The sequence below is a fragment of the Janthinobacterium sp. CG3 genome (assembly GCF_000344615.1).
Classification (GTDB): Bacteria; Pseudomonadota; Gammaproteobacteria; order Burkholderiales; family Burkholderiaceae_D; genus Janthinobacterium.
In genome coordinates this window covers 3,809,767-3,866,167 of the sequence record NZ_KB467824.1, presented here as the reverse complement: position 1 = coordinate 3,866,167, position 56,401 = coordinate 3,809,767, and the positions used below count along the sequence as shown (strand labels likewise).

The 56,401-nt window shown below is 65.9% G+C and carries 47 protein-coding genes, 4 tRNA genes, 1 rRNA gene, 3 pseudogenes and 1 other annotated feature (1 of these 56 cut by a window edge); of the genes and pseudogenes, 27 read left to right on the top strand and 28 right to left on the bottom strand.

Going from position 1 to position 56,401, the window contains the following annotated elements:
* On the top strand, positions 1–1,103 hold the final stretch of the coding sequence (locus tag JANGC3_RS29525) for a DEAD/DEAH box helicase (protein ID WP_085945325.1). The gene continues 1,162 nt to the left of window position 1, outside the view; the window shows 1,103 of its 2,265 coding nt (coding positions 1,163–2,265); its start codon lies beyond the left edge, outside the window; the stop codon is at positions 1,101–1,103.
* 223 nt (positions 1,104–1,326) lie between these two features.
* On the opposite strand, the gene JANGC3_RS0117070 is transcribed toward JANGC3_RS29525, so the two are convergent.
* Positions 1,327–1,704, bottom strand: coding sequence for a nucleotide pyrophosphohydrolase (locus JANGC3_RS0117070; RefSeq protein WP_017877705.1), 378 nt, complete (start codon positions 1,702–1,704; stop codon positions 1,327–1,329).
* A 322-nt stretch (positions 1,705–2,026) separates the two neighbouring features.
* Between JANGC3_RS0117070 and JANGC3_RS34140 the strand changes: the two genes are divergently transcribed.
* The 3 genes and pseudogenes from JANGC3_RS34140 to carB all read left to right on the top strand — a co-directional run.
* Complete coding sequence (locus tag JANGC3_RS34140) at positions 2,027–3,703, top strand: methyl-accepting chemotaxis protein (RefSeq protein ID WP_017877704.1); 1,677 nt, start codon at positions 2,027–2,029, stop codon at positions 3,701–3,703.
* 130 nt (positions 3,704–3,833) lie between these two features.
* Positions 3,834–4,994, top strand: a complete 1,161-nt coding sequence (carA, locus tag JANGC3_RS0117060) for a glutamine-hydrolyzing carbamoyl-phosphate synthase small subunit (protein ID WP_017877703.1) — start codon at positions 3,834–3,836, stop codon at positions 4,992–4,994.
* Positions 4,987–8,190 (top strand): annotated as a pseudogene (carB, locus tag JANGC3_RS0117055) (carbamoyl-phosphate synthase large subunit); the annotation flags it as partial. The gene carA and the pseudogene carB, both read left to right, overlap by 8 nt.
* 805 nt (positions 8,191–8,995) lie before the next feature.
* On the opposite strand, the gene JANGC3_RS0117050 reads toward carB, so the two are convergent.
* Positions 8,996–10,462 (bottom strand): cytochrome P450, encoded by a 1,467-nt coding sequence (locus tag JANGC3_RS0117050; RefSeq protein WP_017877701.1) that lies wholly within the window; start codon positions 10,460–10,462, stop codon positions 8,996–8,998.
* Positions 10,463–10,579: 117 nt separating this feature from the next.
* Between JANGC3_RS0117050 and JANGC3_RS29520 the strand changes: the two genes are divergently transcribed.
* Positions 10,580–11,065: a helix-turn-helix domain-containing protein gene (locus tag JANGC3_RS29520; RefSeq protein WP_232429724.1), complete on the top strand. Its 486-nt coding sequence runs from the start codon at positions 10,580–10,582 to the stop codon at positions 11,063–11,065.
* Positions 11,066–11,072: 7 nt separating this feature from the next.
* Here JANGC3_RS29520 and ilvB read toward each other — a convergent pair whose 3' ends face one another.
* Positions 11,073–12,863 carry a biosynthetic-type acetolactate synthase large subunit gene (ilvB, locus tag JANGC3_RS0117040; protein ID WP_157406695.1) on the bottom strand — a complete coding sequence of 597 codons (1,791 nt, stop codon included), beginning with the start codon at positions 12,861–12,863 and terminating at the stop codon, positions 11,073–11,075.
* A gap of 99 nt (positions 12,864–12,962) precedes the next feature.
* Here ilvB and JANGC3_RS0117035 point away from each other — a divergent pair, with 99 nt between their 5' ends.
* On the top strand, positions 12,963–13,424 hold the full coding sequence (locus tag JANGC3_RS0117035) for an Lrp/AsnC family transcriptional regulator (protein ID WP_017877698.1): 462 nt from the start codon (positions 12,963–12,965) through the stop codon (positions 13,422–13,424).
* 80 nt (positions 13,425–13,504) lie between these two features.
* Positions 13,505–16,822, top strand: coding sequence for a DEAD/DEAH box helicase (locus JANGC3_RS0117030; RefSeq protein ID WP_051068391.1), 3,318 nt, complete (start codon positions 13,505–13,507; stop codon positions 16,820–16,822).
* Positions 16,823–16,849: 27 nt separating this feature from the next.
* On the opposite strand, the gene JANGC3_RS29515 is transcribed toward JANGC3_RS0117030, so the two are convergent.
* Entirely contained in the window at positions 16,850–18,862 is a 2,013-nt protein-coding gene (locus JANGC3_RS29515) for an EAL domain-containing protein (protein ID WP_081611891.1), read from the bottom strand.
* A 163-nt stretch (positions 18,863–19,025) separates the two neighbouring features.
* Here JANGC3_RS29515 and JANGC3_RS0117020 point away from each other — a divergent pair, with 163 nt between their 5' ends.
* Genes JANGC3_RS0117020 through JANGC3_RS0117010 form a run of 3 tightly spaced genes read left to right on the top strand, consistent with a single transcriptional unit; the run spans position 19,026 to position 21,076 of the window.
* Positions 19,026–19,643, top strand: a complete 618-nt coding sequence (locus JANGC3_RS0117020; protein ID WP_017877695.1) for an AIM24 family protein — start codon at positions 19,026–19,028, stop codon at positions 19,641–19,643.
* A gap of 50 nt (positions 19,644–19,693) precedes the next feature.
* Positions 19,694–20,335, top strand: coding sequence for an AIM24 family protein (locus JANGC3_RS0117015; RefSeq protein WP_017877694.1), 642 nt, complete (start codon positions 19,694–19,696; stop codon positions 20,333–20,335).
* 3 nt (positions 20,336–20,338) lie between these two features.
* The gene (locus JANGC3_RS0117010; RefSeq protein WP_017877693.1) at positions 20,339–21,076 is read left to right on the top strand and encodes an AIM24 family protein; all 738 of its coding nucleotides are present in this window, start codon (positions 20,339–20,341) and stop codon (positions 21,074–21,076) included.
* Here the strand turns inward: JANGC3_RS0117010 and JANGC3_RS0117005 are convergent.
* Both JANGC3_RS0117005 and JANGC3_RS0117000 read right to left on the bottom strand, forming a co-directional pair.
* Entirely contained in the window at positions 21,073–22,230 is a 1,158-nt protein-coding gene (locus JANGC3_RS0117005) for a TIGR04552 family protein (protein ID WP_026133104.1), read from the bottom strand. The two genes, JANGC3_RS0117010 and JANGC3_RS0117005, sit on opposite strands and share 4 nt — an antisense overlap.
* A 172-nt stretch (positions 22,231–22,402) precedes the next feature.
* A complete protein-coding gene (locus JANGC3_RS0117000) occupies positions 22,403–23,221 on the bottom strand; it encodes a nidogen-like domain-containing protein (protein WP_017877691.1) in 819 nt (272 codons plus the stop codon).
* A gap of 380 nt (positions 23,222–23,601) precedes the next feature.
* Between JANGC3_RS0117000 and JANGC3_RS0116995 the strand changes: the two genes are divergently transcribed.
* Positions 23,602–24,138 (top strand): DUF2058 domain-containing protein, encoded by a 537-nt coding sequence (locus tag JANGC3_RS0116995; protein ID WP_017877690.1) that lies wholly within the window; start codon positions 23,602–23,604, stop codon positions 24,136–24,138.
* A 44-nt stretch (positions 24,139–24,182) separates the two neighbouring features.
* On the opposite strand, the gene JANGC3_RS0116990 is transcribed toward JANGC3_RS0116995, so the two are convergent.
* Both JANGC3_RS0116990 and JANGC3_RS29510 read right to left on the bottom strand, forming a co-directional pair.
* Positions 24,183–25,070 (bottom strand): hypothetical protein, encoded by an 888-nt coding sequence (locus tag JANGC3_RS0116990; RefSeq protein ID WP_017877689.1) that lies wholly within the window; start codon positions 25,068–25,070, stop codon positions 24,183–24,185.
* 194 nt (positions 25,071–25,264) lie between these two features.
* Positions 25,265–25,555: a hypothetical protein gene (locus JANGC3_RS29510; RefSeq protein ID WP_017877688.1), complete on the bottom strand. Its 291-nt coding sequence runs from the start codon at positions 25,553–25,555 to the stop codon at positions 25,265–25,267.
* Between the two features lie 244 nt (positions 25,556–25,799).
* Between JANGC3_RS29510 and JANGC3_RS0116980 the strand changes: the two genes are divergently transcribed.
* Positions 25,800–26,897: a hypothetical protein gene (locus JANGC3_RS0116980; RefSeq protein WP_017877687.1), complete on the top strand. Its 1,098-nt coding sequence runs from the start codon at positions 25,800–25,802 to the stop codon at positions 26,895–26,897.
* An 82-nt stretch (positions 26,898–26,979) separates the two neighbouring features.
* Here JANGC3_RS0116980 and JANGC3_RS29505 read toward each other — a convergent pair.
* The 6 genes and pseudogenes from JANGC3_RS29505 to JANGC3_RS0116955 all read right to left on the bottom strand — a co-directional run.
* Positions 26,980–28,230, bottom strand: a pseudogene (locus tag JANGC3_RS29505) (GNAT family N-acetyltransferase); the annotation flags it as partial.
* Positions 28,231–28,276: 46 nt separating this feature from the next.
* Positions 28,277–28,384 (bottom strand): annotated as a pseudogene (locus JANGC3_RS33865) (histone deacetylase family protein); the annotation flags it as partial.
* 280 nt (positions 28,385–28,664) lie between these two features.
* Entirely contained in the window at positions 28,665–28,886 is a 222-nt protein-coding gene (locus JANGC3_RS31695) for a hypothetical protein (protein WP_081611890.1), read from the bottom strand.
* Positions 28,883–29,314 carry a VOC family protein gene (locus JANGC3_RS0116965; RefSeq protein WP_026133102.1) on the bottom strand — a complete coding sequence of 144 codons (432 nt, stop codon included), beginning with the start codon at positions 29,312–29,314 and terminating at the stop codon, positions 28,883–28,885. The genes JANGC3_RS31695 and JANGC3_RS0116965 overlap by 4 nt, the downstream gene beginning before the upstream one ends.
* Positions 29,315–29,334: 20 nt before the next feature.
* Positions 29,335–29,787 (bottom strand): helix-turn-helix transcriptional regulator, encoded by a 453-nt coding sequence (locus JANGC3_RS0116960; RefSeq protein WP_017877683.1) that lies wholly within the window; start codon positions 29,785–29,787, stop codon positions 29,335–29,337.
* Between the two features lie 130 nt (positions 29,788–29,917).
* Positions 29,918–29,993, bottom strand: a tRNA-Phe gene (locus JANGC3_RS0116955).
* A gap of 97 nt (positions 29,994–30,090) precedes the next feature.
* On the opposite strand from JANGC3_RS0116955, the gene JANGC3_RS33310 reads away from it, so the two are divergent.
* On the top strand, positions 30,091–30,303 hold the full coding sequence (locus JANGC3_RS33310; RefSeq protein ID WP_198292035.1) for a hypothetical protein: 213 nt from the start codon (positions 30,091–30,093) through the stop codon (positions 30,301–30,303).
* Positions 30,266–30,526 carry a hypothetical protein gene (locus tag JANGC3_RS0116945; RefSeq protein ID WP_017877681.1) on the top strand — a complete coding sequence of 87 codons (261 nt, stop codon included), beginning with the start codon at positions 30,266–30,268 and terminating at the stop codon, positions 30,524–30,526. Before JANGC3_RS33310 ends, JANGC3_RS0116945 begins: the two co-directional genes overlap by 38 nt.
* A gap of 135 nt (positions 30,527–30,661) precedes the next feature.
* Here JANGC3_RS0116945 and JANGC3_RS29500 read toward each other — a convergent pair whose 3' ends face one another.
* The 3 genes from JANGC3_RS29500 to JANGC3_RS0116930 form a co-directional block, all read right to left on the bottom strand.
* Complete coding sequence (locus tag JANGC3_RS29500) at positions 30,662–32,659, bottom strand: diguanylate cyclase domain-containing protein (protein WP_157406692.1); 1,998 nt, start codon at positions 32,657–32,659, stop codon at positions 30,662–30,664.
* 241 nt (positions 32,660–32,900) lie between these two features.
* Entirely contained in the window at positions 32,901–33,440 is a 540-nt protein-coding gene (locus tag JANGC3_RS0116935) for an FxDxF family PEP-CTERM protein (protein ID WP_017877679.1), read from the bottom strand.
* Between the two features lie 989 nt (positions 33,441–34,429).
* On the bottom strand, positions 34,430–34,621 hold the full coding sequence (locus JANGC3_RS0116930) for a hypothetical protein (RefSeq protein ID WP_017877678.1): 192 nt from the start codon (positions 34,619–34,621) through the stop codon (positions 34,430–34,432).
* A 183-nt stretch (positions 34,622–34,804) separates the two neighbouring features.
* On the opposite strand from JANGC3_RS0116930, the gene JANGC3_RS0116925 reads away from it, so the two are divergent.
* Positions 34,805–35,233, top strand: a complete 429-nt coding sequence (locus JANGC3_RS0116925) for a nuclear transport factor 2 family protein (protein WP_017877677.1) — start codon at positions 34,805–34,807, stop codon at positions 35,231–35,233.
* A 174-nt stretch (positions 35,234–35,407) separates the two neighbouring features.
* Here the strand turns inward: JANGC3_RS0116925 and JANGC3_RS0116920 are convergent.
* A tRNA-Phe gene (locus JANGC3_RS0116920) sits at positions 35,408–35,483 on the bottom strand.
* A gap of 234 nt (positions 35,484–35,717) precedes the next feature.
* Here JANGC3_RS0116920 and JANGC3_RS0116915 point away from each other — a divergent pair.
* The 6 genes from JANGC3_RS0116915 (at position 35,718) to JANGC3_RS0116890 (ending at position 43,158) form a co-directional block, all read left to right on the top strand.
* Positions 35,718–36,935, top strand: a complete 1,218-nt coding sequence (locus tag JANGC3_RS0116915) for an FAD-dependent monooxygenase (RefSeq protein WP_035787780.1) — start codon at positions 35,718–35,720, stop codon at positions 36,933–36,935.
* Between the two features lie 217 nt (positions 36,936–37,152).
* Positions 37,153–37,878, top strand: coding sequence for a DsbC family protein (locus JANGC3_RS0116910; RefSeq protein ID WP_026133100.1), 726 nt, complete (start codon positions 37,153–37,155; stop codon positions 37,876–37,878).
* Between the two features lie 116 nt (positions 37,879–37,994).
* The gene (locus JANGC3_RS0116905; protein ID WP_026133099.1) at positions 37,995–38,453 is read left to right on the top strand and encodes a (2Fe-2S)-binding protein; all 459 of its coding nucleotides are present in this window, start codon (positions 37,995–37,997) and stop codon (positions 38,451–38,453) included.
* A gap of 11 nt (positions 38,454–38,464) precedes the next feature.
* A complete protein-coding gene (locus JANGC3_RS0116900) occupies positions 38,465–40,711 on the top strand; it encodes a xanthine dehydrogenase family protein molybdopterin-binding subunit (RefSeq protein ID WP_017877673.1) in 2,247 nt (748 codons plus the stop codon).
* Between the two features lies 1 nt (position 40,712).
* Positions 40,713–41,297 (top strand): nucleotidyltransferase family protein, encoded by a 585-nt coding sequence (locus JANGC3_RS0116895; RefSeq protein WP_017877672.1) that lies wholly within the window; start codon positions 40,713–40,715, stop codon positions 41,295–41,297.
* Between the two features lie 40 nt (positions 41,298–41,337).
* The gene (locus tag JANGC3_RS0116890; RefSeq protein ID WP_017877671.1) at positions 41,338–43,158 is read left to right on the top strand and encodes a M61 family metallopeptidase; all 1,821 of its coding nucleotides are present in this window, start codon (positions 41,338–41,340) and stop codon (positions 43,156–43,158) included.
* Positions 43,159–43,166: 8 nt separating this feature from the next.
* On the opposite strand, the gene JANGC3_RS29495 is transcribed toward JANGC3_RS0116890, so the two are convergent.
* From JANGC3_RS29495 to rpe, 8 genes are all read right to left on the bottom strand, one after another.
* Positions 43,167–43,661, bottom strand: coding sequence for a hypothetical protein (locus JANGC3_RS29495; RefSeq protein ID WP_157406689.1), 495 nt, complete (start codon positions 43,659–43,661; stop codon positions 43,167–43,169).
* 37 nt (positions 43,662–43,698) lie between these two features.
* Positions 43,699–44,499, bottom strand: coding sequence for an indole-3-glycerol phosphate synthase TrpC (trpC, locus tag JANGC3_RS0116880; protein ID WP_017877669.1), 801 nt, complete (start codon positions 44,497–44,499; stop codon positions 43,699–43,701).
* A gap of 33 nt (positions 44,500–44,532) precedes the next feature.
* Positions 44,533–45,162 carry a LysE family translocator gene (locus JANGC3_RS0116875; RefSeq protein ID WP_017877668.1) on the bottom strand — a complete coding sequence of 210 codons (630 nt, stop codon included), beginning with the start codon at positions 45,160–45,162 and terminating at the stop codon, positions 44,533–44,535.
* 114 nt (positions 45,163–45,276) lie between these two features.
* On the bottom strand, positions 45,277–46,314 hold the full coding sequence (trpD, locus tag JANGC3_RS0116870; RefSeq protein ID WP_017877667.1) for an anthranilate phosphoribosyltransferase: 1,038 nt from the start codon (positions 46,312–46,314) through the stop codon (positions 45,277–45,279).
* Between the two features lie 93 nt (positions 46,315–46,407).
* A complete protein-coding gene (locus JANGC3_RS0116865) occupies positions 46,408–46,971 on the bottom strand; it encodes an anthranilate synthase component II (RefSeq protein ID WP_017877666.1) in 564 nt (187 codons plus the stop codon).
* Position 46,972: 1 nt separating this feature from the next.
* Positions 46,973–48,469: an anthranilate synthase component I gene (gene trpE / locus JANGC3_RS0116860; protein WP_026133098.1), complete on the bottom strand. Its 1,497-nt coding sequence runs from the start codon at positions 48,467–48,469 to the stop codon at positions 46,973–46,975.
* 191 nt (positions 48,470–48,660) lie between these two features.
* The gene (locus tag JANGC3_RS0116855; RefSeq protein ID WP_017877664.1) at positions 48,661–49,365 is read right to left on the bottom strand and encodes a phosphoglycolate phosphatase; all 705 of its coding nucleotides are present in this window, start codon (positions 49,363–49,365) and stop codon (positions 48,661–48,663) included.
* A gap of 1 nt (position 49,366) precedes the next feature.
* Entirely contained in the window at positions 49,367–50,032 is a 666-nt protein-coding gene (gene rpe, locus JANGC3_RS0116850) for a ribulose-phosphate 3-epimerase (protein ID WP_017877663.1), read from the bottom strand.
* Positions 50,033–50,306: 274 nt separating this feature from the next.
* On the opposite strand from rpe, the gene apaG reads away from it, so the two are divergent.
* Positions 50,307–50,681, top strand: coding sequence for a Co2+/Mg2+ efflux protein ApaG (gene apaG, locus JANGC3_RS0116845; protein WP_017877662.1), 375 nt, complete (start codon positions 50,307–50,309; stop codon positions 50,679–50,681).
* Between the two features lie 60 nt (positions 50,682–50,741).
* Here the strand turns inward: apaG and JANGC3_RS33305 are convergent, their stop codons facing one another.
* Positions 50,742–50,888, bottom strand: coding sequence for a hypothetical protein (locus JANGC3_RS33305; RefSeq protein ID WP_198292034.1), 147 nt, complete (start codon positions 50,886–50,888; stop codon positions 50,742–50,744).
* Positions 50,889–50,898: 10 nt separating this feature from the next.
* On the opposite strand from JANGC3_RS33305, the gene mltA reads away from it, so the two are divergent.
* Entirely contained in the window at positions 50,899–52,122 is a 1,224-nt protein-coding gene (gene mltA / locus JANGC3_RS0116835; RefSeq protein WP_051068320.1) for a murein transglycosylase A, read from the top strand.
* A 94-nt stretch (positions 52,123–52,216) separates the two neighbouring features.
* On the opposite strand, the gene JANGC3_RS0116830 is transcribed toward mltA, so the two are convergent.
* Positions 52,217–52,654 carry a universal stress protein gene (locus tag JANGC3_RS0116830; RefSeq protein WP_017877659.1) on the bottom strand — a complete coding sequence of 146 codons (438 nt, stop codon included), beginning with the start codon at positions 52,652–52,654 and terminating at the stop codon, positions 52,217–52,219.
* A 280-nt stretch (positions 52,655–52,934) separates the two neighbouring features.
* On the opposite strand from JANGC3_RS0116830, the gene JANGC3_RS0116825 reads away from it, so the two are divergent.
* The 4 genes from JANGC3_RS0116825 (at position 52,935) to JANGC3_RS0116810 (ending at position 55,917) form a co-directional block, all read left to right on the top strand.
* Positions 52,935–53,711 (top strand): enoyl-CoA hydratase, encoded by a 777-nt coding sequence (locus tag JANGC3_RS0116825; protein ID WP_017877658.1) that lies wholly within the window; start codon positions 52,935–52,937, stop codon positions 53,709–53,711.
* A gap of 411 nt (positions 53,712–54,122) precedes the next feature.
* A 16S ribosomal RNA gene (locus tag JANGC3_RS0116820) occupies positions 54,123–55,655 on the top strand.
* Positions 55,656–55,753: 98 nt separating this feature from the next.
* A tRNA-Ile gene (locus JANGC3_RS0116815) sits at positions 55,754–55,830 on the top strand.
* Between the two features lie 11 nt (positions 55,831–55,841).
* Positions 55,842–55,917, top strand: a tRNA-Ala gene (locus tag JANGC3_RS0116810).
* Positions 55,918–56,222: 305 nt separating this feature from the next.
* Positions 56,223–56,401 (top strand) — a sequence feature (23S ribosomal RNA rRNA prediction is too short).

The window sequence follows — 56,401 nt, the reverse complement described above, 5'->3', positions numbered from 1 at the left end:
TCAAGGAACAGATCACCGAAACGCTGGCGCTGGGCGAGCTGGAGCAGTTCCAGTCGCTGATCGAGGATTTCGAGCGCGAACAGAACATCCCGGCGATCGAAATCGCCGCCGCGCTGGCGAAAATGGCCCGCGGCAACACGCCTTTGTTGCTCGACAAGAAAGCCCAAACCGCGGCGGCCTCGTGGGCCGACGACCGGCCGGCGCGCCAGGAGCGCTTCGACCGTCCCGAGCGCGGCGAGCGTGCGGAACGTTTCGAACGTCCCGAGCGCAACGAGCGTTTCGAGCGCAACGAGCGCGCCGAGCGTCCGGCCTTCCCGAAAAAGGAACGCGTCGTGCGTCCGGCCGACGCCGGCATGCAAACCTTCCGTATCGAAGTGGGCCACGCCCACGGCGTCAAGCCGGGCAACATCGTCGGCGCCATCGCCAACGAAGCCGGCCTCGATTCAAAGCATATCGGACGTATTGAAATCTACGACGACTACAGCGTGCTGGACTTGCCGGACACGATCCCCAACGAATTGCTGGACCAGTTGAAAGGCGTGTGGGTTGCCGGCCAACAGTTGCGCATCAGCCGCGACGGCGAGGCGCCGAACCCGGCGCCGGCCGCCGCGCCGAAGCCGCGTCCGGCCAAGGCCTTCGACGAGGCGCCGAAGCGCGCCGCGCCGGCCAAGTCGTTCGACGAGGCCCCCGCGCGCAGGGAAGCGCCGGCCGCCGCCGAGGCCGCGCCAGCGCGCGCCAAGAAGGAGTCCAAAGGCAAGCCGGGCATGATCGCCTACCGCATCGAAGTGGGCCGCAACCACGCCGTGACGCCGAGCAACATCGTCGGCGCCATCGCCAACGAGGCGCAGTTGGAAGCGAAGCACATCGGCCGCATCGACATCTTCGACGACCACAGCGTGCTGGAAATGCCGGAAGGCATGCCGCCGGACGTGCTCGACCACTTGAAGTCGGTATGGGTTGCCGGCAAGAAGTTGGACATCAGCCTCGACGACGGCAGCTCGGCGCCGATGTCGGCGCCGAAGAAGGCGTTCAAGCCGAAAAGCGACTTCGCGCCGCGCTCGTTTGACAAGAAAGCGCCGCGCAAGACCTTCAAGCCGGGCTAAACCGGTTGGCGGGATGGGGTAAACAAGAAGGGACCGCCAAGGCGGTCCCTTTTTTTCGGTCAACGTGTGCGTGATTTCGTAGGTCGGGTTAGCCCGTTGGGCGTAACCCGACAACGTTGGCCTGGAGCAGCGCGTAGCGCTTCAAAACCAACGGCGTAACCCTGGGGCCAGGCCCCGCGCGCCAAGGCGAGCACCGCGGCTTTTTTGTCGCGCAACCGGCGCCTCAGTACTCCGAATACTTGCGGGCGTCGCCGCGGACCCGCTCGGCCGGGTATTTCTCCCGGTTCAACTGCATTTTCTCCAGCACGGCGGCGCGCAGGTCGACGCCGCTCTTGTCGGCCAGGCGTATCAGGTAGACCAGGACGTCGGCCATTTCATGGCGTATCCCGGCGCGCTTCTTGTCGTCGAGCTCGGCGTCGGCGCCGCTCGGCAGCCACTGGTAGTGCTCGACCAGTTCCGCCACCTCGACCGAGAGCGCCATCGCCAGGTTTTTCGGCGTGTGGAACTGGTCCCAGTCGCGTTCGGCGACAAAGCCGCAGATCAGCTCGCGCAATTCGACCAGGCTGTCGATCCGCCCCCCCGTGTCGCCAGCGTTGTCCATTCCCATCCCTCCATTGAGCGGGCGCGGCCCCCGCCGCCGCCCGTGCGGCCATGTTAGCACCGGCGACGGCCGTTGCGCGGCGCGACGATACCCGGCGTTTTACTGACCCAGCGCAGATGGCCGCAGTTTCAACTGGGATATCTTTGATTTTCCTGCCGGGAACATTGAACGCGCCGGCGCGGACTTGCTGGTGATTGAATGAAGCATGAGATATGTCAAATCCGCTCCGGGTCGGGTTGCATGAGGCGGCGCCTTTTGCCCATAACATGGGGAAAGGAAAAATTTTCAAATTGAAATTAATGCATTTGAAAGGTGCGATTCCATGCTGAAGAATATCAAAATCAGGACGCTGATCATTTCCACCATGGTGTTCTTTGTGGCGATGCTGTTGTTGATCGGCGGCCTGGGCGGCCACAGCATCAACAACACCAGCAGGCTGCTGGACAACACCGCGAAAAAGGACGCCCGGGTCAGCGCCCGGCTGGCCGAGCGGATCCGCTTCAAGATGGAAATCAACCGCAGCCAGATCCTGCAGGCGCTGCAGCACAACCCCGCCATGGAATGGTCCAAGTTGCACGACCATCCGCTGGCGGTGCATTTCAAAACCATCGACGACACCACCGCCGAGATCAACAAACTGCTGTCGGCCTACCGCGACGCCATTGACACGGCGCCCGAGCGCGAGCTGGCCGAGCAGTGGGTGGCGAAAAGCAACAACCTCGGCATCAACGCGATCAGCGCCGCCAGCGCCCTGATCCAGCAGCAGAAGTGGGACGACGCCGAGTCGATCCTGATCCGCTCGATCAATCCGGCCTACCGCATTTCCGACCCCGCGCTGCTCGAGTTGACCGATGTGCTGGCGCAGCGCGCCAGGGTCGACGCCGAGGCGGTGCGCGGCACCATCGGCGCGACCGCCTGGCTGATGGGCGCGGCAATCCTGGTGGGGGCGGCGCTGAGCGTGTTGATCGGCGTGCTGCTGATACGCGGCATCACCGAGCCGCTCGGGCGCGCCGTCGGCATCGCCCGCGGCGTCGCCGCCGGCCGCCTGAACGGCGCCATCGCGGTCGACTCGGACAACGAGATCGGCCAGTTGATCGGCGCCCTCAGCGAGATGGACGCCAGCCTGTTCGACATCGTGCGCGACGTGCGCAGCGCCACCGACACCATCGACGGCGCCTGCGGCCTGATCGCCGCCGGCAACCTGGAGCTGTCCGGGCGCACCGAGGCGCAGGCCGGTTCGCTCGAGGAGACCGCCGCGTCGATGGTGGAACTGACCGAGACGGTGCGGCGCAACGGCGAGAACGCGCGCCAGGCCAACTTGCTGGCGCTGTCGGCGGCCGAGGTGGCCGGCCAGGGCGGCGCGGTGGTGTCGCAGGTTGTCGCGACGATGGGCTCGATCAACGAATCGGCCAAGAAAATCGTCGACATCATCGGCGTCATCGACGGCATCGCCTTCCAGACCAACATCCTGGCGCTGAACGCCGCCGTCGAGGCGGCCCGTGCCGGCGAGCAGGGCCGCGGCTTCGCCGTGGTCGCCTCGGAGGTGCGCAACCTGGCGCAGCGCTCGGCCGGCGCCGCCAAGGAAATCAAGACCCTGATCGACCACTCGGTCGAGCAGGTGACGTTCGGCGCGCGCCTGGTCGACCAGGCCGGCAAGACCATGGGCGAGATCGTCACCAGCGTCAACCGGGTCACCTCGATCATGGGGGAAATCACCGTCGCCAGCCGCGAGCAGAGCGAGGGTATCGACCACATCAGCAACGCCATCCACCACATGGACGGCGCCACCCAGCAAAACGCCAAGATGGTCGAGAACGCGTCCGCCGCGTCGGAGGCGCTGGAGCAGCAGGCGAAAAGCCTGGTGCAACTGGTCAGCGTGTTCAAGCTGGCCGAGGCCGCGGGCGCCGCGCGCGCGCCGGCGCCGCCGCCGCGCGCGCTGCCGGTGCGCAGCATCCAGGCGCCGGCCGCGCCGCCGGCGCGCCGCGCCAAGCGGGCCTGAGCCGTCCGCCGGCCCCGGCCCCGGCCCCGGCCGCGTTCCCGGCCCGGCGCGGCGCGGCCACGCCTTGCCGCCGGCGCCGCGCCGGCGTCCCGTCCCGTTCCGTCGTCCACCATCGCCCGAAGGAGAGTTCATGACCATAGCCGCCCCCAACCTGCGCCGGGCCTATCCGCCGGCGATCCTGGCGTTCGCCGACGGCCCGGTGTTTCGCGGCGTCTCGATCGGCGCCGCCGGCCACACCAGCGGCGAGGTGGTGTTCAACACCGCCATGACCGGCTACCAGGAAATCCTCACCGACCCCAGTTACAGCCGGCAGATCGTCACGCTGACCTACCCGCACATCGGCAACACCGGCGTCAACGACGAGGACGCCGAGTCGGGCCGCATCGCCGTGGCCGGGCTGGTGATCAAGAACCTGCCGCTGCTGGCGTCGAACTTCCGCTCGACCCGCTCGCTGTCGGAGTATCTGCAACAGGAGAATATCGTCGCCATCGCCGGCGTCGACACGCGCAAACTGACGCGCCTGCTGCGCGAGCGCGGCGCGCAGAGCGGCGCGATCGTCGCCGGCACCGACCAGGCCGGCCACGCGCTGACGCTGGCGCGCGCCTTCCCCGGCCTGAGCGGGGTCGACCTGGTGCGCCAGGTCAGCACCCGCGAACCCTACGAGTGGCGCGAGACCGAGTGGGCGCTGGGGCGCGGCTACGGCCGGCTGGAGGCGCCGCGCTGCCGCGTGGTGGCGATCGACTACGGCGTCAAGCGCAACATCCTGCGCATGCTGGCCGCGCGCGGCTGCCAGGTCACGGTGCTGCCGGCGCACACCTCGGCGGCGCAGGCGCTGGCGCACCACCCGGACGGCGTCTTCCTCGGCAACGGCCCGGGCGACCCGGCCCCGTGCGACTACGCCATCGGCGCCTGCCGCGAGCTGATCGAGCACGGCGTGCCGACCTTCGGCATCTGCTTCGGCCACCAGATCATGGCGCTGGCCTCGGGCGCCACCACGCGCAAGATGAAGTTCGGCCACCACGGCGCCAACCACCCGGTGCAGGACCTCGACAGCGGCCACGTCATGATCACCTCGCAGAACCACGGTTTCGCCGTCGACCTGGAGTCGCTGCCGGCCAACTGCCGGGTCACCCACCTGTCGCTGTTCGACGGGTCGTTGCAGGGCTTCGCCCGCACCGACCGGCCGGCGTTCTGCTTCCAGGGCCACCCCGAGGGCGCGCCCGGCCCGCATGACATCGGACACCTGTTCGACCGTTTCGTGACCTTGATGGAGAAGCATAAAAATGCCTAAGCGTAAAGACCTCAACACCATCCTGCTGATCGGCGCCGGCCCCATCGTCATCGGCCAGGCCTGCGAGTTCGACTACTCCGGCGTGCAGGCCTGCAAGGCGCTGCGCGAAGAGGGCTACAAGGTGATCCTGGTCAACAGCAATCCGGCCACCATCATGACCGACCCCGACATGGCCGACGTCATTTACATCGAGCCGATCAACTGGGAGGTGCTGGCGCGCATCATCGCCCGCGAGCGCCCCGACGCGGTGCTGCCGACGATGGGCGGGCAGACGGCGCTCAATTGCGCGCTCGAACTGCACCGCCACGGCGTGCTCAAGGAGTACGGCGTCGAGCTGATCGGCGCCTCGCCGGAAGCCATCGACAAGGCCGAGGACCGCTCCAAGTTCAAGCAGGCGATGAGCCGGATCGGCCTCGGTTCGGCGCGCTCCGGCGTCGCCCACAACATGGCCGAGGCCTGGGAGGCGCAGCAGGAACTGGGCTTCCCGGTGGTGGTGCGGCCGTCGTTTACGATGGGCGGCAGCGGCGGCGGCATCGCCTACGACTTCGACCAGTTCCTGGCCATCTGCACCCGCGGCCTGGAGCTGTCGCCGACCGGCGAGCTGCTGATCGAGGAATCGCTGATCGGCTGGAAGGAATTCGAGATGGAGGTGGTGCGCGACAAGAAGGACAACTGCATCATCGTCTGCTCGATCGAAAACCTCGACCCGATGGGCGTGCACACCGGCGACTCGATCACGGTGGCGCCGGCGCAGACGCTGACCGACAAGGAATTCCAGATCATGCGCAACGCCAGCCTGGCGGTGCTGCGCGAGGTCGGCGTCGACACCGGCGGCTCCAACGTGCAGTTCGCCGTCAACCCGGACGACGGCCGCATGATCGTCATTGAAATGAACCCGCGCGTGTCGCGCTCGTCGGCGCTGGCCTCGAAGGCGACCGGCTTCCCGATCGCCCGCGTCGCCACCAAGCTGGCGGTCGGCTACACCCTCGACGAGCTGCGCAACGACATCACCGGCGGCCACACCCCGGCCTCGTTCGAGCCGACCATCGACTACGTGGTGGTGAAGATCCCGCGCTTCGCCTTCGAGAAGTTCCCGGCCGCCGACGACCGCCTGACCACGCAGATGAAGTCGGTCGGCGAGGTGATGGCGATCGGCCGCACCTTCCAGGAGGCGTTCCAGAAGGCGCTGCGCGGACTCGAGGTCGGCGTCGACGGCCTGCGCCGCAACGGCAGCGGGCGCGCCGTCATCGACGAGGAGCTGGCCGCGCCGGGGCCGGACCGGATCTGGTACCTGGGCGAGGCCTTCGCCCAGGGGTATTCGCTGGAGCAGGTGCACGCGCTGAGCCGCATCGACCCGTGGTTCCTGGCGCAGTTGCAGGACTTGATCGCCACCGAGCTGTGGCTGGCGGGGCAGTCGCTGGGCGCGCTCGACAAGGGCGTGCTGTTCGAACTCAAGCAGCAGGGCTTCGGCGACCGCCGCCTGGCCACGCTGCTGCACACCAGCGAGGCCGAGGTGCGCGCCCACCGCCACGCGCTGGCGGTGCGGCCGGTCTACAAGCGGGTCGACACCTGCGCCGGCGAGTTCGCCACCCGCACCGCCTACCTGTACTCGACCTACGACGAGGAGTGCGAGGCCCAGCCCAGCGAGCGGCGCAAGATCATGGTGCTGGGCGGCGGCCCGAACCGCATCGGCCAGGGCATCGAATTCGACTACTGCTGCGTGCACGCGGCGATGGCGCTGCGCGAGGACGGTTACGAGACCATCATGGTCAACTGCAACCCGGAGACCGTCTCGACCGACTACGACACCTCCGACCGCCTGTACTTCGAGTCGCTGACGCTGGAGGACGTGCTGGAGATCGTCCACTTGGAGCGGCCCATCGGCGTCATCGTCCAGTACGGCGGCCAGACCCCGCTGAAGCTGGCGCTGGCGCTGGCGCAGGCCGGCGTGCCGGTGATCGGCACCACGCCCGACATGATCGACGCCGCCGAGGACCGCGAGCGCTTCCAGCAACTGCTGCACAAGCTCGGCCTGCGCCAGCCGGAAAACCGCACCGCCCGCACCGAGGACGAGGCGCGCCGCCTGGCCCAGGAGATCGGCTATCCGCTGGTGGTGCGCCCGTCCTACGTGCTGGGCGGGCGGGCCATGGAAATCGTCGAGGAGCCGCTCGAACTGGAGCGCTACATGCGCGAGGCCGTCAGCGTTTCGCACGACTCGCCGGTGCTGCTCGACCGCTTCCTCGACAACGCCATCGAGGTCGACGTCGACTGCCTGTCGGACGGCCACCGCACCTTCATCGGCGGCGTCATGGAGCATATCGAACAGGCCGGCGTGCACTCGGGCGACTCGGCCTGCGCGTTGCCGCCGTACTCGCTGGCGCCCGACACCATCCGCGAACTCAAACGCCAGACCGTGCTGATGGCGCGCGGCCTGCACGTGGTCGGCCTGATGAACGTGCAGTTCGCGGTCCAGCAGAGCAAGATCGACGGCCGCATGCAGGACGTGATCTACGTGCTGGAGGTGAACCCGCGCGCCTCGCGCACCATCCCCTTCGTCTCCAAGGCCACCGGCCTGGCGCTGGCGAAGATCGCCGCGCGCTGCATGACCGGGCGCTCGCTGGAGGCGCAGGGCGTCATCGACGAGGTGGTGCCGCGCTACTTCAGCGTCAAGGAGGCGGTCTTCCCGTTCGCCAAATTCCCCGGCGTCGACACCCTGCTGGGGCCGGAGATGAAGTCGACCGGCGAGGTCATGGGGGTTGGAAAAACCTTCGGCGAGGCGTATTACAAATCGCAGCTGGCGGCCGGCATCCGCCTGCCGCGCAGCGGCCGCGTCTACATGCGCGTCAAGCGCAGCGACCAGGCCCGCGCGGTGGCGGTGGCGCGCCAGTTGCACACGCTGGGCTTCGGCATCTGCGCCAGCCTGGTGACGGCGGCCGTCATCAACGCCGCCGACATCCCGGCGCTGGCGGTGGAGGACGCCGAGGTGCTCGACCAGCTGGCCGCCAGAAGCATCGCGATGGTGATCCTGACGGTCGACGAGAAGCGCGCCGCGATCATGGCCTCGCGGCCGATCCGGGTGGCGGCGCTGCAGGCCGGCGCGGCGTTCTACAGCACCATCGCCGGGGCCGACGCGGCCAGCGAGGCGCTGCGCCACATCGACAGCTTCGGCCTGTACCCGCTGGCCCAGCAGCACCAGCCGCCCGAGGCCGACGAGGAGGCGGCGCGCCCGAGCGCGGGCGGGCGCCTGGCGCCGCGCCTGCTCGACTGGGAGGCGGCGGCGATCGAGGTGCCGGAGCGGCGCGCGCAGCGGCGCGGCCAGCGCGACGTCGGCAGCGCGCCGGTCAAGGTGTTCGTCCGCCAGCCCTTCACCGAGGCCGACCAGGAGCAGCAGCGCATGATCGCCGACATCCTGGTGCTGCTCGACAGCGCCAACGGCGCGCCCTACACCTTCCACTACCTGACCGGGATACGGGCCGAAAGCGCGACCACCTTCAAGCAGTCGTTCGAGCGCGAAACCGGCAAGCTGTTCACGCCGCCGAACTTCCGCGAGCACCGCCTGGCGCTGCTCGACCAGGCCGACCTGTTCATCAACATCCGCGTCGGCATGAGCGAGAGTAGCGCCTTCGAGCTGGGCTACCACGTCTTCAAAGGCAGTAACGCGCCTATCCTGTTCCTGGTGTGGAAGCACGCGCCGATCAAGACCACGCTGCTGCGCGAACTGGACGACCTGGCCGACGTCACCTACCTCGAGTTCGAGCACGTCGACGACCTGCGCAAGGGCGTGCACCAGTTCTTCAGCAGCAAGGCGCTGGGCGCGGGCTAGGGCTGGCGGGCCGGCGGCGTTAAACGCAGGCAGCGGCAAAGAAGCGGGGTTAGACCCTTGGGGGCCGGCCCCGGGGTTGCGCCCGCGCTTTTTGACCATGTCGACGCCAGTCGGCTTACGCCCTTGCGGGCTAACCCGACCTACGAAAATCGCGCTAGCTTAACGCGATACGCTCTCATCACGCCGCCAGCGCCCGCAAGCGCATGCGCAGGCCCACCGGCGACATGACGAAGGCCATCAGCTCCCGCGCCTCGCCGCCGTCCGGCGTGTCGACGCCGAGCAGATCGAAGCGCGCCAGCAGCATCGCCACGGCGACCTTCATTTCCAGCAGCGCCAGGTAGCGCCCGGGGCAGGTGCGCAGGCCGGCGCCGAAGGGCAGCGCGAGCTGCTTGTCGAAGCCGGCGCCGGCCTCACCGTGCGCCGGAGCCAGCCAGCGCTGCGGCTCGAAGGCGGCGGCGTTCGGCACGTGCGCGTCGGCGACGCTGTCGTGGCGCAACACGCACCAGACGTAGCTGCCGGCCGGCACCGCGACGTCGCCGACCACGCTGTCGCGCAGCGCCTCCAGCGGCATGTACGGCGCCACCGGCTTCAGGCGCATGGCCTCGCTGGCGCAGGCGCCCAGATAGTCGAGCGCGTCCATCTGCTCGACGCTGAACGCGGCCGGGTCGGGCGCCAGGCGGCGCACCTCGTCCTGGGCGCGGCGCAGCGCCCGCGGGTGGCGCTGCAGCAGGTACAGCATCCACGAAATGGTGTTGGCGGTGGTGTCCTCGCCGGCCAGCAGCATGGTCAGGACGTTGCCGCCGACGGCCTGGTCGTCGACCCCGCTGCCCGCTTGGTCGGCGGCGCACAGCATCGCCTCGAGCAGGTTGGGCGGGCGCTCGCGCCGCGCCGGCTCGGCCAGCAGGCGTTGCCGGGCCTGGCCGACCAGGTCGCCGATGGCGGCCCTCAGCGCCACCGCGCTGCGCTCCAGGCGGCGGTCGGCCGGCAGCTTGAAGTAGCGCCAGTACGGCCACAACGCCAGGCTGCGCCGCGCCAGCGCCGGCAGCATGACGTCGAGGTGGCGCTGGATCACGTCCCCGCCCGATTCGATGGTGTTGACATCGGTGCCGAAGGCCAGCCCGGCGATGATGTCGACGGTGTAGCGCTTCAGGTCGTCGGCCAGGTCGATCGCCGCGCCGGCGCCGGCCGCCGCGTCCCAACGCCGCTGCAGGCGCAGCGCCACCGCCACCAGCGACGGGAAATACGCCTTGATCGCGGCCGGCGCGAAACCCTGCATCACCACGCGGCGCTGGTTGCGCCACTCCGCGCCCTCGACCATGAACAGGCCCGGCACGCCGCCCATTTCCAGCGACAGGTCGGCTTGCACCTTGGGCCGGCGGAAGCCGTCCGGGCGGTCGCGCAGGACCGCCGCGACCGCCTCGTGGCCGGCCACCACCAGCACCTTGCTGCGGCCGAGGCGGATGCGGAACAGCGGCCCGTAGCGGCGGCACCAGTCTTCGACGTCGCGGTGCACGCGCGAAGGCTTGAGCTGCAGGGCGTTGCCCAGCAGCGGCAGGGCGAACGGCCCCGGCAGCGCGGCGATCTGGCGCAGGGCCGGCCGGGCCGGCGGCGCGGCGGTGGGGGTGGTGCCGGGATACGCTGTCATGCTGGTTCCTCCGCAAGTGCGTGTCGTTGGCTTGCACTGTAGCGGCAACCGGGGCGGCCGTCTTGAACGTTTCCGACAAACCGCGGCGGCGCCGACACGCCGCGCCGCCGCGGTACAATGGACCGACCCCACCACGCCCATTCGACCATGTCCGCCACCCCCACCAGCCTGCCCAGCGCGCGACTGATCGCGCCGCGCCTGTCGCTGGCCTCCTGCGTGCGGGCCTGCCTGGCGCGCAGCACGATGGATTGCGCGCCGCTGTTGCCGTGGCAGCGGCTGAACCGTTTTCCGGCCAGCCCGCTATGCAGCATCAGCTGGATGATACGCGGCGCGCGCAACCTCGAACGGCGCGTCAAGGCCTGGGCCGGGCAGCCGATGCGCACGCTGCGGCGCATGAGCCGCGCCGAGCTATCGTTCCTGGACTCGCGCGCCGATATCCTCGGCGGCAAGCCGTCGTGGAGCGACATCGCCGCGCGCGGCGGTTATGCCGACCAGGCCCACCTGTGCCGCGAAACCAAGGAAATCACCGGGCTTAGTCCGACCGAACTGGTGCGCGCCGGGCAGGAGGATGAAAGCTATTGGGTTTACCGGATTTGGTCGTGAGGCCGCGTCAGCCGGCCGCGGCGGGCTCGGCGTAGGCCACGCCCTTGGCCAGCAGCACCTCGTGGTGGCCGCGCCCCGGCGCTATCATCGGGAAGCAGTTTTCCTCGCCGGCCACGCGCACGTCGAGGAAGTAGGGGCCGCTTGAGGCCAGGCACTCGGCCAGCGCGGCGTCGAGTTCGTCGCGCCGCGTCACCGCGCGCGCCTGCCAGCCGAACGCCCGCGCCAGCGCGACGAAGTCGGGCAGCGCCTCGGTGTAGCTGTGGCTGTAGCGGCCGCCGTGGATCAGCTCCTGCCATTGCCGCACCATGCCCATGTAGCCGTTGTTCGACAGCACCACCTTCACCGGCGCGCGGTGCTGGGTGGCGCTGGCCATTTCCTGGATGTTCATCAGGATCGAGGCGTCGCCGCTGACGCAGACCACCAGGTCGCCGGGATGGGCGATCTGCGCGCCGATCGCCGCCGGCAGGCCGTAGCCCATGGTGCCGGCGCCGCCCGAGGTCAGCCAGCGCCCCGGCCGTTCGATGCGCAGGTGCTGCGCCGCCCACATCTGGTGCTGGCCGACGTCGGTCGAGACAATCGCGTCGCGCCCGGCCAGCGCCGCTTGCAGCCGGCTCATCAACGCTTGCGGTGCGATGTGCGCGGCGCTGTCGTCGAACGCCAGCGAGCGCCGCGCGCGCCAGGCGTCGATGCGCCGCCACCACGCCGCCAGATCGTCCACCCTGGGCGCCGCCGCGGCGGGCGCGGCCTCGCGCAACGCCCGCCGCAGCCCGGCCAGCACCGCCGCGCAGTCGCCCACCAGGGCCACGTCGGCCGCCACCACCTTGCCGATCGAAGCCGGGTCGATGTCGACGTGGATGATCGCCGCGCCCGGGCAGAAGGCGTCCAGGCGGCCGGTGACGCGGTCGTCGAAGCGCGCGCCGACGCAGACGACCAGGTCGGCGTGGTGCATCGCCAGATTGGCTTCCAGCGTGCCGTGCATGCCCAGCATGCCGAGAAACCGCGGGTCCGAGCCGGGGAAGGCGCCCAGTCCGAGCAAGGTCAGCGTGCAGGGCGCGCCGCTGTCGTGGACCAACTGGCGGAAGCTGGCGCAGGCGGCCGCGCCGGAGTTGATCAGGCCGCCGCCGCCGTAAAACACCGGCCGGCGCGCGCCGCCGATCAGGTGCGCCGCCCGGCGCAGCGCGTCGGCATCCGGCGGCGGCGTCGCCGCGGCGGCGGCCGGCGCGCGCCACGCGGCGCCGCGCACCGGCGCCAGTTGCAGGTCCTTGGGGAAGTCGATCAGCACCGGTCCGGGCCGCCCGCCGGTGGCCATGCGGTGCGCGCACAGCACGCTGGCGGCGACGTCCTCGGCGTCGCGGATTTGCTTGTTCCACTTGGTGACCGGGCGCGAGATGCCGATCGCGTCGCATTCCTGGAAGGCGGCGGTGCCGATCGAGGCGGTGGCGACCTGGCCGCTGACGCAGATCAGCGGGATCGAGTCGCAGAAGGCGTCCAGCAGGCCGGTGGTGGTGTTGCTCATGCCGGGACCGGAGGTGACGAACACCACGCCGGGCCGGCCGCTGCTGCGGGCGTAGCCCTCGGCCGCGTGCACCGCCGCCTGCTCGTGGCGCACCAACACGTGGCGCAGGCGCGGCTCGGCGTGCAGCGCGTCGTACAGCGGCAGCACGGCGCCGCCGGGGTAGCCGAAGACGGTGTCGACGCCGAGCGCGAGCAGGGTTTCAATCAGCACCGCGGCGCCGTTGCGCGGCGCGACATAGGCGGAAGGGGCGGGGGTGGCGGCGGCCATGCAGGAAGTATTCATGGCATAGATTTTGTTGCATAATACGCAGAAAAGGCTTCTATATTTGTCGCCAAACGCCACCGATTCAGTAAAATTTACCGTGAAAATGAAAATAACAGAATGAAGCTGGATAAATTCGACCGCGCCATCCTGGCCGCGCTACAAGTGGACGCGCGTCTCAGCCTGCACGAGCTGAGCGCCAAGGTCGGCCTGACCTCGTCGCCGTGCTGGGCGCGCATCAAACGCATGGAGGAGGACGGCGTGATCGAAGGCTATACGGTGCGCGTCAACGCCGCCAAGGTCGGACTGGCCGACACCGTCATCGTGCAGGTGACGCTGGACGACCATTCCGACCAGGCGCTGTTCGAGTTCGGCCACGCGCTCGAGCTGATCCCCGAGGTGCTGGAAGCGTTCCTGGTGTCGGGCGACTACGACTACTACCTGCGCATCGCCGTCAGCGACACGCGCGACTACGAACGGCTGCTGCGCGAGCGGCTCTACAAGATCCCCGGCATCCGCCACAGCAAATCAAGCTTCGTGCTGCGCCAGCTCAAGCAAAGCTACCTGCCGCTGCAACGCTGAACCGGCGCGCGCCGGGCCGCCGACATCGGCGATAATGGCGGCCCCGACTATCTCCGGCCGCCTTGTCGGCGCCGCCCAACATGACACCGTTCACCGAGCAAGACATCCGCCACTATTTCGACGCCGGCACCTTCGGCCGCGGCGAGGACTACGCGCGGCGCGGCAAGGTGCGCGCCTTCAAGCTCAAGCCGGACGTCGTCGATGGTGAAGTCAGCGGCAGCGGCGGCCAGCGCTACACCCAGCAGGTGAGGTGGCGCGCGGCGCGCACCGGCACCACGTTCCATGGCGACTGCACCTGCCCGATGCAGGGCAACTGCAAGCACGTGGTTGCGGTGCTGCTCAGCGCGGCGGCGAAGGGCGGCGCGCAGCCGGCCGCGGCGCCGCCCGGGCCGGCGCTGCCGTACGCGCTGTCGGCCTGGTTGCGGCAGCTTGGCGAGGTTGCGCAGGCGCCGCCGCCGCTGGCCAAAACCGCCAAAATCATATACCGGCTGGAGTTCGTGCTGATGTGGGACGAGCGCCGCGAACGTGTGAACTTGCACATGTGCAAAGCGCGCCTGCGCGCCGATGGCGCCGTCGTCTCGGTGGCGGCGGTGGCCGACAGCTACGCGATGCAAACCCGGCCGCCGGACTATTTGACGCCGGCCGAGCTCTACCAAAGCCGCGTGTTCTTCGGCATCAAGGGCAGCGGCAGCCTGTTCGGTCCGGCCGCCCTGGAACCGACGCAGGCTCTGGGCGCCGAGTTGTTGCGCATGTTGCTGGCGGCCGGCAAGTTGTCCTGGGCCGCCGGCAAGGACGAGTTGAAGGCCGGCCGCTTGCATCCGCTGAGCGCCGGTGCGCCGCGCGCCGGCGCCCTGGGCTGGCACGCGCAGGACGACGGCGGCGATGCGCTGCGCCTGGACTGGCAGTTCGACGACGGCGCGCTGATCGACTTTGTGCTGCCGACCGAACCGCCGTTGTATCTGCACGCGTACGCGCTGGGCGAGCTGGCGCTGGCCGGGGGCGCGCGCGCCATGCCGATGCGGGACTTGCACGACCTGGTCGCGCGGGCGCCGTTGCTGGCCGGGTGCGACCGACTGGAGGTGTCGCGCCAACTGGCCGAGCGCGGGCTGGCGGCGCTGGTGTCGGCGCCGCCGGCCCTGCGCCGGACGCGGCGCGAGGATATCGCGCCGCGTCCCTTCCTGCTGCTGGGCGGCGTGGAGGACGGGCGGCGCCGCTGGCACGGTTTCGCCGTGCTGGCGTTCGACTACGACGGCCTGCGCGCCTCGTTCGACCCGGCCCATGAACTGCAGCGCCACGGCGGCGCCGGGACCGAGTTGATCGTGCGCGACGCGGTGGCGGAAGCGGCGGCCGCCGCGACGCTGGCGCAGCTCGGTTTCGCGCCGGTCGCCGACGCCGACTCGCCGCTGCGCACGCTGGCAGGGGCCATGGAACTACCGTCCGAGGCGCACTGGCTGGCCTTCGCCGCGGGCGGCCCGGCGCGCCTGCGCGCGGCCGGCTGGCTGGTCGAGATGCAAGCCGACTACCGCTACGACCTGGCCCAGGTGGACGACTGGTACGCCGACGTCGCCGACGGCGGCGAGGCCGGCAACGCCTGGTTCGACCTGGAGCTGGGCGTGCTGGTCGACGGCGCGCGCGTGCCGCTGCTGCCGGTGCTGGTGCAACTGATCCGCGAGGCGCCGCATCACTTCGACGCGGCCGCGCTGGCCGCGCGCGCCGACGACGAGGCGTTGCTGGCGCGCCTGCCCGGCGGCGTGCGCGTGGCGCTGCCGTGGGGCCGCCTGAAACCGATCCTGGCCGCGCTGGGCGAGCTGTACTTCAAGGACGGCGTCGGCGACGGCATCCGCCTGCCGGTGCTGGACGCGGCCCGCCTGGCCGAGTTGGAGGCCGGCGCGCAACTGCGCTGGCTGGGCGGCGAGCGGCTGCGGGCGATCGGCCGCAAGCTGGCCGGTTTCGGCGGCGTGCAGGCGGTCGCGGCCCCGGCCGGCCTGCGCGCCAGCCTGCGCGGCTACCAGAGCGAAGGGTTGGCGTGGATGCAGTTCCTGCGCGAGTATGGCCTGGCCGGTATCCTGGCCGACGACATGGGCCTGGGGAAAACCGTGCAGACCTTGGCGCACATCCTGCTGGAAAAGGAGGCTGGCCGCCTGACAGCGCCGGCGCTGGTGGTCGCGCCGACCAGCCTGATGGGCAACTGGCAGGCCGAGGCGGCGCGCTTCGCGCCGGACTTGCGCGTGCTGCTGCTGCAGGGGCCGCAGCGGCTGGAGCGCTTCGGCGACATCGGCCGGTTCGACCTGGTGCTGACCAGCTACGCGTTGCTGGCGCGCGACGAGGAGCCGTTGCGCGCGCAGCGCTACCACCTGCTCATCCTCGACGAATCGCAATACATCAAGAACAGCCGTTCCAAGGCGGCGCAGACGGCCGCGCTGCTGACGGCGGCGCACCGCCTGTGCCTGACCGGCACGCCGCTGCAAAACCACCTCGGCGAGCTGTGGTCGCAGTTCCACTTCCTGCTGCCCGGTTTGCTCGGCGACGAGAAGGGCTTCAACGCCGACTTCCGCAAACCGATTGAAAAGCTGGGCGACGGCGCGCGCAACGCGCTGCTGATCCGCCGCATCAAACCCTTCCTGCTGCGCCGCACCAAGGACCGCGTCGCCACCGAGCTGCCGGCGAAAACCGAGATGGTGCGCGAAGTCGAACTGGCCGGCGCCCAGCGCGACCTGTACGAAACGGTGCGCGTGGCGATGGACAAGAAGGTGCGCGACGAGATCGCCCGCAAGGGCGTGGCGCGCAGCCAGATCGTGATCCTCGAAGCGCTGCTGAAACTGCGCCAGGTGTGCTGCGACCCGCGGCTGGTCAAAACCGCCGGCGCCAAGAGTGGCGCGCCGTCGGCCAAATTGGCCGAACTGATGGAGATGATCGCGACGCTGCTCGACGAGGGCAGGACCATTCTGGTGTTCTCGCAATTTACCAGCATGCTGGCGCTGATCGAGGACGAGCTGCGCCAGCGCGCCATCGCCTACGCGCTGCTGACCGGCGCGACCGGGGACCGCGCCGCCCAGGTCGAGCTGTTCCAGAGCGGCGCGGTGCCGATCTTCCTGATCAGCCTGAAGGCCGGCGGCGTCGGCCTGAACTTGACGGCGGCCGACACCGTGATCCACTACGACCCGTGGTGGAACCCGGCGGCCGAGAACCAGGCCACCGACCGCGCCTGGCGCATCGGCCAGGACAAGCCGGTGTTCGTCTACAAGCTGATCGCCAAGGGTACGCTGGAAGAGAAAATCCAGCTGATGCAGCGCAAGAAGGCGGACCTGGCCGATGCCGTGCTGGCCGAAGGCGACGGCGCGGCGGAGGGCTTGCGCATCACGCAGGACGACTTGCAAGCCATTTTCGCACCGCTGTAGCTGAGGCGGCGCGCGCCGCTCGCTCGGCTAGGCGGGCGCGAACGCCGGCCGCGCCGACGCCGCCAGCAGCGGCTCGAACTCGTCGGCCGGCATCGCCTGCCCGAACAAATAACCCTGGCCGTAGTCGCAGCCGGCGCGCCGCAGCAGTTCGCTTTGCGCGCTGCGTTCCACGCCCTCGGCGATCACTTTCAGGCCCAGCTTGTGCGCCATGACGATGATCGCCTCGCACAGCGCGACGTTGGCGGCGTCGTGCTCGAGGTTGTAGACGAAGGACTGGTCGATTTTCAGGAAGTCGAGGTGGAACTTGCGCAGGTACGACAGCGACGAATAGCCGGTGCCGAAGTCGTCGAGCGAGATCTGGATGCCGGCGTCCTGGAACGCCAGCAATTGCTGGGTTACGGCGCCGTTCGAGGCCAGCAGCAAGCCCTCGGTAATTTCCAGGCCGACCGCCGGGCTGTCGCTGCCGGCGGCGCGTTCGGTGCCGCTGCACAGGCTCAGCCATTCGGCGTAGTGGGCCTCGTTGTTGCGGTAGAACTGCGCCGGCGAGACGTTGACGCTGACGGTGAAGTCGGGGTTGAGCGCGCGCCAGCGCTTCGCTTGCCGCAACGCCTCGTGGAAGACCCAGTCGCCGATGCCGACGATGAGGCCGTTGTGTTCGGCGATGGGAATGAACTCGACCGGGCTGATCAGCCCTTGCGTCGGGTGCCGCCAGCGCAGCAACGCCTCGGCCTTGCCGATGCGCCCGCTGGCCAGGTCGACGATCGGCTGGTAGTACACCTGCAACTGCTGGCCGGCGACGGCGCGGCGCAGGTCGTTGCTCAGGTTCATGCGCGTTTGCGCCAGCCGCTGCATGCTGGGCGTGAAATAGCTGAAGCGGTTGCGCCCGGCGTCCTTCGACTGGTACAGCGCCTGGTCGGCGTTGCGCAGCAGCTCGCCGGCGTTGCCGGCGTCCTGGGGATACAGCGTAATGCCGATGCTCGCCGAGATATAGGCGACCTCGGCGCCCAGCAGGAACGGCTTGGCCAGGTCGTCGAGGATTTTCTGCGCCAGGTGGGTGGCGCTGTCGATGTCTTGCAATTCGCCCAGCGTGATGACGAACTCGTCGCCGCCGAAGCGCGCCACCGTGTCGGTTTCGCGCACGTAGGTGCTCAGGCGCCGACCCACTTGCCGCAGCAGCACGTCGCCGGTCTGGTGGCCCAGCGTGTCGTTGATTTCCTTAAAGTGGTCGAGGTCGATGAACAGCAGGGCCAACGGCAAATTCTTGCGCTGCGAGCGCTTGATGTCAATCTCCAGGCGGTTCTGGAACACGTTGCGGTTGGGCAGCCCGGTCAGGCGGTCGAAGTTGACCTCCCGCAGCGCCTGCTCGATCTGCTTGCGGTCGTGCACCTCGGAGGCCAGCGCGAACGCTTGCTGCTGCAGCGCGGCGATGCTGCGCTGCAGCAAGCCGATGCCGACCTGCGGGTCGTAGCTCTCGGCCGGCAGTACGTCGGTGTGCAAGTCGCACACTTGACGGAACATCGCCTGGTCTTGCTCCTTCGGAAACGCGCTGAGCGGATAACCGCATAACAGCGTAAACGAGTAGTGCTGCAGCAAGTCGTTGAAAAAGCGCTCGACATGGATGGCGGCGTCATGCTTGCCCAGCGAGCGCAGCGGGCAGTGCGCGGTGCCGCACAGAATCGCCACCATTTCGCCGAAAATATACACATGGCCCGGATGCTCGACCGCCGCTTGCGCGATGACGTTGCCGATCTCGGTGCGAAAGCGCAGTTCGTCGGGCACGCCGTCGTCCATGAACAGCGGCAGCATATGGTCGACCTCCAGCGGGATGTAGCGCCCGTCCGGATCGCCCGCGCCGCCGTTCAACAGGCCGCGCTGTCTGAGCGTGTCCTCCAACTGTTCCAGATGATTCCTGGTGGCGATAACGACGCCCTTGTCGCCGCGACTGAGGGCGGCGCCGATGTAGTCGCCCAAGCCCTTGATCAGGAAACTGTCGTCCTCGTAGAATTGCACTGTGTGCTGACAGGTACGGAGGTGTTCCATGGCGCTACCACCCAATTAATTGATACTATCGGTTAATTAGAGCCGGTCCGCCGGCGTTAGTTCCACGCGCGCGCGGCGCGATGCCGCGGTGAAATAAGGCTTGCGGACAAGGCCCGCCTCGCATACCTTATCCACTCCGCCACCGTCGATTGAGGAGTTCGCCGTGACCAGTTTCCGCACCAACACCGACCGCCTGCTGGAAGTGACGCTGCAAAACGAAAAGGTGCTGGCCATTGCCGGCTCGATGGTGGCCTATACCGGCAGCGTCAAGTTCGAGAAGTCGATCCTCGGCGGCGAAGGTATTTTCGGCGCGCTCAAGCGCAAGGCCAGCAACGAGGGCATGCAACTGATGCAGGTGTCCGGCAGCGGCAGCGTGTTGTTTGCCCAGGACGCCGCCGAAATCACGCTGCTGGCGCTGGCGGGCGACAAGCTGACGATCGAGAGCGGCAGCTTGCTGGCCTATGACAGCGCGCTGAAAACCGGCACCAGCTTCGCCGGCCTGCGCGGCGCCGCTTCCGGCCAGGGCCTGTTCAGCACCACGGTGGAGGGCAACGGCAACGTCGCGCTGATCGCCCGCGGCAATCTGATCATGCTCGAAGTGACGCCGGCGCAGCCCTTGCGCGTCGACCCCGACGCCTTCGTCGGCTTCAAGGGCAACATCACGCAGGAATTCGTCTTCGACGTCAACTGGCGCACCATGCTGGGCCAGAGCTCGGGCGAGTCCTACCAGCACAAATTCAGCGGCCAGGGCGTGGTGTTCATCCAGCCGGCCGAACGCTAGGCTGGCGGCCAACGAGCCAGGAAGTCAACCGAATCCGACTGGAGAACGCGATGCCCGTGTACCAACAAATCAATGAAAAAATGTTGCAGGTCCAATTAGCCGGCGAGCAGGTCTTCGCCCGCAAGGGCGCGATGGTGGCCTACCAGGGCGAGGTGCATTTCAGCCGCTCCTTCCTGGCCGGGCAGGGCGTGCAGAGCCTGGCCATGCGCGCCGCCACCGGCGAGGGCTACGCGCTGATGGCGGCCACGGGCAGCGGCAGCGTCTACTACGCCTGCGCCGGCCTGTTCGTCACTATCATCCCGGTGCGCGGCGAGACCTTGTACGTCGAGAGCGACAACCTGCTGGCCTTCGACGCCCGGCTGACGGCCGGCACCATGTTCCTCGGCAACCAGGGCGGGGTCCAGGGGGTGCTGCGCGGCGCCGTCTCCGGGCAGGGCTTGTTTACCAGCACGCTGCAGGGCACGGGCGAGGTCGCCATCCTGTCGGACGGCAACGCGATTGGCTTACCGGTGACGCCGGACGCGCCGGTTTGCGTCGATCCGCAAGCCTATCTGGGCCACACCGGACAACTGGCCTCGACCATCGTCACCGATCTGAACTGGAAATCCTTCGTCGGCCAGGCCTCCGGCGAGTCGTACCAGGTCAAGTTCACCGGCCAGGGCACGGTCTACATCCAAGCGAGCGAAAGGTAAGCCATGACGATCTACAACCCCGACACCCTGCCGAAAAACGACAACCTGAACCGATTCGCCTTCGTCGTCGACGTCAAGGAACAGATGTTCATCCGCAAGGGCAAGATGATCGCCTTTTACGGCAACCTGAGTTTCGAGGCGATGGGCAACAGCGTGCTCGACATCCTGGTGCGGCACGCCTTCAACGCCCCCAAGTACATCCACGACTTCGTGGTGGCGCAGGGGCAGGGCCAGTTGCTGCTCGGAGACAACGGCAACGACCTCGCTTGCTACGACCTGGATAAGGCGAATATGACGATACGCGCCAAGAACCTGCTGGGCTTCAGCAAGGACGTGATCTGCCAGGAATCGACGCTGCCGGGCTTCCTGACGATGCTCGGCAGCGGCAAGGTGATCGCCTCGTCGAACGGCCCGGTGCATTTCCTCGAACTGCCGTGCCGGGTCGACGAGCAGGCCGTGCTGGGCTGGGCCGACTGCCCCAGCCCGTCCTACCGCTACGACTACGAGCACGTCAAGGGCTGGGCCAGCGCCGCCGGCGCGTTGACCGGCTTCACCCTGTCGGGCGAGGAGAAGCAGGTCGACTTCACCGGCAGCGGCACCGTGCTGATCCAGTCGTCCGAACTCGACGTCAACGGCAACGCCACCCTGATGAACCTGCTGGCGCAGTTGCCCATGCTGGGGCGCAACGAGTTGACGCAGCTGAGCCTGTCGGCGCAGCAGCGCATCAAGGACAGCCGCTAGGGTGGCGGCGCCGGCTGGCGCGCGATCCAGTCGAGCAACTCGCGCCCGCACACGCGCGCGCGCGCGGTGTCGATCTGGCGCAGCTTGTACGCTTCGTGGCTGGCCGGGCCGCTCAGGCTGCGCTCGTGGCTGGCCTGGTCCATCAGCTGGATTTCGTACTCGAAGAAAAAGCCGACGTCATAGTCCTGGCCGGCGTCGGCCGCCTCGTCGGGGGGCACGTGGATCATTTTGCGCACCGTCACCTGGATGCTGCTGAAGCCGTCGCCGCTGTGCGGGTTGTCGCTGCGGGTCTGCGGCTGGGAGCTGGCCAGCAACTCCTCGTCCATGCGCCGCAGCAACGCCACCGGGTAGTCGTCGCTGCGCTCGAGCATGGCGCGGTACTTGATGAACACTTGCTTGGCGGCGTCGAGGTCGAGCAGGGTGTTGCGGGTGCGCTGGGCGTCGACGTTGGTCACCGACAGCAGGTGCGCGCGCTGCAACGTGCGCAGCGCGAACAGGCATTCGATGCGGGTGCCGAAGACCAGGCGCACGCCGAGGTGGTCGAAAATATCGGCGGCCAGGTAGGCGGCTTTTTGCAGCAGCTTGAGCAAGATGCTGTTGCGGCCCTTGTTGCTTTTCCTGTCGTAGTGCAGCAGCGGCAGGCAGACTTCGCCGTCGCTGAGGAAGTAATCGTCGCCGTCGCGGTGGATCACCTCGTCGAGGCTGGCGAAGACCTGTTCGCGGATGGTGTTGAAGTAGCGCAGCTTGAGGTTGTTGTCGATGTAGAAGATGCCGTGCATCACCTTGAGCACCGCGCACGACCACATCCGCAGCAGGTCGGCGTGCTGGCCGCGCAGCGAGGCGTACACCAGCAGTTGCAGCGGGTCGTCCGGCGCGGCCACCTCGGGCGGGATCAGCGCGGCCTGCCGCGGCGTCAGGAAGGTGGCGGCGATGAAGTCGACCGCCTCGCGGTGGGCGCGGGCGATCAGCGCCGGCGCCGCCGGCTGGTCCAGGTCGAAGCCGTATTCGCGCACGAACTGGCGCGCGTCGTGCAGGTTGCGCAAGGCCATCGCGCCCAGATCGATCGCCGAGACGCCGTGGGCGATGGCGTTCAGATAGCTCCAGTTGAGCGAAAACTTGCGCGTGCTCTTGAGTGAAGCTCGTAGTTCAGTCATGTCACCCGTCGCCTGGCCATCCATCGTTGGGCGAGTATCGCAGCGCCCCGGGTTGCGGTCAATCAATAGATATGTTGCGGCGCACACAAAACGGCCGCGCCGGCGCGGGCGCGGCCGGCGCATAAAAAAAGCCCGCTGGCTGGCGGGCTGGCGGACGAACGGGGTGGCGCGCTTACGCGGCGTTGCCGGCCGATTTGCGGCGCGCCACGCCGACCAGCAGGCCCAGGCCGGCCAACAGCATCGCGTAGGTTTCCGGTTCCGGCACCGGTGGCGCGACGATGCCGTTGCGCACCGAGAAGTTGTAGCGGCCGTCCACGCCGGAGTCGATCGAATGGCCGACCAGGGAGCGCGAGCCGGTGTCGAGCAGCGCGCCATTGACGGCCGAGCCGGCCAACTCGTAGGAATGGTCGACGCCGTTCGACCAGCCGGCGCGTGCCGAGGTGCCGCCGATGCCGCCGGTGCCGTTGCTGGCGGTGCCGGTTTCCCAGTGGACGTTATCGTAGTTGTACTGGAAATCGAAATTGCCGGCGCCGGTGTCCGAGCGGTCGGTGATGATCAGCTGGAAGCTGTTGGTCTTGTCGGCGGCGTTTTGGTAGTAACCCACGTTGATCCAGTTGACGCCGAAGACGTTGCGGCCGCCGATCGTCGACTGGGCATACTGGACCACTTCGCTGTGGCTGTTGCGGGTGTCGACGTCGGCGAAGAACGGTGCCAGCATCGGGGTGCTGGTGCTCAGCAGGCTGAACGGGGTATAGGTGTTCAAGGCGTGGTTGAACGTCACGTTGCCGTTGTTGTTGACGTACAGCTGGGTGAAGTTAGCTCCAAAGAAATTGATGTTGAAACCCATGTCGACGACGCCGGTGGAGCCGTCGTCGTTGCGTGCCAAGGTATTGGCGGTGAACAAGTTCTGGTCGTGGATGGCGCCGGCCGATGCCGCCGTGGTAACGAAGGCGGCGGCGAGGGCGAGGCCGATGGTGATTTTGCGGAACATAGTAGTTTTCTCGTGAATGTAAACAACAATAAACGCTCACCCATGGCGTTGATGCGCGTTCACCAGCGCAGTCAAAGGTGCCAGCCGGAGTGAGGGGAAGGGGCGGAAAGTCGCGATTCTCGTAATAGAAAACACAAGTTTTCCGGCGCGGCGAATGTTATCACGAAATAAATTATTAGAATAGCACTGTTGGCAACGGTGCCGGCGCCGCACTTCGGCGCCCGGCCGCGCCCGGGGCGTTGCCAGCCGGCGGACCGGTCGCCCTGGCCCGGCCGGCGATCGCGGTTCTGCGGGGGCCCCTTTTTTGCTATGCTAGCGTCTTTCCACCGGCCGGCGCCGCCGCCCTAGGCTGGCGGACCCCTATTTACGGAGCAGCGCATATGGCCTCATTACAAGAGCAGTTTTTGAAATCCGGCTTAATCGACAAGAACAAGGCCAAACTGGCCAACCAGGACAAGAGCAAGCAGCAGAAGGTCGAGCGCCGCACCGGCACGCAGAGCGTCGACGAGGTGCGCCTGGCCGCGCTGGAGACGCAGCGCAAGAACGCCGAGCGGGCGCGCGAACTGAATGCCCAGCGCGACGCGGCCGCCACCCAAAAGGCGATCGTCGCGCAAATCGCCCAGTTGGTGCAGAAGAATCGCCAGAGCAAGGGCACCGGCGACATCGCTTACAATTTCACCCACGACAAGAAGATCGAGCGGCTATATGTGTCGGCCGCGGTGCAGGCGCATTTGGTGGCCGGGCGCCTGGTGATCGTCTGCCAGGGCGGCGCCGTCGAATTGGTGCCGCGGGTTATTGCCGACAAGATCGCCGAGCGCGACGCCGCGCTGGTGGTGCGGGTGAACAAGGCCAGCACCGAGGTCGAAGCCGACGATCCGTACGCCGCCTTCCAGATCCCCGACGACTTGATGTGGTAGCCAGCGCGCCGGCCGGCAGCTGATGGCCGCCATCGACGGCCCCGCTAGCGCGCCGCCGCCTGCCAGCCGCGCAAGCCGCGGATGGCTTCTTCCTTGAATTTGGCCTCGATCTCGATCCACGGCGCCTGCGCGTAGGCGGCCGGCATCGTGCCGATCAAGTCGGCATGCTGGCGGTCGTTGAAGGAGGCGCGGCCATTCGAGATATGCACCAGTTGCTGTTCCGGCACGGACCAGGTGGCGCGCGCCCTGGCCAGCATCGCGGCCACGCTGGGGTCGTCGTAGCTGTCGAGTTTTTCGTGCACGATATGGTGGTGGGCATCGAACACCATCGGCACGCCGCAGCGCAGGCAGATTGCGTGGATCTCGGCGGCGCCGTACGCATACTCGTCGTTCTCCAAGCCCAGGCGGCAGCGGATCGCGTCGGGTAGCGCGGCGATGCGCTCAAGCAGCGCGTCGGCGCGCTTGGCCTTGCCGCCGTGAATCTCCAGCAGCGCCCACGACGTGCGCGGCTGGCCCAGCATGTCCATGATGTCGGCGTGCATCTGCAGGATCTTGACGCTGTTCGCCACCACGCTGGCCGAATCGGAACTGAGCACGACAAACTGGTCCGGATGCATGACCAGCCGGATGGCGCCTTCGCGCGCCCGCGCGCCCGTTCGCGCCAGCGCCGGCGCGAAGCCGGCCAGCAGGGCGCGGCCGATATCGTCGTCGGCGAAGGGGAAGATCGACGAGGGGATGCGGTACAGCGCAATGTCTTCGCGCTCGCAGTAACGCAGCGCCTTGTCCAGGGTCTGGATATTGGCGCGGTAAATGTCGTCGAGTAGTTTTTGCTGCGATTCGAGCGCATGCTCAAGCAGGCGCTTGCGCGTGATGGTGCGATATTTGACGTCGTTCGAGACGGTGACGCAGACGAGGCCGAGATGGGGGCGCATTGGGGGGGGGCAGGCTGGGATATCGGACTTCCTATGCTAGCCATTTCCTGGTCGCGGCGGCGCACTGGTGGACGCTTGCGGCCTGCGCTACGCGCTGGCGATTCCTGCTGATCTCGCATTTGGGTAAGGCGGGACTCGGCCACTGCCGCCAAGGGTGGACGGGACGGCTTACCGCTTGCGCTCGGTTCGAACTGTTAAGTCTTCCTTAATAGTTGCCTCCGCTCGCAATAGTCGATCAGCCAGCGCTTGCCGTCGTCGCGATCGACGATCAAGGCGGTCTTGCGGCGCAGCTCCAATATCGTTCCGATCCGTTGCGCGTTGGCTCTGGCGTCGAAATACTCGACCGACTGCCCCGCTTGCAGGCGCGCTTGAATCGCCTGCAGGCGGGCCGGCTCGTCGAGGGCCACGCTGATGGCCGCGCGCATGCGAAACAATTCGAATGCCGAGGCCTCGTTCAACACTTTCAACACGTCGGAAAAATTCATGTTCGATGCAGTCCAAGTCAAGTTTGCGGGGCGGGAGGCGCGACGCCGGCAGTCCGGCCGGGCCAGCGTCGCCGACGCCGTTTGCCGCGGCGGGGAAGGAAGCACACCCTTCCGCGCCGCCGTCGGCGCCGTCCCTGGCGTGCGCGGCGCCGGGCCTGCTCCGCTATAATTGGGCGGCCTACGGCGCCGCGTTGTCCGGCGGCCTTGATTCCCCCGTTCCACCTCCCAATATTACCGCCATACAATGAAACTCACCGCGCAGTGCTCCATCCGCATCGCCGAGCCGGCCATCAAGGGCCCGGCGTCGCGCGCCCGCAAGCAGTTCAATACCCTGATCAAGAAACTCGAAGCCACGCGCCTGCGCTTGGCCGGCTGGAAGGAGGCCCTGCCTTCCATCATGGGCCAGGCCGAGCGCGAATTCAAGCCGCTCGCGCTCGCTTGCGAGGCGCAGCGTAGGGCCTTGGTGCTGCTGCTTGACCAAATGTACCAGCACAAGTCGATGGGCAAAAAAGACCGCGCCAAGCTGGCCGGTCTGATCTGCTCGACGGCGTTCGAAATGCTCGAGGACGGCGACGACGCCGAGCTCAAGGAGATTTACAACCGCCACAGCGGCGGCGACTTCGACGCCGACGCCGCCGAGGATGGCGCGGCGTTCAAGGACATGATGGAGGGCATCCTGGGCGTGCGCCTGGACGCCGACGCCGACCTGCGCTCGCCCGAGGCCATGATGGAGGCGCTGGCCGCGCAGATGCATCGGCACGCCGGCGAGGAGCGGCAGGCCGCGCGCCCCAAGCCGGCCGGCGCGCTCGCGCGCGAACGGCGCCAGGAAGCCGAGGTCGACCGGCTCAAGCAATCGGTGCGCGATATTTTCCGCAAGCTGGCCAGCGAACTGCATCCTGACCGCGAGCCGGACGCCACCGAGCGGGAGCGCAAGACGGCGCTGATGCAACGCGTGAACGTGGCGTACGCGGCCAACGACCTGTTGGGGTTGTTGGAACTGCAACTGGAGGTGGAGCAGCTCGACCAGGCCGGCCTCGACAACCTGAGCGAGGAGCGGATCAAGCAGTACAACAAGATCCTCGAAGGCCAGTTGCGCGAGGTCGAACGCGAGACCGCCGAGATCGAGTACGCGGCGGCAATGGACATGGGCGGGGAAGCGCGGGGACGCCTGACGCCGCAAACGATGCTGCGCCACCTGCGCGTCGATATTGCGGCAATGCAGGCAAGGCTTGACGCTCTCGTCGCCGAGCTGGACCAGTTCGGCGACGTCAACAAGCTCAAGGCATGGCTGAAGACGTACCGGCCCCCCGCGGCGTCCGACTATGACGACGCGTATTGGTAATGACTTGGCCGCGCCGGAAACGCGCCGGCGCGAGGAGCGTTGCCGACCGGGGTGGCAGTCCCGGCCGAAGGCGCGCGAGGCCCTATAGCGGCTTGCTGCACAGGCGAAAGTCGGGGTCGTCGGTGTACGGCCGGATCTGGAAACCCAGGCTCGCCATGAGCTTGAGCATGCCGCTGTTTTTACACAGCACCAGGCCGTCGATGTCGCTCAAGCCCTTGTCGCGCGCCACGTCCATGATCGCCAGCATCAAGCGCGTACCCAGCCCCTGGCCGCTGAAACGGTCGTCGACCAGCAGCGAGAATTCGCAGCTGCTGCGGTCCGGGTTGGCGATGTAGCGCGATACGCCGATGATGCTGGAGGTTTCGACGAATTCGCCGTCCGGCCCCGGCGCGCGCCGGGTCTGCACCGCCACCATCGCCATCTCGCGGTCGTAGCCGATCAGCGTGTAGCGGGCCAGCATCGGCACCGACAGCTCGCGCAGCGACGAGGCGAAGCGGTAGTAGCGCGACTTCTCCGACAGCCGGCGCACCAGCTCCTGCAGCATCGAGGCGTCGTCCGGTTGCACCGGGCGCAGAGTGTACCGGCCGCCGCCGCGCATCGGCCACTCCTGCGTGTAGTTCGACGGGTAAGGCAGGATCGCCAGATGCGCGTAATTGTGCGTCGCCGGCGGCGCGTGGTCGATGACGATGCGGGCGTCGACGGCCAGCGCGCCGTGCTCGTCGACGATCAGCGGATTGATGTCCATTTCCCGCAACTGCGGCAGCGCGCACACCATCTCCGATACCCGCAGCAGCATGTGCTCGACCGCTTCGCGCTGCGCCGGCGGGGCGCCGCGCCAGTCGCCCAGCATCGCCTCGTTGGCGCCGCGCGCCAGGATGGTTTGCGTGATGGGGATGTGGAAGGCCGCCAGCAGCGCCTTCGACTCCATCTCGGTAAGCATCTTGCGCGGTTCGGCCAGCACACCCTCGATCAGCAGGCGGGCGCCGTCCAGGTCGGGCTGGTCGGGTTGCGACAGCGGCGGCGGGGTTTGCTGCAGCAGTTGCTGGTTTTGGTAGAACGAGGCGATGTTGCTAAAGCCGTTGACGGCCGCCTCCGGCGTGCGGAACGTGGCCAGGCCGGCGGCGTTGATGATCCGGCGCGCCGGCGCGACTTGCTGGTCGCCCATCCAGCAGGTCAGCGGCGGCTTGCCCAGGCCGGCGTTGAGGGCGCAGACGGCGCGCGCCACGGCGGCCGGGGCGCCGTCAAGCTTGGGCGAGTAGATGACCAGTATGCCGTCGACCAGCGGGTCGCGCGCGCAGGCCAGCACCGCCGCGCAGTAGGCGTCGGCGTCGGCCTGCTCCGACAGGTCGAGCAGGTTGCTCAGGGTGGCGTGGGGCGGCATATTCGGCGTGGTGGCCGGGCGGACGCACATTGCAGAAGGCGCTGCCGGCGCCCTCGGCCAGTACCAGGTCGGTGGCCAGCACGGCGGCGCCGGCCGCGCGTAGTGAAATTAAGCAATTTCAACCCAGTGGAATGAGCGGGATCAAATTATTCATTGATCCACATCAAAATTTACGCTTTCCGCGAGACGGTCCGAAAGGGCGGGGGCCGAGGATGAGGCATCCGACAAACGACAACGCCAACCGGCGAGGGTTGGCGTTTTGTCACAACCAATTCTTGGTCGCCCGGGGCGGAACCGAACCACCGACACAAGGATTTTCCAGAATCGCGCCGAGTTCCAACAATAGTTAAGCCGCGCCCCGAAGCAGCGCCGGCTTACACCCATTGTCAGGCGCGTGGCCGCTTGCGCCACTTGCTCGTATACGGCAGCGCGAACAGGTACAGGCCGGAAATGAGCATCAGAAAGAGCGGGGGCAGCGGCGAGTACGTTATCCACGGCGACGGCTCGCCAGGATCCACCGCTCTTGCCATGAAGTTGGCCATCACAGTCATGGTGAAAACGATGGACAGCCAGCGGTGGCCCTGTCGAATCCAATGACTCCAGTTCATGGCGACTTCCGCGAATGCGGCTTGGCTGCGGCCTCGATCATTTTCCATCCGTTGCCGGAAGGATCCCGAAAGCCGGCATCCACGTTGCCGTAGCGATCCACGGGCTCCTGCGTGAACTCAACGCCGCACTTGCTCAGACGTTCGTAAGCGGCACGGCAGTTGTCCACTAACAGCACCAGTGGCGGCATGGCTCCCTTCGCTACGATCTCATGCAAGATCTGCGCGGTTGCCGCGTCATGCACCGGGGGCCCGGGAATAAACAAGCCGAGCTGGAATGAGGGTTGGTCTGGATGCTGCACCGTCAGCCAACGATAGTCGCCGTTTCGAACGTCGGTGTGGACGAGGAACCCCAGCTTTTCGACGTAGAAGGCAAGCGCTTCGTCCTGGTCACGCACATACAGACCGGCCATATTGACACTTTGATTCATATCAGCTCCTTAGGTTGAAGCTACAGTGTGCCAGCCGCTTTCATTCGCCGCTTCTCCAAAACTGCGATATTGAGGTTTGGCCGTTGTGCATCGCGCATGACGCACTCGGGGATATGTTCCCCGACATGCGGAACCGAGCGCTCGCGCGCTCGAAGCTCGCCCGGATTTCCACCGGTGATGTCACGGAAGATGCGCCCAAAGGAGCCGAGACTGGTCCAGCCGGTTTGCAGCGCGATCTCCGTAATGGACAGGTCGGTGTCGCGCAGCAGCGCCGTCGCTCGCTCGATACGACGTGTGAGCAGGTAGCGATGTGGCGGTACGCCGAAGGCCTTCTTGAACTCGCGCGCGAAGTACGCCACCGAGACCGCGCTCACTTGCGCTAAGCGGTGGATGGGCCACTCCTCATGGGAGGCTGCGTCCATCCTATCTTTCGCACGCAACAATCGCCGCAGTAGCAGGGGACTCTGAGTCATCCTATCCTCGCACGTAACTGTTGCTTACATAGCCCGCCAAAAGGAGCGGAAATCGACCGACCCACCGGCTGCTCACCCACAAAACAAAAACGCCAACCTGCATGGGTTGGCGCTCTCTTTAAAGCATTCTTGGTGGCCCGGGGCGGAATCGAACCACCGACACAAGGATTTTCAATCCTCTGCTCTACCGACTGAGCTACCAGGCCAAGGTGCGGAATTATAGCAGGCCTGCGGCGCGTCTGGCTAGGGTCTGTTCGCGAACTGTCGCGTCCGCCGCGTTTCGGCGCGCCGCCCGGCTACAGCGTGATCGTGGCCGGCGATGTGGTCTCGGGCGCTTTCCCGGACAGGCGGCGCGAGCTGGGCGACAAGATGGGCTGCAAATTCGTCTTTCCGGTGGTGCCGCGGGCGCGCATGGCGTCGATGTTCCTGCAGTCCGGCGAGGCCGACCTGACTGCAGGTCGGCCGCGGCGACTTCACCGTGGTCGCGCCGTCGGTATTCCTGACGTCGCTGGGTAAGGACCCGGCGCTGGCGGACTTGCGCGAGAAACTCGAATTTACCACGCTGGAGGGGCTGCCGCCGACCGAGAGCGGGGCCTACATCTCCAAGCGCTCGCCGTCCGCCGCCGACCAGGCCGAGCTGTACGCCTTGCTGGAGCGCGCGCGCAAGGGCGTGCTGTGGAAGTCGTTCCAGAGGTACTATCCGGCCGAGCTGCTGCAGTATTTCGTGTTGCAGCACTAGCGGAGATGCCGAGTTAAGCTTGCGTAGGTCGGATGCGGGGGCCGCCGGGGCGAACGCGTAATCCGACGCAGGGCCGCCGCCGGCGCCAGCCGGGTTACGCCGTCCCGGCTAACTCGACCTACGAAAACCCTGAGCTTAGCGGTTCTCCTGGTACAACTGGACGCGGTCGTGGCCGGCCTGTTTGGCCCGGTACATGGCGAGGTCGGCGTGCTTGGTCAGTTCGATCTCGTCGCCGCCGTGCCCGGGGTAGATGGCGACGCCGATGCTGGCCGAGATGCGTAGCTGGTGGCCGGCGACGACGTAGGGCTGGCCCAGGCTATGGCGGATTTTCTCGGCCACGCCGGCGGCGCCGTCGGCGCTTTCGACGACGCGCAGCAGCACCATGAATTCGTCGCCGCCGATGCGCGCCACCGCGTCCGACTCGCGCACGCAGTCGAGCATGCGCAGCGCCACCTCCTTGAGCAGCAGGTCGCCGGTGCGGTGGCCGTGCCGGTCGTTGACCGGCTTGAACAGGTCGAGGTCGAGGAACAGCAGCGCCAACTGCTGCCGGTCGCGCCGGGCGCTGGCCAGCGCCAGTTGCAGACGGTCGGAAAAGAGCGCGCGGTTGGGCAGGCCGGTCAGCATGTCGTGCTGGGCCAGGTGGCGGATGCGCTCCTCGCCGCGGCGCCGTTCGCCGATGTCGCGCGTCACCCCCAGCAGGCCGACGAACTGGCCGGCGCCGTTGCGCATGCCGCTGACGTTGGCCTCGGTCCACACCGAACCGCCTTCTTTGCACGGGTATTCCAGTTCGTGGCGGAAGGCCGGCACCGGCTGGCCGGCGCGAATCGCCGTGACCAGGCCGTGCAGGCCGGCCGCGGCGACGGCCGCCGAGGCCGGCGTGAGCAAGTCGGCCAGCGCCCGCGGCATCAATTCCGCCGGGCTGTAGCCGAGCAGCTTTTCCACCGACGGGCTGAGGTAGGTGAAGCGGCCGTCCAGGTCCATGGTCCAGATCAGGTCGGAGGCGTGGTCGGCCAGCAGGCGGTGGCGTTCCTCGCTCAGGCGCAGGGCTTGCTCGGTGTGCTTGCCGTGGCCCAGCGCGTTGGCCAGGCGCCGGTTGGTGCGCAAGATGTAGACGGCCAGCGCGGCGCTCGCCGCCAGTAGCGCCAGCGCGCCGGCCAGCCAGCTCAGGTCGAGCTTGGGGCCGGGCTGGTACAGGAAGCCCTGGATCGAAAAATCGCGCGGCAGCTGGCCCAGGCCGACGTAGGCGGCGGCGATGTGGCGCCAGCGCTCCGGGTTCATGTAGCCGATTTCAATGAGGTCGGTGCGCAGCAGCGGCGCCATCGCCGCCGCCTCGGACAGGTAGAACTCGAGGCTGTGCGCGGCCGAGTACTGGCCGATGATCAGCTCGGCGATCTGGCGCCGGTGCGTCATCGCGTATTGCCAGCCGCGCAGGCTGGCGTCGCGGAAGGCCTTGGCCCGGCCCGGATGCAGGCGGATCTCCGCCTCGGTGGTAAACAGGTTGTCGCCGTAGAAGTCGATGCCGGCCGCGCGCGGCGTGTAGACCTCGTACTCGAAGCCCAGCTGGTCGAAATAATACGGTTCCGTGGTCAGGTAGGCCGAGATCGCGTCGACCTTGCCATCGATCAGGTCCTGCGGCCGGTTGCTGTGCTTGAGCTGGACGAAGCGCCCCGGCCCGACGCCTTCCCGCGCCAGGTAGGCCAGCAGCTCGTCGGACTGTTCCTCGATCATGATGCGCTTGCCGAGCAGGCCGCGCACGCCGGCCGCGGCGCCGCTCTTGGGCGCCAGCAGCACCGCCGGCGAATGCTGGAAGATCACCGCCAGCGCCACCACCGGCTGGCCGGCCTGGCGCGCCAGCAGCAGGCTGCTGGTGGCGACGCCGTATTCGGCCTCGCCGCGCACCACGTTCTTGACCGAGTCGGCGCTCGGCGAGCCCTCGACGATGGTGACGTCGAGTCCGGCCTCGCGGTAGTAGCCCAGCTCCTTCGCCGCGTAATAGCCGGCGAACTGGAAGGCGTGCGACCATTTCAGTTGCAGCGTGACCGGTTCCAGCGCCTGCGCCGGGGCCGCCGGCCACAGCCAGGCTTGCAGCGCCACCGCGGCGCCCAACACGAAACGGCCTAACAGTCTGTTCATAGGTGGTCAATGGCGTGGAAAGGGGGGCGGGCGCGGCGCGGCCGGGGCCGCCGGCGCGTCCGCAAGCCATGCAAACCTTGTCCGATTATACGTTGGCTTTGGGCATCATTGACGCGTCGTCGCCGCTAAATCGTTGCGAACGGCGCGCCGCTGTTGCATAGCGACAGCGGGCGGCGCCGCCGCGGACGAAAAAAAACGGAGGCCGAAGCCTCCGTTCTTACTTGCTCAACGCCGCTGACGCTTACGCGGCGGCGTTTTTACGACGACGCGCCATGAAGCCCAGCAGGCCCAGGCCGCCCAGCATCATGCCGTAGGTGGTTGGCTCAGGTACCGCGCTGACGTTCAGGTTGCCGGCGAAGCTACCAGCTTTGCCCGACACGGCGCTACCGCCGACTTTAACCGAGTAGGCGCCAGCGGCCAGGCCCGTCTTGGTCAGCGTCCAGCGGTCGGTTTTGCCGGTTTCCAGTTGCTGGAACGAGGAGACCAGGCCGTTCATGCCGTACAGGGCCACCGAGGTGATGTCCAGGCCGTTGTGTGCGTTCGAGCTCATCGACGATACCAGGCCATCGAAATCGCTGGTGCCGTTAAAGCTGAAGGTGAATTCGTCCAAAAAGGTGTTCTTGTTGTTGCCGGCGCTAAACGAGCTGCCGAAGTCGCTGGTGCCGTCGAGCAGGGTCAGCGCTTCTGGCGCGTGGCTGATGTCGGCAGCCATGGCAGCGGTGGAAGCGACGGTTGCGCCTGCGAACAGCAGTGCGGCGATCAGGGAGGTGGATTTTTTCATGGAGTTCCTTACAAAAAAACGACTGCGTTAAGCAGTCTAGGTTGATGAATCATCTGAACGGTTATGCTAGCAGGCGGATGCGTCAATTTGTATGGCGGACTCAAGCGTGCGCGAGGTCTAAGCTGTTGATTCTTCAGGGCAATATCGGACCGGCGCGCATGGGTTTGGCGCTTGCTTCATAGGCGAACCCAGCAAAAAATATTGCCACTTGGATCATAAGTTGTCGCAACTATCATCTCGGTAGGAGTAGTCTTACAAATAGACGGGCGATACTCCGGCAGGCCGGTGTCGGGGAAAGGGGCTTGTGCTGGTCTTGCCCTAGCGTTCAGGGCGGCGCGGTGGCGTCGGTCTCTGCCAGCAGGTGCTCGGGGTGGTGGGGGGATTGGCGCGCGACGCCATTGTGTTTGCACAAACGAAAACGCCAACCGGCGAGGGTTGGCGTTCTGCAACAACTCATTCTTGGTGGCCCGGGGCGGAATCGAAGCACCGACACAAGGATTTTCAAGACGAACGTCTTGTCGAAATCGAGCGCGGAATAACGCGCCCTCAACGTTCGACCTGCGTCCAACCGTGTTGTCCATCAAGATTCATTGCCATAAATGCATTTTTTGTGGCGTCCACAAAAAGCAGCGGAAGTTGCATTGTAGTACGATAATTCGTTGTTAACTGGGTGGGGATTTGGATAATTCTGGCCTCAGGCTGCATCTACTGCTATCGATTCGGCGACCGTGCGGGTTGTCGGTTTATGGTACTTAATGTAGGACGCCAAGTCCGTATGCGCGTGGGATGTTGTTCTCGATTCTTGCGCACACTTCGATACAATTTTCCTCCGTTACGGCCGCTGCAATGTTAAAAAACAATGCTGGACAGGAGGCGACCGTGGCTCTTAAAAAAAATATCAGACCCTAAGACGGAACCTCTTATACAAGGTGAAAGCCGTCAGTGCATATCTAGTTCGGAAAACTCGAATGTTGAAATAGGGTAACTGTTCAGCCGCTATGCGGTGCGCAGGATAGGATCGCGCCGATGAAGCGCAGGACGGCGTCGGCGTGCAGGCGGAAGCGGCGCAGCAAGTTGGCCGCCGTGCTCTGCTTGAGGCGCGTGCTGGTTTCAGCATCGAGCAGTTCGGCGTCCCGGACGATGCCGTCGTACACGCTGCCACATGGCGTCCAGATGAACAACTTTTTGCCCTATTCACTCACGCTGAACAGTTACGATAAAAGTACTGTATAGTTATCCGAAAGCCAAGTCACAAGTTGTCTTTTGTGCGGTCTGCGATGCCGAGTTGGGGAGCCGGCGTGGAGTTGGGGCGCAAAATTATCTCCCTGCACCGTTCTTGACTATTTACTGATCGAGCACTCAATATGACGTTGAAAACAATTTTCTTTGGGGCCATTTTTATGACGCCAATGGTATTTGCGCAGGGTATAGAGGTGGCGGCGGCAAAGGCCCCGTTACAAAACTACATTCGAGCGCATGAGACGGGAAATGCGGATTTCATGCGCAAGGCCTTTACTAGTGACGCGAAAATTGTTGGGTACATGGGCGGCAACATGATTTCATGGAGCTTGGAACAGTACGCCGGACGCTTTAGCGGTAAGCCTGCAAATGATGAATCGCAACGCAGGCGAAGCTTTGAAATTCTCGATTTGGCTGGGGATGCGGCCGTGGGTAAGGTGGTACTGGATTATCCAACCGTGAAATTTGTGGACTATATGACACTGCTCAAAATCGACGGCGAGTGGAAGATTGTCAATAAGTCATTTAACGCGCAAGCCAAGCCCGCACTGTAATTAAGGGGCTTCATGCGATCGCCCTGGAGGAGGAGCGGGTCTGCCTGATGGCTCGCTGGTCTGGGCGCAGCACAACCGTTGAATAGTACCGGAAATGGACCGGAGCCGAGGACTGCGAATCCCAGAAACGACAAAGCCCACTTGCATGAGTGGGCGTTGCGCGAACGATGTTCTTGGTGGCCCGGGGCGGAATCGAACCACCGACACAAGGATTTTCAATCCTCTGCTCTACCGACTGAGCTACCAGGCCAAGGAGGAGAATTATAGCAGGCTCAAGCGGGAATGCAAGGGTCGAAAAGCAACTTTCAAAAAATTAATAATTTTAGAATGTAAATATTTGCTTTCGAATCAACTATGCGTGGGCGGGAGTGGTGTTTTCCTCAATAGACGATGGCCGCGCGCGGCCGCGCCGTTCAGCGGGAAACGTGAACAACACCGCGAGCGGCGGCGCTGGCCGTGGCCCGGCAAACGCTATAATGCCTGTATGAACAGTCCCTCATCCCCCCGCGTGCCGCCCGGCCACAGCGAAGTGTGCATCGTCGGCGATGGCGCCATTGCGAAAACCACCGCGCTGGCCTTCGCCCAGGCCGGGCAGAGCGTCACCCTGTTATGTCCGCCGCTGGCGCCGCCCGCCGCCGCCGGGCACGGCTGGGACGTGCGCGTCTACGCCCTGAACCACACCGCCCACACTCTGCTGTCGTCGCTGAGGGTGTGGGGCGCGCTCGACGCCGCCCGCGTGGCGCCGGTCGACGCCATGCTGGTCAACGGCGACGGCGCCCACGCCGGCGGCCTCGGCTTCGACGCCTACGGCGCCCATGTCGGCGCGCTGGCCTGGATCGTCGAGGACGGCAACCTGGGCCAGGCGCTGGACGCGGCGTTGAAGTTCGCGCAGAACGTGCGCGTCGTGCACGGGCGCGCGCTGCGCCTGGAGCGCGGCGACGCCCACGCCACGGTGCACCTCGACGGCGGCGACAGCATCGCCGCCGCGCTGGTGGTCGGTGCCGACGGCGCCCAGTCCTGGGTGCGCGGCCAGTGCGACATCGGCCTCGACTACCGTTCCTACGGCCAGCGCGGCGTGGTCAGCAACTTCGCCTGCGCCAAGCCGCACCACGGCGCCGCGCACCAGTGGTTCACCGGCGCCGACGGCATCGTCGCGCTGCTGCCGCTGCCCGGCGACCGGGTCTCGCTGGTGTGGTCGGCGCCGGACGCGCTGGCCGACACGCTGCGCGCCGAATCGGCGGCGCAGCTGGCCGCGCGCCTGGCGCCGCTGTGCGCCGACAAGCTCGGCGCGCTGACGCCGCTGCAGCCGGAGCTGGTGCGCGATTTTCCGCTGGTGCTGATGCGCCCGCACGCGATGGTCGCGCCGCGGGTGGCGTTGGTGGGCGACGCCGCCCACGTGGTCCATCCGATGGCCGGACACGGCATGAACCTGGGCTTCGCCGACGTCGCCGAGCTGGTCAAGGCGGTCAACGCCCGCGAGCCGCAGCGCGGCATCGGCGACGCGCGCGTGCTGGCGCGCTACGCCCGCGCCCGCAAGGAAGACGTGCTGTTGATGCAACTGGCCACCGACGCGCTGGCGCGCCTGTTCGGCAGCGATATCGAGCCGCTGCGCGCGGTGCGCAATTTGGGATTAAACTTGCTGGATAAATTGCCGGGACTCAAGCGCCGCCTGATCTCGCACGCGCTGGGAAGGCCGGGTTAAAGCGGCGCTTTGCGTAGGTCGGGTTAGTCGGCGGCGGCCCGGCGTCGGATGACGCGTGCCGCTGATCCGACCTGCGACACGCTCAATGACGGGTTAAGCTGGCCTTAATTGTGGCAATGCTTGGTGAAAAGTACAATGGCTGCACGCCGGCCACGCGAGGCGCGCCCGTGCGCCCATCGCTTTTGCGGATGTCACTGGAGATGTTATGAAATTGAGTATGACTGCAAGTAAAACCGCGCTGTTGCTGATGTCGGGGCTGATGATGTCCTGCGTCGGCGCCGAAACCCCGGTCGAAGCGAACATCAAGAAGTTGATCGAGCCGCGCCTGGGCGAGGGCGCCAAGGTCGATTCGATCAAGGAAACCCCGTACGCCGGCCTGTACGAGGTGCGCACCGGCGGCGACATCCTGTACACCGACAAGAGCGCGACTTACCTGATCGTCGGCCACGTCTTCAACGCCAAGACCTCGCAGGACTTGACCAAGGAGCGCATCGACGAGATCAGCCGCATCAAGTTCTCCGACCTGCCGCTGGAAGTGGCGACCAAGGTCGTCAAGGGCGACGGCAAGCGCGTCATCGCGGTGTTCGAGGACCCCAACTGCGGCTACTGCAAGCGCTTCCGCCAGACCACGCTGAAGGAAATCGACAACGTCACCGTCTACACCTTCATGTACAACATCCTGTCGGAAGACTCGGTCGCCAAGTCGAAGAACATCTGGTGCTCGGCCGACCGCAACAAGGCCTGGGACGACTGGATGTTGAACAACAAGGCGGCGCCGGCGGCGCCGGCCGGCTGCACCTCGCCGCACGAGAAGGTGCTGGCGCTGGGCCAGAAGTTGCGCGTCAACGGCACCCCGGCGATCTTCTTCGCCGACGGCAGCCGGATTCCCGGCGCCATCGACACCAAGGCGCTGGAAGCCAAGCTGGCCAGCATTAAACAGTAACACCGCCTTCACCCGCCGCACACGGCGCGCCCCTGACCCGGCGCGCCGCTTTTACATCCGCGGCGCTTCACTTCAGGCAGGCCCGCCGAAAACCGCAGCGCAAATAGGAGCAGTCGATGATTACATTGAATATCAACGGGCATGACACGCAGGTGGACGCCGATCCCTCGACGCCGATCCTGTGGGCGCTGCGCGACAACCTGAATCTGACCGGCACCAAGTTCGGTTGCGGCGCGGCGCTGTGCGGCGCCTGCACCGTGCACATGGGCGGGCAGCCGATCCGCTCCTGCGTAACGCCGATTTCCGCCGCCGCCGGGCGCAAGATCACCACCATCGAGGCGATCGGCGCCGACAAGGTCGGCAAGGCGGTGCAAGACGCCTGGGTCAAGCACGACGTGCCGCAGTGCGGTTACTGCCAGAGCGGCCAGGTGATGAGCGCGACGGCGCTGCTGAAGTCGAACAAGAAGCCGAGCGACGCCGACATCGACGGTGCCATGAGCGGCAACATTTGCCGCTGCGGCACCTATCAACGGATCCGCGCCGCCATCAAAGACGCCGCCAAAACACTCGCCTAAGGGGACATCGCATGCGTATCGAATGGATCAATCGGGAGGCGCTGGAAAACGGCGTGGCGACCCTGGCGCAAGCCGGGCAGGGCCGCGGCGCGCTGTCGCGGCGCAGTTTCATCAAGGCCGGCGCGCTCGCCGGCGGCGGCCTGGTGCTGAGCTTTTTCGTCCCCGGCGCCAACAAGTTCGCGCGCGCCGCCGAGGCCGAGGCGAAACCGCTGTCGCAGCCGAACGCCTTCCTGCGCATCGCGCCGGACAACAGCGTGACGGTGCAGGTGAACCGGCTTGAATTCGGCCAGGGCGTGCACACCAGCCTGCCGATGCTGATCGCCGAGGAGCTCGACGCCGACTGGTCGCAAATGCGCGGCGAGCTGGCGCCGGCCGGCGACGCCTTCAAGGACCCGGCCTTCGGCATGCAGATCACCGGCGGCTCCGGCACTATCGCCCACTCGTTCACGCAGTACCGCGAAATCGGCGCGCGCGCGCGGGCGATGCTGGTCGCCGCCGCCGCCGAGCAGTGGCAGGTGGCGCCGGCGCAGGTGACGACGGCGCGGGGCATGCTGCTCGGCCCGGCCGGCCAGAAGGCCAGCTACGGCGCCTTCGCCGACGCCGCCATGAGGCAGACCCCGCCCGCCAGCGTGCAGTTGAAGGACCCGAAGGACTTCCGCATCATCGGCAAGCCGGTCAAACGACTCGACGCGCGCGCCAAGTCGAGCGGCAAGCAGGAGTTCGGCATGGACTTCAAGCCGGCCAACACCAAGGTCGCGGTGGTGGCGCGCCCGCCGGTGTTCGGCGCCAGGGTGGCCAAGTTCGACGCCGGCAAGGCGCTGGCGATCAAGGGCGTGCAGCAGGTGCTGGAGGTGAAGACCGACCGCGGCGGCAGCGGCGTGGCGGTGATCGCCGACGGCTACTGGCAGGCCAAGCAGGGCCGCGACGCGCTGCGGATCGACTGGGACAGCAGCGCCGTCGGCAAGGTCGACAGCGCGCAGCAACTGGCCGCGTTCAAGGCGCTGGCGCAAACCCCGGGCCTGCCGGTGAAGAGCGCCGACACCTCGAAGCTGGCCGCGGCGCCGAAGAAAATCACCGCCGTCTATGAATTCCCCTACCTGGCGCACGCGCCGATGGAGCCGCTCAATTGCGTGGTCGACCTGCGCGCCGACGGCTGCACCGTCTGGGCCGGCTCGCAGTTCCAGACCATGGACCACGCCGCCATCGCCCGCACCGCCGGCCTGAAGCCGGGGCAGGTGACGCTGCACACGATGATGGCCGGCGGCGGCTTCGGCCGGCGCGCCGTGCCCAGCTCGGACTACATCGTCGAGGCGGTCAACGTCGCCAAGGCTTGGCAGGCAAGCGGCAAGGGCGGGCCGCTGAAGCTGATCTGGAGCCGCGAGGACGACATCAAGGGCGGCTACTACCGGCCGTCGCATGTGCACCGGGCCGAACTGGGCCTGGACGGGACGGGCGCCATCGTCGCCTGGAACCACACCATCGTCGGCCAGTCGATCATCACCGGCACGCCGTTCGAGGCCTTCATGGTCAAGAACGGCGTCGACCACACGATGGTCGAGGGCATGGGCGAACCCTACCAGGTGCCGCTGAACCTGACGGTGCACAACGCCCAGGCCAACGTGCCGGTGCTGTGGTGGCGCTCGGTCGGCTCGACCCACACCGGCTTCGTCATTGAGACCCTGATCGACGAGGCGGCGCACGCGGCCGGCGCCGACCCGGTGGCCTACCGCAAAAAGCTGCTGGGCGAAAAACACCCGCGCCACGTCGCCGCGCTGGACCTGGCGGTGGCCAAGTCGGGCTACGGCAAGAAGGCGCTGCCGAAGGGCCAGGCCTGGGGCGTGGCGATGCACGAGTCGTTCAACTCCGTGGTCGCCTATGTCGTCACGGCCTCGGTCAAGGACGGCGTGCCCAAGCTGCACAAGGTTACCGCCGGGGTGCATTGCAACCTGGCCGTGAACCCCTTGAGCATCGAGGCGCAGGTGCAGGGCGCGGTGCTGATGGCGCTGGGGACCACCTTGCCCGGCGCCGCCATCACGCTCAAGGACGGCGTCGTCGAACAGCAGAACTTCGGCGACTACCCGGTGGCGCGCATCACCGACATGCCGGTCGTCGAGGTGCACCTGGTCGCCTCCACCGACGCCCCGACCGGCATGGGCGAGCCGGGCGTGCCGCCGCTGGCGCCGGCGTTCGCCAACGCCATCTTCAAGCTGACCGGCAAGCGCCTGCGCAAACTGCCGTTCGACCTGGCGACGGCCTAGCGTGGGCGGCGTCGCCGGCGTGGTTGGCATTTTGCTGGCGGCCGGGCGCGGCCGGCGTTTCGACCCGTCCGGCGCGCACAACAAGCTGTTGCAGCCGCTGGCCGGCGGCGAGGCGGTGGCCGTGGCCAGCGCGCGCCACCTGCTGGCGGCGGTGGGCCGGGTGGTGGCGGTGGTGCGCGGCGGCGACGAGGCGCTCGCCGCCGCGCTGCGCGGCGCCGGCTGCGAAGTGACGTTCTGCGCCGACGCCGACGACGGCATGGGAACCTCGCTGGCGCACGCGGTGCGCCACGCGCGCGAGGCGGGCGGCTGGCTGGTGGCGCTGGCCGACATGCCGCACGTGCGGCCCGACACGATGCGCCTGCTGGCCGAGGCCATCGGCGGCGGCGCCGGCATCGCCACGCCGCTGCACCAGGGCCGGCGCGGCAATCCGGTCGGCTTCGGCCGGGTCCACCTGGCGCCATTGTTGGCGCTGCAAGGGGACCGGGGCGCGCGCGAACTGCTCAAGCGTTATCCTGTGCGCGTGGTGATGGTCGACGACCCCGGCGTGCTGCAAGACATCGACACCCGGGCCGACCTGCAACGATAAGACGGACAGGCGCCGAGAACCCGCAAACACGAGGAAAAAGATGAAAAAACCAAACAAGAAAAACGCCGCGATCGCCTACACCATCCGTCCCAAAGACCTGGCCGGCCACCTGTTCGAAGTGACGCTGACGGTGCCGGCGCCGGACCCCGCCGGGCAGGTGTTCGCGCTGCCGGCGTGGATACCGGGCAGCTACATGATCCGCGAATTCTCGCGCAACGTCGTGCAGATCCGCGCCGAATCGGACGGCTGGTCGGTGGCGCTGACGAAACTCGACAAGCACTCGTGGCAGGCGGCGCCGTGCCGCGGCGAGCTGGTGCTGCACTACGAGGTCTACGCCTGGGACCTGTCGGTGCGCACCGCGCACCTGGACCAGGGCCACGCCTTCTTCAACGGCACCAGCGTGTTCCTGCGCGTGCTGGGGCGGGAGGACGGCGCGCACCAGGTCGACATCGTGCGCCCGGACGACGCCGCTTGCAAAACCTGGCGCGTCGCCACCACGCTGGCGGAACTGGGCGCCAAGCGCTACGGCTTCGGCACCTACCAGGCCGCCGACTACGACGAACTGATCGACCACCCGGTCGAACTGGGCGACTTCGCGCTGGCCACGTTCAAGGCGCACGGCGTGCCGCACGACATCGTCATCAGCGGGCGCGTGCCCAACCTCGACATGGCGCGTCTGAGCGCCGACCTGAAAGCCATCTGCGAAACCCAGATCGCCTTCTTCGAACCGGAAACCAAGCGCGCGCCGATGCCGCGCTACCTGTTCCTGACGTTGGCCGTGGGCGACGGCTACGGCGGCCTGGAGCACCGCGCCTCGACCGCGCTGATCTGCGCCCGCGCCGACCTGCCCAGCACGGCCACGCCGAAGGGCGAGGCGATTAGCGACGGCTACCTCAAATTCCTCGGCCTGTGCAGCCACGAATACTTCCACACCTGGAACGTCAAACGCATCAAGCCGGCGGCCTTCGCGCCGTACGACCTGCAAGCGGAAAGCTACACCCCGCTGCTCTGGCTGTTCGAGGGCTTCACCAGCTACTATGACGACCTGATGCTGGTACGCGCCGGCATCATCGACGAGGCGGCCTACCTGGCACTGCTGGGAAAAACCGTCAACAGCGTGCTGCGCGGCAGCGGCCGCAACAAACAAAGCGTGGCCGACTCCAGCTTCGACGCCTGGGGCAAATACTACCGCCAGGACGAAAACGCGCCGAACGCCATCGTCAGCTACTACACCAAAGGCTCGCTGATCGCGCTGGCGCTGGACCTGACGATCCGCGCCAAGACGGCCGGCAAACGCACGCTCGACGACGTCATGCAGGCGCTGTGGCAGCGCTTCGGCCGCGACTTCTACCACGGCGCGGCGCGCGGCGTGACGCCGGCCGAAGTCGACGCCCTGCTCGACGAAGTCAGCGGCCTCAAAATGAAAGCCTTCGTCGAGCGGCACATCCGCGGCACCGCCGACCTGCCGCTGGCGAAACTGCTGGCGCCGTTCGGCGTCGCCTACGCCGACGAGCGCAAGAGCGCCAAGCCGAGCCTGGACGTCGGCCTGGGGCGCGACGGCGCCGACGCCAAGCTGGCGCAGGTGCACGAAGGCGGCGCCGCCCACCTGGGCGGCCTGTCGGCGGGGGACGTGTTGGTGGCGCTGGACGGCTTGCGCGTGGGCGGCCAGCCGGCCAACCTCGACACGCTGCTGGGCCGCTACCAAGTGGGGCAGCGCGTCACGATCCACGCCTTCCGGCGCGACGAACTGATGAGCTTTGACGTCACCCTGCAAGGCGAACGCCTACCCGGCGTGACGCTGACGCTGGCGGCGCCTGGCAAAAAAGGCATCGCCCTGCGCCGCCCGAGCGCCGCGCGTTAACCCAGCGCTTATTGCGGTCCGGCCAGGCTTCGCAGCTGGAAGTGGAAGCGCTCGTTAAACAGGAAGGTTTCGGAAAAGTCGAGCGTCTTGTGGTTGCGCTTGAGCAGGTGCAGCGGCTTCGGGAACGGCGCGCCGACCCGTTTCACCGCCGCCAGCGCGACCTTCGACGCTTCCTTGTTGCGCGAGCGTTTCACTTCGACGCTGCGCAATTCGCCGTCGCGGTCGACGCTGATGTCGACGACCACGATGGCCGGCAGCATCGGCGGCAGTTGGCCGCTGAAGGTGATGCCGGGGTTGGCGTCGAGGATTTGCTGGGCCACCAGCATCTTGTAGTCGTCGATGTTGTTCATCGGCGCCGGCGGCTTGGGTGCGGCGGCGGGCGCCGGCGGCGCCGCCATCTCGGCCACGCTGGGCGTCGGCGGGGTGCGCGGCGGGGTTTTCTGGCAGCCGCTCAGGAGCAGCGACAGCAGCCCCAGCGATACCGATACGAGAGTGGATGTCACTGGGCGGGCCATGGCGTTACCTCTTGGGCTAAGGAGCCTAACTGAACAATCGGCGCAGCTCGGCGCCGGGGTCGGGCGCGCGCATGAACGCCTCGCCCACCAGGAAGGCGTGCACGTTGGCGTCGCGCATCCGTTGCACGTCCTCGCCGACCAGAATACCAGATTCGGTAATGATGAGCTTTTCCGCAGGAATGCGCGGCAGCAGGTCGATGGTGGTCTGCAGCGACGTCTCGAAGGTGCGCAGGTTGCGGTTGTTGATGCCGACCAGCGCGCTCTTGAGTTTGAGCGCCGCGTCCAGCTCGGCGCCGTCGTGCGCTTCGATCAGCACGTCCATGCCCAGCTCGTGGGCGCAGGCTTCCAGCTCGGCCATCAGGCCGTGGTCGAGCGCCGCGACGATCAGCAAGATGCAGTCGGCGCCCATCGCCCGCGCTTGGTAGACCTGGTACATGTCGACCATGAAGTCCTTGCGCAGCACTGGAATGGCGCAGGCGGCGCGGGCCTGCTTCAGGTAGTCTGTGGCGCCCTGGAAGAACTGTACGTCGGTCAGCACCGACAGGCAGGCCGCGCCGTTGTCGGCATAGCTGGCGGCGATGTCGGCCGGACGGAAGTCGGCGCGCAGCACGCCCTTCGACGGCGACGCCTTTTTCACTTCGGCGATGACGGCGGCGGCGCCGGCGCCGATTTTCTGGCGCAGGCTGGCTTCGAAGCCGCGCAGGTCCTGGCGCAGTTCGGCGTCGGCCTCGACGTCGCCGCGCAGGCTGGCCAAGCTGCGGTATTTTTTCGCCGCGGCGACTTCGTCGGCTTTGACGGCCAGGATTTGGTTGAGGATGTCGGACATGGCGGGTTCCAAGTGATGAGGGGAAGGGGGGCGTCAGTTGGGCTTCGACAGCGCCAGCTTCAGGCCGAGCGCGATGAACAGGCCGCCGGCGGCGCGGCCGAGCCACGCCGTCACGCGCGGCTTGAGCTGCAGGCGGGTGCTGGCGAACGCGGTGAACAGGGCCAGCGCGTGGCACCACAGCATGCCGTTAACGTTGAAAATGCAGCCCAGCACAATGAACGCCAGCGCCTTGTTGGGCGCGTCGGCGGCGATAAACTGCGGCACGAAGGCGAGGAAAAATATCGCCACTTTGGGATTGAGCACGTTGGTCAGGAAGCCTTGGAAAAAGATCTTCCGGTACGGCAGTGGCGCCGGCGCCGCTGCCGCGGCCCGGGCCGGTTTGCTGCGCAACAGCGCGATGCCGACGTAGACGATGTAGGCGGCGCCTATCCATTTGACGGCGGTGAAGGCGGCGGCCGACGTCGCCAGCAGCGCCGACAGGCCGATTGCCGCGGCCAGCACGTGCACCATCGTGCCGGCGCCGATGCCGAGCGCGGCGGCCGAGCCGGCGCGCCAGCCCTGGGTCGCGCTGCGCGCCATGATCAACAGCGAGTCGGGGCCGGGCATGACGTTGAGCAGCAGGCCGGAGACGATGAACAGGGTGAGGTCGTGGATGCCGAACATGGTGCGCTTTCGTTTAGGGGGCCGGGACGCGTTTGAAACCAAGGGCGAAGAGCCGGGGCCAGGCCCCGGGGGTCTGACCCCGTTTGCGGCGCGGGTTTTGTTTTGCGGCGGCGCTTATGCCTGCGCGCCCAGTTGCTGCGTCACTTGCACGAACTGTTCCAGCTTGGCCTTGGCCGCGCCGGACAGGATCACCGCGCGCGCCTTCGCCAGGCCGTCTTCGATCGAGCCGGCGACGCCGGCCGCGTACAGCGCCGTGCCGGCGTTCAGCGCGACGATGTCGTAGGCCGCGCCCGGCACGCCGGTCAGCGCCGCCATCAATTTTTCCTTCGACTCGGCCGCGCCCGCCACCTTCAGGTTGCGGCTGGCGGTCATCTGCAGGCCGAAGTCTTCCGGGTGGATCTCGTATTCGCGGATTTCGCCGTTCACCAGTTCGCCCACCATGGTGGCCGAACCGAGCGAGACCTCGTCCATATTATCGCGGCCCCAGACCACCACGGCGTGCTGCGCGCCGAGGCGTTGCAGCACCCGCACCTGGATGCCGACCAGGTCGGCGTGGAACACGCCCATCAGGATGTTGGGCGCGCCGGCCGGGTTGGTTAGCGGTCCGAGGATGTTGAAAATGGTCCGCACGCCCAGCTCGCGGCGCACCGGCGCGGCGTGCTTCATGGCGGCGTGGTGGTTCGGCGCGAACATGAAGCCGATGCCGGTTTGGGCGATCGACTGGGCGATCTGCTCGGGCGCCAGATTGATGTTGGCGCCCAGCGATTCGAGCACGTCGGCGCTGCCGGACGAGGACGAGACGCTGCGCCCGCCGTGCTTGGCCACGCGCGCGCCGGCGGCGGCGGCGACGAACATCGAGGCGGTCGAGATGTTGAAGGTGTTGGCGCCGTCGCCGCCGGTGCCGACGATGTCGAGCAGGTTGGTGGTGTCGGCCATCGGCACCTTGGTGGCGAATTCGCGCATCACCTGCGCGGCGGCGGCGATTTCGCCGATGGTTTCCTTCTTCACGCGCAGGCCCATGGTCAGGGCCGCGATCATGGTCGGCGACATGTCGCCCGACATGATCTGGCGGAACAGGTGCAGCATTTCGTCGTGGAAGATTTCGCGGTGTTCGATGCAGCGCAGCAGCGCTTCTTGATGGGTGATCGGCATGGTGCTTCCTTCTTCAGTGATGGCGCAGGAGAGACGAGCGGAGTAGACGGGCCGGCGCGGCGCGCGCGCCATTGGCGCGCGGCGGCCTCCCGCTCAGCGCGTCAGGAAGTTCTTCAGCAGCGCGTGGCCGTGTTCCGACAGGATAGACTCGGGGTGGAACTGCACGCCCTCGATGTCGAACTCCTTGTGGCGCACGCCCATGATTTCGCCGTCGTCGGTCCAGGCGGTCACTTCCAGGCAGGCCGGCAGCGTCGAGCGTTCGATCGCCAGCGAGTGGTAGCGGATCACCGTGAAGGGGCTCGGCAAGCCCTTGAAGACGCCGACGCCGGTGTGGGCGATCGCCGAGGTTTTGCCGTGCATAACCTGCTTGGCGCGGATCACCTGGCCGCCGAAGGCGGCGCCGATGGCCTGGTGGCCCAGGCAGACGCCGAGGATCGGCAGCTTGCCGGCGAAATGCGTCAGGATGGGCACCGAGACGCCGGCCTGCGCCGGGGTTTTCGGTCCCGGCGAGATGCAGATGCGGTCCGGTTGCAGCGCTTCGATCCCGGCCAGCGTGATCTCGTCGTTGCGCACCGTGCGCACGTCTTCGCCCAGCTCGCCGAAATACTGCACCAGGTTGTAGGTGAAGGAGTCGTAGTTGTCGATCATCAGCAGCATCTTAGAACTCCCCATCCAGGCCGTCTTGCACTTGTTCGGCGGCGCGCAGCACGGCGCGCGCCTTGTTTTCGGTTTCCTGCCATTCCATTTCGGGGATCGAGTCGGCGACGATGCCGGCCGCGGCCTGCACGTACAGCATGCCGTCCTTGATCACGCCGGTGCGGATGGCGATCGCCACGTCCATTTCGCCGCCGAACGACAGGTAGCCGCAGGCGCCGCCGTAGATGCCGCGCTTGGTCAGCTCCAGCTCGTCGATGACTTCCATCGCGCGCACTTTCGGCGCGCCCGTCAGGGTGCCGGCCGGGAAGGTGGCGCGCAGCACGTCCAGGTTCGACAGGCCTTTTTTCAGGGCGCCCTCGACGTTCGAGACGATGTGCTGGACGTGCGAGTATTTTTCAATCACCAGGCGGTCGGTCACCTTCACGCTGCCGATTTCGGAAATGCGTCCGAGGTCGTTGCGGGCCAGGTCGATCAGCATCACGTGTTCGGCGATTTCCTTCGGATCGGCCAGCAGCTCCGCCGACAGCTCGGCGTCGCGCTCCGGCGTGGCGCCGCGCGGACGGGTGCCGGCGATCGGGCGCAGCGTCACTTTCTTGCCGCCGTCGGCGGCCGTCTCGTTGCGCACCAGGATCTCCGGCGAGGCGCCGATGATCTGCATGTCGCCGAAATTGTAGAAGTACATATACGGCGACGGGTTCAGCGAGCGCAGCGCGCGGTACAGCGTCAGCGGCGAGTCGACGTAGGGCTTGCGCAGGCGCTGGCCGATTTGCACCTGCATCAGGTCGCCCGCCATCACGTATTCGTGGGCCTTGGCGACCGCCTTCAAATAGTCCTCCTTGCTGAAGTCGCGCATGGTCTCGGTGCGCACCGAGCTCGACGTCACCGGCGCGTCGACGCCGCGGCGCAGCATCATGCGCAGGTCCTTCAGGCGCTGGCGCGCCTTCGAGAACGACTCCGGCTGGGTGGTGTCGGCGTAGACGATCAAGTACAGCTTGCCCGACAGGTTGTCGATCACCGCCAGTTCCTCGGTCACCATCAACTGGATGTCCGGCAGGCCCAGGTCGTCCTTGGGCATGCTGTCGGCCAGTTTCTTCTCGATGTGGCGCACGGTGTCGTAGCCGAAGTAGCCGGCCAGGCCGCCGCAAAAGCGCGGCATGCCGGGGCGCAGCGCCACCTTGAAGCGGGCCTGGTACTGTTCGATGAAGTCGAGCGGGTTGCCGTCGTGGCTCTCGATGACGGCGCCGTTCTTGACGATTTCAGTGTGGCTGCCGAAGCTGCGCAGCACCGTCGTGGCGGGCAGGCCGATGAAGGAAAAGCGGCCGAAGCGCTCGCCGCCGACCACCGATTCAAGCAGGAAGGTGTTCTTGCCGCCGTTCTGGGTCTGCGCCAGCTTCAGGTAGAGCGTCAGCGGGGTTTCGAGGTCGGCGAACGCCTCGGCGATCAGCGGGACGCGGTTGAAGCCTTCATTGGCCAACGATTTGAATTCGAGTTCGGTCATGTTTCTCTCCATGCCGCCAGGTTTGCGTGTGGCGGTGGGTTTGCAAAAAACCTGCCGGATGCGCGTGGGCAGCCGACAGCAATCAAAACGGGGTTACTTAGCCCAGGATTGCCAGCGTCGCCAAAGCCAGGCCTCAATCGAGCCGGTTTGGGTAACATTGTGTTTTTTGTCGAGAAACATGTTGTGTGTGGTCAGTGTGCGGGTTGGTTGTGCAGACTAATTAAGTGAGCGGCTACAAGCAGCGTGTCAACTATACCATCTGAATCGGTTTCATGTATAGAGTGTCCGTGATTGTACCCGTAGGGCACCGTCAACACCGGGCAACCCGCAGCCCGCGCGGCCTGCGCGTCGTTTGACGAGTCGCCGATGGCCACCACTTGCGCCGGCGCCAGGTCGAAGTCGGCGCACACTTGCGTCAGCGGTAGCGGGTCCGGTTTCTTGCGCGCCAGCGAGTCGCCGCCGTAGACGATCTCAAAGTAGCCGGCCAGGCCTTTTTGTCGCAGCAGGGGCAGGGCGAAGGCGATCGGCTTGTTGGTGACGCAGGCCAGGCGCAGGCCGGCCGCCTTGAGCGCGTCCAAGCCGGCCAGCACGTCCGGGTACAACACGCTGAAGTCGCCGTTGACGGCCAGGTAGTGGCGCTGGTAGGCGTCCATCGCCGTGGCGAAGCGCGTTGCCACGCCGGCCTCGTCGAAGTCGAGCGCCAGCACGGTGCGGACCAGGTTTTCCGAGCCCTTGCCGACCATCAGCGTGATGCGTTCGGCCGTCATCGGCGCCAGGTCGAACTCGGCGCGCATCTGGTTGATGGCGACGTGGAAGTCGGGCACGGTGTCGAGCATCGTGCCGTCCAGGTCGATGATGGCGGCGCGCACGCCGCCCAGAACGTTGGCCGCCGTCATCTTAGACGCTCGCCAGTTGCGCGCGCATGGCGTCGATCACCGCCTTGTAGTCGGGCTGGCCGAAGATGGCCGAACCGGCGACGAAGGTGTCGGCGCCGGCCGCGGCGGCGGCGGCGATGTTGTCGATTTTAATGCCGCCGTCGACTTCGAGCATGATGTCGCGGCCCGATTCGTCGATCATGCGGCGCGCCAGGGCGATTTTCGTCAGCGCTTCCGGGATGAAGGACTGGCCGCCGAAGCCCGGGTTGACCGACATGATCAGGATGATGTCGATCTTGTCCATCACGTGGTCGAGGAAGTGCAGCGGCGTGCCCGGGTTGAAGACCAGGCCGGCCTTGCAGCCGTTGTCGCGGATCAATTGCAGCGAGCGGTCCAGGTGCTCCGACGCTTCCGGATGGAAGGTGATGATGTTGGCGCCGGCCTTGGCGAAGTCCGGAATCAGGCGGTCGACCGGTTTGACCATCAGGTGGACGTCGATCGGCACTTGCACATGTGGACGAATGGCCTGGCAAACCAAAGGTCCGATGGTTAGGTTGGGAACGTAATGGTTGTCCATGACGTCAAAATGTATGATGTCTGCGCCGGCGGTGACGACGTTGCGCACTTCTTCGCCTAAACGGGCGAAATCGGCGGACAGGATGCTGGGGGCGATGCGGTATGTAGGCATGGTCAGGGGCGGGCTAGGTGAAAGATGCGCTATTTTACGCCCGGCGGCGGTGTTGCGCTCCGGCTATACCTGTTTTAATCGCCGCTTGCAGCCCGCTTTTAGCCCGATTGCCGCCCGCTTTCAGCCCGCTGGTTGCGCGTTGGCGTCGCCCCGGCTTGCGTCTATTTGCCGGCGACACCTTGCGCCCGGCCGCGTTTTGGGGTGCAATGGCAGGTCATTGACAATGTCACATGCCCGCATCGGCGGGCTGGCACAGCTTACTTGAGGAATTTCGATGGCTTCTTATGAATTTACTGTTTCCGTCCGCACGCAATATCTGCCGGAACAGTCGGACCCCGACCGCACCAGTTTCGTGTTCACCTATTCGATCACGATCAAGAATAGCGGGACGGTCGGCGCGCAGCTGATCTCGCGCCACTGGGTCATCACGGACGCCAACAACCACATCGACGAGGTGCGCGGCCTGGGCGTGGTCGGCCACCAGCCCTTGCTGCAACCGGGCGAGCAGTTCGAGTACACCAGCGGCACCGCGCTGGCCACGCCGCAGGGATCAATGGTCGGGGAGTATTTCTGCGTCGCCGAAGACGGCCACCAGTTCGAGGCCAAGATTCCGGAATTTGTGCTGTCGCTGCCGCGCACCCTGCATTGATTACTGCCGGCCCGGGGCGGCCCGCATCGCGGCCGCCCGCCTATTGCATCTTCACTTCTGTCACTCGATGTTGTCGCCGGGCTTGTGCTCGGGTAATTGCTTTTTCTGCGCTGGACGGTTCGGCTTGCGGCCCGAATACATGGTCCACCAGACGATGAAGACCAGCAAGAAAAACGCAAACACCGCTTCCAACATTAATAGCCACATATCATTCCCCATGTCATTTTCACGCAGTAGTTTACTCGTTTCGATGGGCGCCGTCGCGCTTTCCCTGGCCGCCTGCACCAGCACGCCGGTGCCGCCCGCGCCGGTGCACATTCCCGCGCCAATCGTCAAGCCGGAGCCGGCCAAGCCCGCCGCCGCGCCGGCCGTCGCCAGCGCCGCGCCGGCGCCGCAGTTCGTGCCGGTCGGTTTCGCCGCCTTGCCGGGCTGGAGCCGCGACGACATGCGCGCGGCGTGGCCGGCGTTCATGGCCTCGTGCGGCGTGCTGGTCAAGCGCGCCGACTGGAAGGAGGCGTGCACCATCGCGCGCCAGGTCAACGCCGGCGAGGAACGCGCCATCCGCCTGTTCTTCGAAACCTTTTTCGTGCCGCACCAGGTGCTGGCGGCGGACGGGGCCAACAGCGGCCTGGTCACCGGTTATTACGAACCCTTGCTGCACGGCGCGCGCAAGCGCGGCGGGCCGTACCAGACGCCGCTATATAAGGTGCCGGAAGACATGGTCAGCGTCGACCTGGCCAGCGTCTACCCGGAGTTGAAGGGGATGCGCCTGCGCGGCCGCCTGGTCGGCAAAAAAGTGCTGCCCTACGCAACCCGCGCCGAGATCGAACGCGCCACCGAGGTGACGGGCAAGGAATTGATGTGGGTCGAAGATCCGGTCGAAGCGTTCTTCCTGCAGGTGCAGGGTTCGGGTCGGGTGCAACTGGCCGACGCGCAGGAAACGGTGCGCGTTGCCTACGCCGACCAGAACGGCCACCCGTACAAGTCGATCGGCAAATACCTGGTGGAGAAGGGCGAGCTGACGGCGGACCAAGCCTCGGCGCAGGGCATCAAAGCCTGGATCGCCGGCCATCCTACGCGCCAGCAGGAATTGTTCAACGCCAATCCCAGCTATGTGTTCTTCAAGGAGGAGCGCCTGCCGGACCCGAAAGTGGGGCCGAAGGGCGCCTTCGGCGTGCCGCTGACGCCGCAGCGTTCGGTGGCGGTCGACGCCACCTTCCTGCCGCTGGGCGCGCCGCTGTTCCTGTCGACCACGCAAGCGAACAGCGACATCCCGATGCAGCGCCTGGTGATGGCGCAAGACACCGGCGGCGCCATCCGCGGCGCGATCCGGGTCGACTACTTCTTCGGCTTCGGCGCCGAAGCGGCGGAAAACGCCGGCCGCATGAAGCAGAGCGGCATGGTGTGGGTGCTACTGCCAAAGCAAGCGCCAAAACGCTAAGAAAAAGCCAGCGCCTGCAAGCCGCGAGAGGCGCTGCTTTAAGCCAACATTGTCGGGTAACGGCCCTTGGGCTAACCCGATGAAAACCTCGGTCCTAGCGCAACACCATCACCGGCAGCGTCGTATGCGCCAGTACCTTCTGCGTTTCGCTGCCGAGAAACAGCTTATTCAAGCCCTTGCGGCCGTGCGAGGCCATCATAATAATGTCGCATTGATACTTCTCCGCAGTCGCGACGATTTCCTCGTACGGACTGGCCGACAGGCTCACCACGCCCTCGAACGGCACCTGGGCTTCGCGCGCGGCAACGCCGACCTTGTCGAGGTTGCGCTGCGCCGTCTCGTGCATCTCGCGTTCGTACTGGCCGGCGTCGAAGACGGCGCCACCGTCGCTCATCGGCGAAAATGGAAACGGCTGCACCACGCTGATGCCGATGATCTTGGCGTTATTCAGCTGCGCAAACCGGATCGCCGTGACGGTGGCCTTTTCTGATAATGCGGAGCCGTCGGTAGGCAGTAGGATAGTGTTGAACATGGAATTCTCCGGTTGATGTACACAAGCCAGCTTATGGAAGTGAGGCGAAAAAACCTTGATGTATATCAAAGCCGAGCAAATCCAGCCTCTTGCTGCCTGATGTCCGAGTGTAGGCTGCCGCGCCGATTCAGGCGCGCACGGTATGCAGCGGCGAGGCAAGCGGCATCGCCCCCAGGCCGTTACCAGCACCGCGAACGGCTGTGAGTAATTGCATATACTCGCGGAAGGGGGATAAAACGCTACAATCGCCGCTACCGTGTTCCACCCATAGGAGAGCCTTATGCAATACGAAGATCTGATTATCGAAATTCACGACAAAGTAGCGCTGATTCGCCTGAACCGCCCGAAAGCGCTCAACGCGCTGAACGAACGCATGATGAACGAGCTGGGCGAGGCCCTACACAAGTTCGACGCCGACGCCAGCATCGGCTGCATCGTCCTGACCGGCAGCGAGAAAGCGTTCGCCGCGGGCGCTGACATCGCGGCGATGGCCGACTACACCTATCCGGACACCTTTAAAGACAACTACATCACGCGCAACTGGGAACACATCCTGCGCGTGCGCAAGCCGGTCATCGGCGCCGTCGCCGGCTACGCCTTGGGCGGCGGCTGCGAACTGGCGATGATGTGCGACTTCATCATCGCCGGCGACAACGCCAAATTCGGCCAGCCTGAAATCAAGGTCGGCGTCACCCCGGGCGCCGGCGGCACCCAGCGCCTGCCGCGTACCATCGGAAAAGGCAAGGCCATGGACTTGCTGCTGACGGCCCGTACCATCGACGCCGCCGAAGCGGAGCGCATCGGCCTGGTGTCGCGCGTTGTTCCCGCCGACAAGCTGATGGAAGAAGCGCTGGCTGCGGCCGCGACCATCGCCGCCATGCCAACTTCGGTGGCGATGATGATCAAGGACGCCGTCAACCGCGCCTTCGAAACCACGCTGACCGAAGGCGTTGCCTACGAACGTCGTTTGTTCCACGCGGCGTTCGGCACGCCGGCCCAAAAAGAGGGCATGCACGCTTTCTTGGAAAAGCGCTTGCCAAAGTTCGACGGACTTTGATATGATTCGCCTCCCCGCTGAAACAGTAGCGAAATCAAGTAGTTGCAGCGCAACGGGGAGCGCCGGAAACGGCGTTGCAGGAAAATCAGGGGGTTGACGACACAAGCGAAACGCTGCATACTCTTCCTTCTCTGCTGACGACAAACAAAACGCTTTGTCGGTGACGCAGAAGGCACTACAAAACAAGTTCTTTAACAATTAACAGTCGATAAATGTGGGCATTTGATGAAGGTGCCGGCGGACTTCGGTTCGCCGCATACTTAAATTATCAAATGCTCACGAAAGAATAAATATAGGACATTCGCAAGAATGGCCTGTCAGTATTTTGAGTGAGCGAATTCATGCCAGTGGCATGAATTCGGAGGCCCTAAAAAGCCTTCGACCTGACAGCAATGTCATTAAACAGAGATTAAACTGAAGAGTTTGATCCTGGCTCAGATTGAACGCTGGCGGCATGCCTTACACATGCAAGTCGAACGGCAGCACGGAGCTTGCTCTGGTGGCGAGTGGCGAACGGGTGAGTAATATATCGGAACGTACCCTAGAGTGGGGGATAACGTAGCGAAAGTTACGCTAATACCGCATACGATCTAAGGATGAAAGTGGGGGATTCGCAAGAACCTCATGCTCGTGGAGCGGCCGATATCTGATTAGCTAGTTGGTAGGGTAAAAGCCTACCAAGGCATCGATCAGTAGCTGGTCTGAGAGGACGACCAGCCACACTGGAACTGAGACACGGTCCAGACTCCTACGGGAGGCAGCAGTGGGGAATTTTGGACAATGGGCGAAAGCCTGATCCAGCAATGCCGCGTGAGTGAAGAAGGCCTTCGGGTTGTAAAGCTCTTTTGTCAGGGAAGAAACGGTGGTTTCTAATACAGATCACTAATGACGGTACCTGAAGAATAAGCACCGGCTAACTACGTGCCAGCAGCCGCGGTAATACGTAGGGTGCAAGCGTTAATCGGAATTACTGGGCGTAAAGCGTGCGCAGGCGGTTTTGTAAGTCTGTCGTGAAATCCCCGGGCTCAACCTGGGAATTGCGATGGAGACTGCAAGGCTAGAGTTTGGCAGAGGGGGGTAGAATTCCACGTGTAGCAGTGAAATGCGTAGATATGTGGAGGAACACCGATGGCGAAGGCAGCCCCCTGGGTCAAGACTGACGCTCATGCACGAAAGCGTGGGGAGCAAACAGGATTAGATACCCTGGTAGTCCACGCCCTAAACGATGTCTACTAGTTGTCGGGTTTTAATTAACTTGGTAACGCAGCTAACGCGTGAAGTAGACCGCCTGGGGAGTACGGTCGCAAGATTAAAACTCAAAGGAATTGACGGGGACCCGCACAAGCGGTGGATGATGTGGATTAATTCGATGCAACGCGAAAAACCTTACCTACCCTTGACATGGCTGGAACCCTTGAGAGATCAGGGGGTGCCCGAAAGGGAACCAGTACACAGGTGCTGCATGGCTGTCGTCAGCTCGTGTCGTGAGATGTTGGGTTAAGTCCCGCAACGAGCGCAACCCTTGTCATTAGTTGCTACGAAAGGGCACTCTAATGAGACTGCCGGTGACAAACCGGAGGAAGGTGGGGATGACGTCAAGTCCTCATGGCCCTTATGGGTAGGGCTTCACACGTCATACAATGGTACATACAGAGCGCCGCCAACCCGCGAGGGGGAGCTAATCGCAGAAAGTGTATCGTAGTCCGGATTGTAGTCTGCAACTCGACTGCATGAAGTTGGAATCGCTAGTAATCGCGGATCAGCATGTCGCGGTGAATACGTTCCCGGGTCTTGTACACACCGCCCGTCACACCATGGGAGCGGGTTTTACCAGAAGTAGGTAGCTTAACCGCAAGGAGGGCGCTTACCACGGTAGGATTCGTGACTGGGGTGAAGTCGTAACAAGGTAGCCGTATCGGAAGGTGCGGCTGGATCACCTCCTTTCTAGAGTTGCACCGAACTGAGAATGTTCACTCATTAAATGTCCACATTTATCGACTGTTGAAATTGAAGAAACAGTAGCAGTACTGGTACACCTTGTCGGGGCTGTAGCTCAGCTGGTTAGAGCACCGTGTTGATAACGCGGGGGTCGTTGGTTCGAGTCCAACCAGCCCTACCAGCAATACCACAGGGGGATTAGCTCAGCTGGGAGAGCACCTGCTTTGCAAGCAGGGGGTCGTCGGTTCGATCCCGTCATCCTCCACCATCACTGCCGTGAAAGTTCAAACGTAAATCAGCGCAAACGGCGCCGGGATTTAGGTTTGGTCTTTCAAAGATTATTGGCTGTTTCGTTCTTTAACAATTTGGAAGAAGTAAAGTTTTATTTGACCGGCAGGAATGCCGGTCATGGGTAGTGATTGTATTATCAACAAACATGATTCAAGCAATTGAATCTGGCAACGCTGTACTTTCTTATCTTTGTACCGTTTCTTTCGGCGCGCAAGCGGCGAGAGGCTAACGTTATAGGGACAAGCGAATAAGTGCACATGGTGGATGCCTTGGCGATTACAGGCGATGAAGGACGTAGTAGCTTGCGATAAGCTGCGGGGAGCGAGCAAACACGCTTTGATCCGCAGATTTCCGAATGGGGAAACCCACCTTTTTAGGGTATTGCATACTGAATACATAGGTATGCAAGGCGAACGCGGCGAACTGAAACATCTAAGTAGCTGCAGGAAAATAAATCAACC

Excerpts from the sequence above, each read along its gene's own strand:
- JANGC3_RS31695 (WP_081611890.1), bottom strand. The coding sequence starts at position 28,886 with ATGAACTGGAGTCATTGGATTCGACAGGGCCACCGCTGGCTGTCCATC.
- JANGC3_RS0116865 (WP_017877666.1), bottom strand. The coding sequence starts at position 46,971 with ATGCTGCTGATGATCGACAACTACGACTCCTTCACCTACAACCTGGTG.
- JANGC3_RS0116935 (WP_017877679.1), bottom strand. The coding sequence starts at position 33,440 with ATGAAAAAATCCACCTCCCTGATCGCCGCACTGCTGTTCGCAGGCGCA.
- JANGC3_RS29500 (WP_157406692.1), bottom strand. The coding sequence starts at position 32,659 with ATGAACAGACTGTTAGGCCGTTTCGTGTTGGGCGCCGCGGTGGCGCTG.
- rpe (WP_017877663.1), bottom strand. The coding sequence starts at position 50,032 with ATGCCTACATACCGCATCGCCCCCAGCATCCTGTCCGCCGATTTCGCC.
- JANGC3_RS29520 (WP_232429724.1), top strand. The coding sequence starts at position 10,580 with ATGGACCGACCCCACCACGCCCATTCGACCATGTCCGCCACCCCCACC.
- JANGC3_RS0116825 (WP_017877658.1), top strand. The coding sequence starts at position 52,935 with ATGCAATACGAAGATCTGATTATCGAAATTCACGACAAAGTAGCGCTG.
- JANGC3_RS0116890 (WP_017877671.1), top strand. The coding sequence starts at position 41,338 with ATGAAAAAACCAAACAAGAAAAACGCCGCGATCGCCTACACCATCCGT.
- JANGC3_RS0116875 (WP_017877668.1), bottom strand. The coding sequence starts at position 45,162 with ATGTTCGGCATCCACGACCTCACCCTGTTCATCGTCTCCGGCCTGCTG.
- trpD (WP_017877667.1), bottom strand. The coding sequence starts at position 46,314 with ATGCCGATCACCCATCAAGAAGCGCTGCTGCGCTGCATCGAACACCGC.
- JANGC3_RS0117015 (WP_017877694.1), top strand. The coding sequence starts at position 19,694 with ATGCCCGTGTACCAACAAATCAATGAAAAAATGTTGCAGGTCCAATTA.
- JANGC3_RS0116995 (WP_017877690.1), top strand. The coding sequence starts at position 23,602 with ATGGCCTCATTACAAGAGCAGTTTTTGAAATCCGGCTTAATCGACAAG.
- JANGC3_RS34140 (WP_017877704.1), top strand. The coding sequence starts at position 2,027 with ATGCTGAAGAATATCAAAATCAGGACGCTGATCATTTCCACCATGGTG.
- JANGC3_RS0117005 (WP_026133104.1), bottom strand. The coding sequence starts at position 22,230 with ATGACTGAACTACGAGCTTCACTCAAGAGCACGCGCAAGTTTTCGCTC.
- JANGC3_RS0116830 (WP_017877659.1), bottom strand. The coding sequence starts at position 52,654 with ATGTTCAACACTATCCTACTGCCTACCGACGGCTCCGCATTATCAGAA.
- JANGC3_RS0116925 (WP_017877677.1), top strand. The coding sequence starts at position 34,805 with ATGACGTTGAAAACAATTTTCTTTGGGGCCATTTTTATGACGCCAATG.
- JANGC3_RS0116965 (WP_026133102.1), bottom strand. The coding sequence starts at position 29,314 with ATGAATCAAAGTGTCAATATGGCCGGTCTGTATGTGCGTGACCAGGAC.
- JANGC3_RS0117000 (WP_017877691.1), bottom strand. The coding sequence starts at position 23,221 with ATGTTCCGCAAAATCACCATCGGCCTCGCCCTCGCCGCCGCCTTCGTT.
- carA (WP_017877703.1), top strand. The coding sequence starts at position 3,834 with ATGACCATAGCCGCCCCCAACCTGCGCCGGGCCTATCCGCCGGCGATC.
- JANGC3_RS0116855 (WP_017877664.1), bottom strand. The coding sequence starts at position 49,365 with ATGACGGCGGCCAACGTTCTGGGCGGCGTGCGCGCCGCCATCATCGAC.
- JANGC3_RS29510 (WP_017877688.1), bottom strand. The coding sequence starts at position 25,555 with ATGAATTTTTCCGACGTGTTGAAAGTGTTGAACGAGGCCTCGGCATTC.
- trpE (WP_026133098.1), bottom strand. The coding sequence starts at position 48,469 with ATGACCGAACTCGAATTCAAATCGTTGGCCAATGAAGGCTTCAACCGC.
- trpC (WP_017877669.1), bottom strand. The coding sequence starts at position 44,499 with ATGTCCGACATCCTCAACCAAATCCTGGCCGTCAAAGCCGACGAAGTC.
- JANGC3_RS0117035 (WP_017877698.1), top strand. The coding sequence starts at position 12,963 with ATGAAGCTGGATAAATTCGACCGCGCCATCCTGGCCGCGCTACAAGTG.
- mltA (WP_051068320.1), top strand. The coding sequence starts at position 50,899 with ATGTCATTTTCACGCAGTAGTTTACTCGTTTCGATGGGCGCCGTCGCG.
- JANGC3_RS0117050 (WP_017877701.1), bottom strand. The coding sequence starts at position 10,462 with ATGACAGCGTATCCCGGCACCACCCCCACCGCCGCGCCGCCGGCCCGG.
- JANGC3_RS0116905 (WP_026133099.1), top strand. The coding sequence starts at position 37,995 with ATGATTACATTGAATATCAACGGGCATGACACGCAGGTGGACGCCGAT.
- JANGC3_RS0116980 (WP_017877687.1), top strand. The coding sequence starts at position 25,800 with ATGAAACTCACCGCGCAGTGCTCCATCCGCATCGCCGAGCCGGCCATC.
- JANGC3_RS0117030 (WP_051068391.1), top strand. The coding sequence starts at position 13,505 with ATGACACCGTTCACCGAGCAAGACATCCGCCACTATTTCGACGCCGGC.
- JANGC3_RS0116900 (WP_017877673.1), top strand. The coding sequence starts at position 38,465 with ATGCGTATCGAATGGATCAATCGGGAGGCGCTGGAAAACGGCGTGGCG.
- JANGC3_RS33305 (WP_198292034.1), bottom strand. The coding sequence starts at position 50,888 with ATGTGGCTATTAATGTTGGAAGCGGTGTTTGCGTTTTTCTTGCTGGTC.
- JANGC3_RS0116990 (WP_017877689.1), bottom strand. The coding sequence starts at position 25,070 with ATGCGCCCCCATCTCGGCCTCGTCTGCGTCACCGTCTCGAACGACGTC.
- JANGC3_RS0116960 (WP_017877683.1), bottom strand. The coding sequence starts at position 29,787 with ATGACTCAGAGTCCCCTGCTACTGCGGCGATTGTTGCGTGCGAAAGAT.
- apaG (WP_017877662.1), top strand. The coding sequence starts at position 50,307 with ATGGCTTCTTATGAATTTACTGTTTCCGTCCGCACGCAATATCTGCCG.
- JANGC3_RS0117070 (WP_017877705.1), bottom strand. The coding sequence starts at position 1,704 with ATGGACAACGCTGGCGACACGGGGGGGCGGATCGACAGCCTGGTCGAA.
- JANGC3_RS0116915 (WP_035787780.1), top strand. The coding sequence starts at position 35,718 with ATGAACAGTCCCTCATCCCCCCGCGTGCCGCCCGGCCACAGCGAAGTG.
- JANGC3_RS29515 (WP_081611891.1), bottom strand. The coding sequence starts at position 18,862 with ATGGAACACCTCCGTACCTGTCAGCACACAGTGCAATTCTACGAGGAC.
- JANGC3_RS0116910 (WP_026133100.1), top strand. The coding sequence starts at position 37,153 with ATGACTGCAAGTAAAACCGCGCTGTTGCTGATGTCGGGGCTGATGATG.
- JANGC3_RS0117010 (WP_017877693.1), top strand. The coding sequence starts at position 20,339 with ATGACGATCTACAACCCCGACACCCTGCCGAAAAACGACAACCTGAAC.
- ilvB (WP_157406695.1), bottom strand. The coding sequence starts at position 12,863 with ATGAATACTTCCTGCATGGCCGCCGCCACCCCCGCCCCTTCCGCCTAT.